At 58.4% G+C, this 44,358-nt stretch carries 45 protein-coding genes and 1 tRNA gene; 19 read left to right on the plus strand and 27 right to left on the minus strand.

Going from position 1 to position 44,358, the window contains the following annotated elements; genetic code table 11:
• Positions 1 to 187: 187 nt before the first annotated feature.
• A complete protein-coding gene (locus HMPREF2849_RS01655; protein ID WP_005511370.1) occupies positions 188 to 391 on the minus strand; it encodes a cold-shock protein in 204 nt (67 codons plus the stop codon).
• 315 nt (positions 392 to 706) lie between these two features.
• Here HMPREF2849_RS01655 and HMPREF2849_RS01660 point away from each other — a divergent pair, with 315 nt between their 5' ends.
• Positions 707 to 3,043, plus strand: a complete 2,337-nt coding sequence (locus HMPREF2849_RS01660; protein ID WP_070862508.1) for a DEAD/DEAH box helicase — start codon at positions 707 to 709, stop codon at positions 3,041 to 3,043.
• On the opposite strand, the gene HMPREF2849_RS01665 is transcribed toward HMPREF2849_RS01660, so the two are convergent.
• The 7 genes from HMPREF2849_RS01665 to HMPREF2849_RS01695 form a co-directional block, all read right to left on the minus strand.
• The gene (locus HMPREF2849_RS01665; protein ID WP_070831389.1) at positions 3,027 to 3,392 is read right to left on the minus strand and encodes an Rv3654c family TadE-like protein; all 366 of its coding nucleotides are present in this window, start codon (positions 3,390 to 3,392) and stop codon (positions 3,027 to 3,029) included. The two genes, HMPREF2849_RS01660 and HMPREF2849_RS01665, sit on opposite strands and share 17 nt — an antisense overlap.
• On the minus strand, positions 3,389 to 3,742 hold the full coding sequence (locus tag HMPREF2849_RS01670) for a TadE family type IV pilus minor pilin (protein ID WP_050773635.1): 354 nt from the start codon (positions 3,740 to 3,742) through the stop codon (positions 3,389 to 3,391). The genes HMPREF2849_RS01665 and HMPREF2849_RS01670 overlap by 4 nt, the downstream gene beginning before the upstream one ends.
• Positions 3,735 to 4,007, minus strand: a complete 273-nt coding sequence (locus HMPREF2849_RS01675) for a DUF4244 domain-containing protein (RefSeq protein WP_005511372.1) — start codon at positions 4,005 to 4,007, stop codon at positions 3,735 to 3,737. The genes HMPREF2849_RS01670 and HMPREF2849_RS01675 overlap by 8 nt, the downstream gene beginning before the upstream one ends.
• Positions 4,008 to 4,213: 206 nt before the next feature.
• The gene (locus HMPREF2849_RS01680) at positions 4,214 to 4,867 is read right to left on the minus strand and encodes a type II secretion system F family protein (RefSeq protein WP_070862509.1); all 654 of its coding nucleotides are present in this window, start codon (positions 4,865 to 4,867) and stop codon (positions 4,214 to 4,216) included.
• Positions 4,864 to 5,754, minus strand: coding sequence for a type II secretion system F family protein (locus HMPREF2849_RS01685; protein ID WP_070862510.1), 891 nt, complete (start codon positions 5,752 to 5,754; stop codon positions 4,864 to 4,866). The genes HMPREF2849_RS01680 and HMPREF2849_RS01685 overlap by 4 nt, the downstream gene beginning before the upstream one ends.
• A gap of 66 nt (positions 5,755 to 5,820) precedes the next feature.
• Complete coding sequence (locus tag HMPREF2849_RS01690) at positions 5,821 to 6,966, minus strand: TadA family conjugal transfer-associated ATPase (protein ID WP_083327219.1); 1,146 nt, start codon at positions 6,964 to 6,966, stop codon at positions 5,821 to 5,823.
• Positions 6,959 to 8,359 carry a CpaE-like family protein gene (locus tag HMPREF2849_RS01695; protein WP_246816260.1) on the minus strand — a complete coding sequence of 467 codons (1,401 nt, stop codon included), beginning with the start codon at positions 8,357 to 8,359 and terminating at the stop codon, positions 6,959 to 6,961. Before HMPREF2849_RS01695 ends, HMPREF2849_RS01690 begins: the two co-directional genes overlap by 8 nt.
• A gap of 667 nt (positions 8,360 to 9,026) precedes the next feature.
• Here HMPREF2849_RS01695 and HMPREF2849_RS01700 point away from each other — a divergent pair.
• On the plus strand, positions 9,027 to 9,908 hold the full coding sequence (locus HMPREF2849_RS01700) for an HAD family hydrolase (protein WP_083327218.1): 882 nt from the start codon (positions 9,027 to 9,029) through the stop codon (positions 9,906 to 9,908).
• A 24-nt stretch (positions 9,909 to 9,932) separates the two neighbouring features.
• On the opposite strand, the gene HMPREF2849_RS01705 is transcribed toward HMPREF2849_RS01700, so the two are convergent.
• The gene (locus tag HMPREF2849_RS01705; RefSeq protein ID WP_083327217.1) at positions 9,933 to 10,940 is read right to left on the minus strand and encodes a Fic family protein; all 1,008 of its coding nucleotides are present in this window, start codon (positions 10,938 to 10,940) and stop codon (positions 9,933 to 9,935) included.
• A 204-nt stretch (positions 10,941 to 11,144) separates the two neighbouring features.
• Between HMPREF2849_RS01705 and HMPREF2849_RS01710 the strand changes: the two genes are divergently transcribed.
• Positions 11,145 to 11,645 carry a phage holin family protein gene (locus HMPREF2849_RS01710; protein WP_016421928.1) on the plus strand — a complete coding sequence of 167 codons (501 nt, stop codon included), beginning with the start codon at positions 11,145 to 11,147 and terminating at the stop codon, positions 11,643 to 11,645.
• Between the two features lie 94 nt (positions 11,646 to 11,739).
• On the plus strand, positions 11,740 to 12,717 hold the full coding sequence (locus HMPREF2849_RS01715) for an alpha/beta fold hydrolase (protein ID WP_070862512.1): 978 nt from the start codon (positions 11,740 to 11,742) through the stop codon (positions 12,715 to 12,717).
• A gap of 82 nt (positions 12,718 to 12,799) precedes the next feature.
• Here HMPREF2849_RS01715 and HMPREF2849_RS01720 read toward each other — a convergent pair whose 3' ends face one another.
• Genes HMPREF2849_RS01720 through nth form a run of 4 tightly spaced genes read right to left on the minus strand, consistent with a single transcriptional unit; the run spans position 12,800 to position 16,554 of the window.
• Positions 12,800 to 13,996, minus strand: coding sequence for a MarP family serine protease (locus tag HMPREF2849_RS01720; RefSeq protein WP_070862513.1), 1,197 nt, complete (start codon positions 13,994 to 13,996; stop codon positions 12,800 to 12,802).
• Positions 13,993 to 14,850, minus strand: coding sequence for an NUDIX hydrolase (locus tag HMPREF2849_RS01725; protein WP_016421925.1), 858 nt, complete (start codon positions 14,848 to 14,850; stop codon positions 13,993 to 13,995). The genes HMPREF2849_RS01720 and HMPREF2849_RS01725 overlap by 4 nt, the downstream gene beginning before the upstream one ends.
• Positions 14,847 to 15,608, minus strand: a complete 762-nt coding sequence (locus HMPREF2849_RS01730; protein ID WP_070841441.1) for a TlpA family protein disulfide reductase — start codon at positions 15,606 to 15,608, stop codon at positions 14,847 to 14,849. The genes HMPREF2849_RS01725 and HMPREF2849_RS01730 overlap by 4 nt, the downstream gene beginning before the upstream one ends.
• Before the next feature lie 16 nt (positions 15,609 to 15,624).
• Complete coding sequence (nth, locus tag HMPREF2849_RS01735) at positions 15,625 to 16,554, minus strand: endonuclease III (protein ID WP_371259572.1); 930 nt, start codon at positions 16,552 to 16,554, stop codon at positions 15,625 to 15,627.
• Positions 16,555 to 17,054: 500 nt separating this feature from the next.
• Here nth and glxR point away from each other — a divergent pair, with 500 nt between their 5' ends.
• Both glxR and HMPREF2849_RS11095 read left to right on the plus strand, forming a co-directional pair.
• Complete coding sequence (gene glxR / locus HMPREF2849_RS01740) at positions 17,055 to 17,738, plus strand: CRP-like cAMP-activated global transcriptional regulator GlxR (RefSeq protein ID WP_005511668.1); 684 nt, start codon at positions 17,055 to 17,057, stop codon at positions 17,736 to 17,738.
• Between the two features lie 163 nt (positions 17,739 to 17,901).
• Entirely contained in the window at positions 17,902 to 18,081 is a 180-nt protein-coding gene (locus HMPREF2849_RS11095; protein ID WP_141764531.1) for a hypothetical protein, read from the plus strand.
• 206 nt (positions 18,082 to 18,287) lie between these two features.
• Here HMPREF2849_RS11095 and HMPREF2849_RS01745 read toward each other — a convergent pair whose 3' ends face one another.
• The 4 genes from HMPREF2849_RS01745 to HMPREF2849_RS01755 form a co-directional block, all read right to left on the minus strand.
• Positions 18,288 to 19,103, minus strand: coding sequence for an MBL fold metallo-hydrolase (locus tag HMPREF2849_RS01745; RefSeq protein WP_070841442.1), 816 nt, complete (start codon positions 19,101 to 19,103; stop codon positions 18,288 to 18,290).
• A 135-nt stretch (positions 19,104 to 19,238) separates the two neighbouring features.
• Complete coding sequence (locus tag HMPREF2849_RS01750) at positions 19,239 to 19,715, minus strand: RidA family protein (RefSeq protein ID WP_070862514.1); 477 nt, start codon at positions 19,713 to 19,715, stop codon at positions 19,239 to 19,241.
• Between the two features lie 136 nt (positions 19,716 to 19,851).
• Positions 19,852 to 20,013 carry a Sp36 family protein gene (locus tag HMPREF2849_RS11100; protein ID WP_005511670.1) on the minus strand — a complete coding sequence of 54 codons (162 nt, stop codon included), beginning with the start codon at positions 20,011 to 20,013 and terminating at the stop codon, positions 19,852 to 19,854.
• A gap of 71 nt (positions 20,014 to 20,084) precedes the next feature.
• Positions 20,085 to 20,447 (minus strand): WhiB family transcriptional regulator, encoded by a 363-nt coding sequence (locus HMPREF2849_RS01755; RefSeq protein WP_005511664.1) that lies wholly within the window; start codon positions 20,445 to 20,447, stop codon positions 20,085 to 20,087.
• 370 nt (positions 20,448 to 20,817) lie between these two features.
• Between HMPREF2849_RS01755 and HMPREF2849_RS01760 the strand changes: the two genes are divergently transcribed.
• A complete protein-coding gene (locus HMPREF2849_RS01760; protein WP_049193074.1) occupies positions 20,818 to 23,226 on the plus strand; it encodes a transglycosylase domain-containing protein in 2,409 nt (802 codons plus the stop codon).
• 60 nt (positions 23,227 to 23,286) lie between these two features.
• Here the strand turns inward: HMPREF2849_RS01760 and HMPREF2849_RS01765 are convergent, their stop codons facing one another.
• Complete coding sequence (locus HMPREF2849_RS01765; protein ID WP_070862515.1) at positions 23,287 to 23,748, minus strand: GatB/YqeY domain-containing protein; 462 nt, start codon at positions 23,746 to 23,748, stop codon at positions 23,287 to 23,289.
• Between the two features lie 39 nt (positions 23,749 to 23,787).
• Between HMPREF2849_RS01765 and HMPREF2849_RS01770 the strand changes: the two genes are divergently transcribed.
• The 3 genes from HMPREF2849_RS01770 to HMPREF2849_RS01780 all read left to right on the plus strand — a co-directional run bounded on the left by HMPREF2849_RS01770 (position 23,788) and on the right by HMPREF2849_RS01780 (position 26,050).
• The gene (locus HMPREF2849_RS01770) at positions 23,788 to 24,723 is read left to right on the plus strand and encodes a metallophosphoesterase (protein WP_070642812.1); all 936 of its coding nucleotides are present in this window, start codon (positions 23,788 to 23,790) and stop codon (positions 24,721 to 24,723) included.
• A 139-nt stretch (positions 24,724 to 24,862) separates the two neighbouring features.
• Positions 24,863 to 24,939, plus strand: a tRNA-Pro gene (locus HMPREF2849_RS01775).
• Between the two features lie 757 nt (positions 24,940 to 25,696).
• Complete coding sequence (locus HMPREF2849_RS01780; protein ID WP_070546331.1) at positions 25,697 to 26,050, plus strand: hypothetical protein; 354 nt, start codon at positions 25,697 to 25,699, stop codon at positions 26,048 to 26,050.
• 492 nt (positions 26,051 to 26,542) lie between these two features.
• Here HMPREF2849_RS01780 and HMPREF2849_RS01785 read toward each other — a convergent pair whose 3' ends face one another.
• The 9 genes from HMPREF2849_RS01785 to HMPREF2849_RS01820 all read right to left on the minus strand — a co-directional run bounded on the left by HMPREF2849_RS01785 (position 26,543) and on the right by HMPREF2849_RS01820 (position 34,875).
• Complete coding sequence (locus HMPREF2849_RS01785; RefSeq protein WP_070862516.1) at positions 26,543 to 28,315, minus strand: ABC transporter ATP-binding protein; 1,773 nt, start codon at positions 28,313 to 28,315, stop codon at positions 26,543 to 26,545.
• Positions 28,308 to 30,056, minus strand: coding sequence for an ABC transporter ATP-binding protein (locus HMPREF2849_RS01790; RefSeq protein WP_070546327.1), 1,749 nt, complete (start codon positions 30,054 to 30,056; stop codon positions 28,308 to 28,310). Before HMPREF2849_RS01790 ends, HMPREF2849_RS01785 begins: the two co-directional genes overlap by 8 nt.
• A 7-nt stretch (positions 30,057 to 30,063) precedes the next feature.
• The gene (locus tag HMPREF2849_RS01795) at positions 30,064 to 31,533 is read right to left on the minus strand and encodes an ABC transporter ATP-binding protein (RefSeq protein ID WP_049181699.1); all 1,470 of its coding nucleotides are present in this window, start codon (positions 31,531 to 31,533) and stop codon (positions 30,064 to 30,066) included.
• On the minus strand, positions 31,530 to 32,255 hold the full coding sequence (locus HMPREF2849_RS11445; RefSeq protein ID WP_049181703.1) for an energy-coupling factor transporter transmembrane component T family protein: 726 nt from the start codon (positions 32,253 to 32,255) through the stop codon (positions 31,530 to 31,532). The genes HMPREF2849_RS01795 and HMPREF2849_RS11445 overlap by 4 nt, the downstream gene beginning before the upstream one ends.
• Positions 32,252 to 32,887: an MptD family putative ECF transporter S component gene (locus tag HMPREF2849_RS01805; protein ID WP_070546325.1), complete on the minus strand. Its 636-nt coding sequence runs from the start codon at positions 32,885 to 32,887 to the stop codon at positions 32,252 to 32,254. The genes HMPREF2849_RS11445 and HMPREF2849_RS01805 overlap by 4 nt, the downstream gene beginning before the upstream one ends.
• 146 nt (positions 32,888 to 33,033) lie before the next feature.
• On the minus strand, positions 33,034 to 33,261 hold the full coding sequence (locus HMPREF2849_RS11505; protein ID WP_371440737.1) for an ATP-binding protein: 228 nt from the start codon (positions 33,259 to 33,261) through the stop codon (positions 33,034 to 33,036).
• Positions 33,262 to 33,346: 85 nt separating this feature from the next.
• Positions 33,347 to 33,580, minus strand: a complete 234-nt coding sequence (locus tag HMPREF2849_RS11510; protein ID WP_306297383.1) for a hypothetical protein — start codon at positions 33,578 to 33,580, stop codon at positions 33,347 to 33,349.
• Between the two features lie 105 nt (positions 33,581 to 33,685).
• Complete coding sequence (locus HMPREF2849_RS01815; protein ID WP_224784337.1) at positions 33,686 to 34,042, minus strand: cupin domain-containing protein; 357 nt, start codon at positions 34,040 to 34,042, stop codon at positions 33,686 to 33,688.
• Complete coding sequence (locus tag HMPREF2849_RS01820) at positions 34,042 to 34,875, minus strand: class I SAM-dependent methyltransferase (protein ID WP_371440738.1); 834 nt, start codon at positions 34,873 to 34,875, stop codon at positions 34,042 to 34,044. Before HMPREF2849_RS01820 ends, HMPREF2849_RS01815 begins: the two co-directional genes overlap by 1 nt.
• A 706-nt stretch (positions 34,876 to 35,581) precedes the next feature.
• Here HMPREF2849_RS01820 and HMPREF2849_RS01830 point away from each other — a divergent pair.
• The 9 genes from HMPREF2849_RS01830 (at position 35,582) to HMPREF2849_RS01870 (ending at position 44,144) form a co-directional block, all read left to right on the plus strand.
• Positions 35,582 to 36,058, plus strand: a complete 477-nt coding sequence (locus HMPREF2849_RS01830) for an SLATT domain-containing protein (protein WP_070566784.1) — start codon at positions 35,582 to 35,584, stop codon at positions 36,056 to 36,058.
• Positions 36,059 to 36,685: 627 nt separating this feature from the next.
• Complete coding sequence (locus HMPREF2849_RS01835) at positions 36,686 to 39,586, plus strand: DUF4040 family protein (RefSeq protein WP_371440739.1); 2,901 nt, start codon at positions 36,686 to 36,688, stop codon at positions 39,584 to 39,586.
• Positions 39,583 to 40,065: a sodium:proton antiporter gene (locus HMPREF2849_RS01840; RefSeq protein ID WP_005511661.1), complete on the plus strand. Its 483-nt coding sequence runs from the start codon at positions 39,583 to 39,585 to the stop codon at positions 40,063 to 40,065. The genes HMPREF2849_RS01835 and HMPREF2849_RS01840 overlap by 4 nt, the downstream gene beginning before the upstream one ends.
• Entirely contained in the window at positions 40,059 to 41,630 is a 1,572-nt protein-coding gene (locus HMPREF2849_RS01845; RefSeq protein ID WP_141764532.1) for a monovalent cation/H+ antiporter subunit D family protein, read from the plus strand. Before HMPREF2849_RS01840 ends, HMPREF2849_RS01845 begins: the two co-directional genes overlap by 7 nt.
• Positions 41,630 to 42,112, plus strand: a complete 483-nt coding sequence (locus HMPREF2849_RS01850) for a Na+/H+ antiporter subunit E (RefSeq protein WP_070862519.1) — start codon at positions 41,630 to 41,632, stop codon at positions 42,110 to 42,112. The genes HMPREF2849_RS01845 and HMPREF2849_RS01850 overlap by 1 nt, the downstream gene beginning before the upstream one ends.
• Complete coding sequence (locus HMPREF2849_RS01855; protein WP_005511667.1) at positions 42,109 to 42,399, plus strand: monovalent cation/H+ antiporter complex subunit F; 291 nt, start codon at positions 42,109 to 42,111, stop codon at positions 42,397 to 42,399. The genes HMPREF2849_RS01850 and HMPREF2849_RS01855 overlap by 4 nt, the downstream gene beginning before the upstream one ends.
• A gap of 24 nt (positions 42,400 to 42,423) precedes the next feature.
• Entirely contained in the window at positions 42,424 to 42,765 is a 342-nt protein-coding gene (locus HMPREF2849_RS01860; RefSeq protein WP_016421914.1) for a monovalent cation/H(+) antiporter subunit G, read from the plus strand.
• Positions 42,766 to 43,353: 588 nt separating this feature from the next.
• On the plus strand, positions 43,354 to 43,656 hold the full coding sequence (locus HMPREF2849_RS01865; protein ID WP_070862520.1) for a hypothetical protein: 303 nt from the start codon (positions 43,354 to 43,356) through the stop codon (positions 43,654 to 43,656).
• A gap of 140 nt (positions 43,657 to 43,796) precedes the next feature.
• The gene (locus tag HMPREF2849_RS01870) at positions 43,797 to 44,144 is read left to right on the plus strand and encodes a hypothetical protein (RefSeq protein ID WP_070862521.1); all 348 of its coding nucleotides are present in this window, start codon (positions 43,797 to 43,799) and stop codon (positions 44,142 to 44,144) included.
• Positions 44,145 to 44,358: the final 214 nt, after the last annotated feature.

Genomic DNA, 44,358 nt, shown 5'->3' on the forward strand with positions numbered 1-44,358 from the left:
TGTCATAAACGTAGTCAGTAACTCGGATTGACCCACTGCCCCCAGAAATGCAAAAATCCCACGCAGAAATTACTTTCCGCGTGGGAGAATCAAGGCTTACCCCATGAACACAACATGGGCCTTGAAAAGCCAAAAATTCCGCGAACCAAACTGAACAAACGCCCAGTTCACCCCGGAAACGGTTGACTTACAGAGGCTTCACGTCCAGAGCCTGCGGACCCTTCTGGCCCTCACCAATCTCAAACTCGACTGCCTGGTTCTCTTCCAGCGTCTTGAAACCAGTGCCCTGGATCTCGGAGTAGTGAACGAACACGTCGTTGCCACCGTCAGCTGGGGCGATAAACCCGAAGCCCTTCTCCGAGTTGAACCACTTCACAGTACCCTGTGCCATTACAAAACTTCCCAACTTCAGGATTCGATAAAACAAGTATTCGCCACGCACATCCGGCCACACACGATGGGGTAAACACGGCCAAAGCACCCTTTCGCCTCGTGCGAGTTTTTGCTGGGTGCCCGTTGGCGGGCGATACACTCAAAAAGTCTGCCACGTTTGGGGCGCGAGCGCCGATTAGGAACAGCTTCTTGCCACCCCCGTAAACCCGTGTTCGGAGTCCGGAGAAACTGGGGTGTCGAATAGCGAGAATGTGGCTGATAGGAAGCGTCGTCAAACATATGAAGTGCGCGTTTACAGGAAAGGGTGGCGTCGGTGGAGTCGTTTGGGCGGGAGCTGCTGGGGCCGGTTATTCGTGCGCATCCGCGGGCGACGGTGACGCACATTGCGGATCTTCCTGCGCGTGCTGGCGTGACCGCGCCTTGGCCCGAATGGGTGCCGGGCTGGCTGAAAGAAGTGCTGGTAGATCGCGAAATTGAGAACCTGTGGACTCATCAGGCGACAACCGCGAACCTTGCCCGCGAGGGCGTGCACTGCGTCGTCGCGACGGGCACGGCGTCGGGTAAATCGCTCGGCTACCTGCTGCCCGTGCTCACAGAACTGTCCGCCACCCCCGCGGCCACCGCGCTGTACCTCTCCCCGACCAAGGCGCTGGGCGCCGATCAGCTGGACACTGCACGCGCGATGGCACCGGCGTCACTGAGTTCGCTGATTTCGCTTTACGACGGCGACACCCCACAAGACGCCCGGCGCGCCATCCGCGACCACGCCCGTTGGGTGTTTACCAACCCCGATATGCTGCATGTTTCGGTGCTCGGCAACCATGTTCGGTGGACGCGGATGCTGCGCAACCTGCGCTATATCGTCGTCGACGAATGCCATGCCTATCGAGGCGTGTTCGGCGCCAACGTCTCTCAGATTCTGCGTCGCCTCCTGCGGCTATCCCGCGAGTACGGCGCCTCGCCGACCGTGATTTTTGCCTCTGCGACGACCAACGACCCCGCTGACCAGGCTCGTCGCCTCATCGGCGAGCCTGTCGAGGCCATCACCGAAGACGGCGCCCCGGTCGGCGAGCGAACGATCGCCCTGTGGGAACCCGGCCTGCTCCCCGACCTCCAAGGCGAGAACGGCGCACCCGTGCGCCGCCCCGCCCCGACCGAGGCCGCGGATATCATGGCCGACCTGCTTGTCGAGGGCGCCCGCACCCTGACCTTCACCCGTTCGCGAAGCAGTGCTGAGAAGGTAGCGCTCGGCGTGCGTGAGCGCCTGGAGAAGCGCCACCGCAGCGATATCGCCGAGCGCATCGAGTCTTACCGCGCCGGCTACCTGGCCGAAGAGCGCCGCGACATCGAGCGCATGCTCGATGACGGCACCCTGCTAGGTGTGGCCACCACCAATGCATTGGAGCTGGGCATTGACGTCGGTGGCCTCGACGCGGTGGTGCAGGCCGGTTTCCCGGGCACGGTCGCTTCATTCTGGCAGCAGGCCGGCCGCGCGGGTCGTCGTGGCCAGGGCGCGCTGGTGGTGCTGGTGGCTCGTGATGACCCCATGGACACGTACTTGGTCCACAACCCGTCCGCACTGCTGGGCAGGCCGGTGGAAAAGACCGTCTTCGATCCCCGCAACCCACATGTGGTGTGGTCACACCTCTACTGCGCGGCTGTGGAGAAACCCGTCACCACCAGCCAGCTTCAGGCATGGGGAACCCTGCCCGTAGCCGAAGACATGGTGTCAGCGGGCTGGTTGCGCAAGCGCACCTGGGAAGGACAAGAACCCGTCTACTACCCGACCGACCGCGATGAGGGGCCGCGCATTGCCACTGCCCACGATGCCGTGAACGTCCGCGGTGGTGATGGCCAGGAAGTGGCCATCGTCGACCAGACCGATGGTCGACTGCTTGGCACCATCGATCTTGGCCGTGCGATGCAGCAGGTCCACGACGGTGCCGTCTACTTGCACCGCGGTGAGTCCTATCTTGTCGACCAGCTGGACTTCGACAGCCTCGTCGCCCTGGTCCACCCCGAGCAGCCGCGCTATTCCACCAGCTCGCGCATGGACACCACCATCCGCATTCTGGACGTTGACGATATGCGCCACTACCAGGGCTTACAGGTCGCTTCCTGCCAGGTCGAGGTCTTTCACCAGGTCACCTCCTATCTTCGTCGTCTGGATACCGGCGAGATTCTCGACAGTGTTGAACTTGACTACCCTCCGCAGCGTTTGGTCACGCGCGCCGTGGCTTACACAATGCCCGAGTCCACCCTGCGCTCGTGGGGTGTGGGCTCCGACATCGCGCCGGGGGCTCTCCACGCAGCCGAGCACGCGGCTATCGGCATGCTGCCGCTGATTGCCACCTGCGACCGCTGGGATATCGGCGGTGTTTCCACGGTCATGCACGCCGATACCCAGCAGCCCACCGTTTTTGTTTACGACGGGCACCCTGGTGGTGCGGGGTTTGCCGACCGCGGCTACGAGGCCTTCGCTCAGTGGGTTCGCGCGACCCGCGATGCCGTCGCCGCCTGCGAGTGCGAATCCGGCTGCCCATCGTGCATCCAGTCGCCCAAGTGCGGCAATGGCAACGATCCGTTGGACAAGGCCGGCGCAATCAAGGTGCTCAGTGGGGTCTCTCGCACGCTTAACGACGGCCAGTAGCAGCATCCTCCACCGCTTCCGGCCCTGCTCTGGACGTTGCTTTTCTCTCCTTTCGTTGGACGCTGACCTGCACGTCCTCCCCATCAATCTCGCAAGCCACAAGGCGTGCGTGGTTAGCTTTTGCGATTGACCCCGCAGCTTTGCAGGCGTCGTCGCTCTCTTGCGCAGCCACGGCGCCGGCCACCGCGGCCAGATCCGCTGCTACCGCTGCCTGCCGAGCCTGCACCACCCGCACCCCGGTTGTAACTCCAACCAAAGTCAGAACGACGAAAGCGGCGATGAACAGTGCGGCTGCGACTGTGGTGGAACCTTCTTCTTCGCGAAGAAGGCGGGCTGTCACGTTTCTCATGACGATGCCACTCTTTCCCGCAGTGCGACCGCACGTGCTTCCAGCGAAAATGGCCCCGCTGAGCGCCGAATGGTCACGCGCACGGTACCGGAGGTTTCCGATATTGCGACCTGGCCATCCGCGTCGGCACGGAGCTCGGCTACTGTCTCCGCATCGCCCCGCGCCTCAGCCCGTGCGATGGCTCCGGCTGCGTCGGTAAGCCCTAGGTACATTGCGATGGTGACCAGCCCTGACAGGGCCGTGACCATGACCGTGACCAGTGCCGCGAGACCGAAAGCGGTTTCTACCGTGGTTTGGCCTTCGTCGCCGACGCACAGGCGATGAAGCGTAGAGCGGATGCGGCTAGACATCGGTGTTGAGCGCCCTTTCGATGATGTCGGTGAGCGCCTGGGTGATATCCCCGCCGGTCACGACAGTGTAGAGCAGGGCCCCGAAAGCGGCGGCCGCGATCGTTCCCAAAGCATATTCCACGGTTGACATGCCGTTTTCCTCAGTTGCCAGAGCGTGCAGACGCTTGTGCAAATACGAGCGCAGCTGGGACTGTGCAGCGGTCAGCGGATTGGTTGGAAGATTGGTTGGAACATTGGTTGGACGGTTGGAGTTTTGAGTGGTCATGAATGTTTCCCCCTATGTGGATGTCGAGTGACAGGTCAGTTGTGAGGTGTGATGTGCATTGACGCGCGTTGACCCGCGTTGACGCATGGTGGATTGCAGCGTGGCAGGTGGCCCGCGTGCACAAGCGAGAACGCAACCGAAAGCGCAACCAACACTGCATCCGGCGCGTGCCAGCGCGCGAGGCTGGGCGCAGAACTGTCCGAGCTTCATGACGGCATCAGTCCTGCAAACATTTCGTCGGCAAGCCCGGCGATTGTGGGCACCAATCCCAGCACCACAAACGCGGGTAGAAAGCACAACGCCAGCGGCCCGGCAATGAAGACACCAGCCTTTTCGGCGACGGCTTGCGCCGCATCGTGCGCTTGACTGCGGTACGTGGCAGCGGTGTCCTCCAAGGCCTGCGCCAGAACGGTGCCGGATTCGCTTGCGCGGCGCCCAGCCGTCGCCAGAGGCACGAGCGCGGGTGTGGCAGCAAGGCTGTCCCAAGCTGAGTGCGCGCCCACGGACAACCTGGCGGAACACTGTCGAAGTGGCTCGGCCAGCTCAGGGTTTGCACCATCGGCAGCTGCTGCCATGGCCTGCGACAACGGCATACCGGAGCTCAAACAAGCGCCAATGATGTCCAGGGCCGCTGCGGCATCGAGCAGCACAGCCGAGCTGATGCGCTCACCGCCAATGACAGTTCGCACACGTTCCCGCACCTGTGCGGCAATCTGCGACACCCGATTGGTCACCTGTCGGCGTAGGCCTCCTCGCACACGAGCATCCGACTCGGCTACCAACTCGGGCAGTCGGCTGCGGACGGGATTGAACGTCGGCAAGCAGAGGTAGACGGCGATGAGAAGTGCGGCGGCAATCATTGTCCGGCCTCCGCACGATCGATGATGGCGACCGCCCATTCGATGCCCGCGCACACCAGCCCGACACCGATGACCAGCACAATTCCTCCGATACCGCGACTGAGGAACTCGAATGGGGACGCTCCGAAAGCTTGCCCCATGACCAAACCGAACACCGGCAGTGATGCCAAAATGGCAATCGTCATGCGTGGTCCCGCCAGCGCGGCAGACGTCTGTGATCGATGCGCCTGACGAGCCTGCAAATCACCCCGCGCGCAGTCCAGCAACCCAGCCAAACTCAGACCGTGTTGCTGCGCCACCGTCCACATACGCCCAATCCGACGCAGTTGCTCCGAAGACTCTTCGCTCTCCCACGGGTCGGCGAAGTTCGCGCGATGCGCCGCGTGCGCGAGATGGTCAGCCAACACAGTCTCATCCCCTGACCTGCGCAATTCCGACGCTGCCGCGTTGAGCGCTCTTGATGCCGCCGCTCCTGCGCGCAGCTGCGCGGTCAAGGTTTCCAGCGCTACCGCAGCGCTGTCCGCTTCCCGACGTTCACAGCGCCTCTCCCCCACAGCGCGCACTACTGCCCCTGCGGTGCGGCCCAACAATAGCCCGGCTACAACACCTGGAATCCCGGCGAGCCACAACAACACGAGCGCCGGGCCTGCAGCGATGAGGATTGATAGTCCTGCAGTTCTATTCGCACTGCCAGTGCTTACTGCACTCGACCCCGTGGAACCAGCACCAAGTCCAACCATGCGCTGCAACCACTTCAGCCCGCCGGACACCTCGCGGGCACGGCCTGCCAGTGCTCGCGAGCGCACCGCCGCCGAGCTGTCCGGCCAGATAGCGACCGCCGCAGCCGCTCCCCCAATGAGCATCGCCACGCTAAATCCCTCCCCCATAGTTGTTAATCTCCCCGTCTAATCCCCTGGCTTTTCCTCTGGTCATTCCACCGGTTATTCCACCGGCTATTCCCCGCCGACCAGCAACTTCTGCAACGCTTCCCACCCCGGCCCCGGCCCATCCCGAGCAGTCCAGACCTCCACCACCTCCGGTGGGTTACCGCGCAGCAGCCCAATCTGTGCCAGCCGGCGAACATCAGCGCGTTCGACCACCAACACCACCTGCACCGCCGAGACCAACTGCGCATGTAGCCCGGCGCGACCAAGGCCACCGATCAGCCCCAAAGCCTCGAAGCGCGCGACGACATCCCCAATCCGGTTGGCGTGAATTGTCCCCGCCCCACCGCGATGCCCCGTGTTCAACGCAGCCAGCAAATCCACCACTTCGGCACCACGGATTTCGCCTACAACAATGCGATCGGGGCGCATGCGCAAAGCCTGTTTCAGCAACTCCTGCTGCCCAATCGCACCGGCCCCCTCCAGGTTGGCCGATCTGGTCACCAGCTTCACCACATGCGGATGCTGCGGTTGCAACTCCGGAGTGTCCTCGATGCACACAATGCGCTGGTCAGGATTAACTTCTGAGAGCATCGCCGCCAATAGCGTCGTCTTTCCCGCACCCGTGCCTCCGGCGACAATAAACGACAGCTGTCCCGCCACGATTCCCCGCAACACCGGCAGAATCTCCGGTGGAAACAGCCCGACATCGCATAGCTCCGCAAGTCCGCGACGAGCCGGACGCAGCACCCGCAGGCTAATCTGAGTGCCGGTCGCTGACGGTGGTGAAAGCACCGCATGAACTCGCACACCACAGCCGCCGACACCTCCAGGAATATGACCGTCGGCCCAGGGTTGCGCGTCGTCAAGCCTTCGTCCACACCGCGACGCGAGCCGCACCGCATACGCGCGCACCTCGCCCTCGTCCGTGAAGGAAATCTCGGCCCGCTCCAGTCCGTTGCCAGCGTCGACCCAGACCTCGCCCGGCGCGGTGACCAGCACATCGCTGACACCCGGGCGTCGCAACAGCGCATCCAACACACCCGCGCCCACTGTTTCCTCGCGAATCGCGCGTAGAATCTCCAGCACCTTCACATCGGAGACAACCCCCGAGGTCTCTGCTCGAATGATGTCGGCGACCTCGCTATGCGATGCCACCCCAGGCCGCTCCGCAAGCGCCGTCCGCACCGCCGCCAACAGCCTGACGTCATCCATCGCCACCACCGCCGACAAGGGCAAACATCGCTTCCAATCTCCGCGTCAGCTTGCCGACGGTTCCAGCGAGCCCGCCCACATCTATCTCGTGAGCTACCTTCTTGCAGTACTCAATCTCACCAACAATGGGCAGGTCGAGAGCGTATTCCACCTCTTCGACACTGATATCGCGGTGCTGCTGGTACCTCACTGCAAGATTTGGGGTGAACCCCGCCTGTGCACAGATGCTCGCCAAGGGGCCAGCGGCTGCGATAGCTCGAACGGAGGTGGGCAGGACTATGACGGTGTCATCGGCAAGTGCGCCGAGAGTGGTGACGTACTCCACCTGCTTCGGGCAGTCCACGATGACCGTAATTCCGGCATGAATAAGGCAACTAATGGTGCTGGCAATGTGCCGGACATCGTCGGGCCTGTCGGTTCTGTCGGCGCTGTCGAATTTGTTGTTCGCAGAGGCGTGGTTGTAAGTCGTCTCGGGCGTGCGACTGCGAGTCCACGTCAACACTTTCAGAGCGGGTGATCGCGGGCAGGATGGCAGTGCTTCGTAGAGTGCCGCCCCGTCGAGACGACCATCAGCAGCCGAGAAGTCCTGCCACCTCAGTCCCGGTTCCGTTTCCATCCCGAGCACCAGATCAATGCCTCCTGCCAGTGCGTCCGAGTCCACCAAACAGACTGGCTTTTCACGGGATAGAACCAATGCACTCGCCGCCGCAACAATGGAAGCCCCGGCACCGCCGACCGCAGGAACCAACATCAGGCACGTTGCCGTGGAGTCGGTTGTAGTCGCCGGCGTGTTCGATACGGGCTCTGTACCCGGTGCCGTAATCACGTCGGTGCTTGCAGGTGACGCTGGGTTCTGATGGTGGTTCAGGAGGCTCGAGCCGTTTTGGTGATTGGTGGGATTCGGAGCATCCGGGCGTACGTCGCCACGGCCGAGCAGCTCGACAATATCGACGTTATCCGCGGGCAAACTAGCACTGTAAACAGGAGCTAAAACCTTCGCTACCTGCGCATCTTCCGCCTCAGTATCACTGCGGACCAGAAAGATTGCTCCCTCACAATGAGGCCGCCCGGCTAATCTTCGGGCTGCCGGTGCATCGACGAACACCGCTGGTGCCCGACGCCACAGGGCCGATGAAACTCCCGCTCCTGTCGATACTGACGATGGGGAAGGCTCTGGGGCTGATGATGATAGTGATGCTGGCGGCGAAGCAAATGTTTGTGCGGCCACTGGCGCTGCAGCCACAGGTGGCACGGTCTCCTGCACACAGTCACGACCGGTAGCAGCGACTATGAGCGCAACCTCTTCACGCAGCGCCTCATCATCGACGGCGTTGACTACTGGATTTGCTGAAGCCTCGGTTCGCTGAGCCATGGACAGTTTCTTGATTGCCATGGCCATAGCGTGCACTACAGGGCGGATTCAATGATGCCCGCAAGGGGCCAAAACCTCGCTGTCTGTGGATAATTTTCAGACTGTGGATAACTGCAGAACGCCATGTCGCCTTTGCCTTATGGCTACTGCGCGGCCTGACCAATGCAAGTTAGTGACTACGTTTATGTCAGGTGGCGTTGGGTCGATGCGAGTTAGTGACTGTGTTTATGACAAAAATGGCACGAAAAATGACTTGAAAGTGTCATAAACTCATACAGTTTCACATTTGCAGCCCGCAATTTTTACTACGTACCCCTCAACATTGGGCCAAAAAGGGGCGACGCCCCGCGCCGGGGGGGGGGATTGGCGCGAGGCGTCTTTAACCGGCTCGGGGGGGGGATTGAGCCGGGGCGGCCTCGCAGTCTGTTTCTAAAAAGAACAAGAAGGGGCCAGCCACGTCCAAGTATTACATATCCCGAGGAATCTGCAAATACCTTACAAAGGATTTAATGCCCAATATGTTCGATGTCACGTTTCCTCGATTAATCGCGCCCAGGAAATGCCGCGCCCCAATCGCCGCCAAGCCCCCACGACCGCCACCGCCCCAATCGCCCCAGTTCCCCACCCAGCAGTTAAACACTCATAATGCTCTCCCCGAGCCCGACATCCATGGGTAAGCTCAGAGTCTATGAACACCGGCGAGAACAGGGCTTCAACAACGCCGCAGCCGCACGCTTCTACGAACACAGGCATCGTGGACGATGCTCCCGCCACCGCTAACTCTCGCGTCGCTGCGTTCTTTGACCTGGATAAAACCATTATTGCCAAGAGCTCGGCATATGCGTTCAACAAGCAATTCCTCGAGCGCGGCATCATTTCGCCGACGGACATGCTGCAAATGGCACTCAGTCACGCCCTGTACATGTCACAGGGACACGATGAGGCGCAAATGGAGGCCACGCGCGAGCAGTTTTCCGCTCTTATCGCTGGTCACAGCGCCAGGGAACTGCGCCAGGTCGCGATCGAAACCCTAGAGCAGAACATCACGCCGTACATCTACGCCGAGGCCTTGGAGCTCATTCGTGAACACCGCGCACGGGGGCATCAGGTGTTCATTATCTCGGCATCGGCTCGGCAGATTGTTGAGCCCATTGCGCAGGCACTCGGTGTCTACAACGTGGTGGCCACCGAGCTGGAGGTCCGCGATGGGTTCTTCACGGGTGAAACGGAGTTCTTCTGCCGAGGCGAAAACAAGGCTGTGCAGATGCGTCGGATAGCGGAAAAGCGCCAGTTCAACCTGGCCGAATGCTTCGCATACTCGGATTCCATCACTGATGAGCCCATGCTGGCTACAGTCGGCCATCCCGTTGTGGTCAATCCCGATCGCGCTCTGCGCAAGATTGCGGCGGAGCGTGAGTGGCCTGTGCGCCAATTCCGGAATCCCGTCCCGCTGTTTCGCGCGCCGTCGAAACGCAATGCTGCAATTCTTGCCGGCGTCACACTGGCGCTTGGCGCAGGTGCGACGCTGTTGGCACTGCGCAAAAACGACGACGAGCCAAAGGCCGACTAACCCACCATCCAGCAGCCGGCCCGCCTACACCGCTTCGGCGATACCGCGCGCTTCCACGGCACCGGCCTTCAGCCCCTCCAGGTGCAGCAGAATCCACGCACGAAGGCCATCGGCGCTTCCCGACGCGAACCCCTCTGCAGCCTCGACATACTCCTGGCGGTGGCGGGTCCAGTAGACCTCGGGCACGGCCAAGCCACGCGGATCCAGGCCGGTTGCGACAGTTGTCAGCCGCGAGGCGGCGCGGGCGATGATGCCGTTGTGGTACTCGAAGGGGCGCAGAGTCAGCAGCTCACCGTGCACAATCGCCGAGAGCACACCAGCATGAATCTGGCTGCGGCCAGTGATGAAGTCACCGAGCACGTGCAGACGCTGCTCCTTCATCGCGGACGAGAGCTTGTCATCACCGACCGGACGGCCGGCCTTCATCCGCGCCTCGGAACCGTCTTCAGTTTCACCTGCGGGCGATGCGTTCAACGCAAACTTGGCCAGCACCTGCTGCGGAGCGCGCTGCCACACGCGAGTGGTCTCACCAATTGACTCCGGGGAAATGGTGTCGGCAACCCGAAGGGCTGCTGCGAGTACGGGATCGGTGATGTTGCCGTCGTCGGGAAGCGATGGCTCGCCGCCTTCTAGCCACGCCGATGCCCGAGCGCCACGAAGGACCGACTCGGAGCCGGTGACGTTGTGCTTGCGCAGGTTGGCCTTGTGCCTGTGGACGGCCTGGATGGCCTTGGCCGCGACATCAGCGGCATGTGCAACGCCGTCGAGCTGCCACAGGGGCGCGAGGGGGTCCTTGGGGTCAAGCTGCGGGATAGCAGCGCCGGAAGCACCGTCAGCACCATCGGCACCCGATTCAGATGCCTTCGCCTGCGCTGCCTCACGCTCTGCACGCTTCTTCGCCGACACGGAGGACACACCCAGGCTCATCCCAGCTAGGCCACCTTTTCCGGCGCCAACACCATTGCCCACACCATTGCCAGCACCGGCACCAATTCCATCGGCTCCACGCACGTTCTCAGGCTGATTGTTCATATCCCACACCCTAATTCTTCACCGCTAAGTAAGTGACAAACTTATATAGAAATGGTCAAAGATGAGAAAAACTTCAACGAGTTCTTGGCTTTTTCGCCCTTATGGCGCGCCCTACCCACAATCAGAGGTAGTATGGCAGTTTGTAACTGCAGTTTTAAAGTTTCAAACCATCTTTTCCAACCATCTGCGTAGGAGGAAGTACACGTGAGCAACGACGATACGAAGGGTCTCTTTACCGACGGCACCGAACCGCGTGTTACCGCTATCCCGCTGAGTGATGTGGATAGCAACGCATCGGGTGATGCTAGCGTCGGCCAGCTCGTGTCTAATGCTTCTTCGCAGATTTCCGCTCTGGTTCGCTCTGAGATTGAGCTGGCCAAGGCCGAAATTGCTGGCGAGGCTAAGAAGGGCGCAGTTGGCGGTGGCTTCTTCGCGGTTGCCGGCGTCGTCGCACTGTACTCCTCGTTCTTCTTTTTCTTCTTCCTCGGCTGGCTGCTGGATGTTTGGCTGCCAACCTGGGCTGCGTTCCTCATCGTTTTCGTTCTGATGCTGGTCATCGCCGGTGTTGCAGCACTGCTGGGTCTGAAGAAGGTCAAGTCGATCCGCAAGCCGGAGAAGACCATCGAGTCGATGCAGGAGCTGAAGGGGGTCGTGCCGTCGGGGTCGGCGAAGAAGTCTTCGCAGTCGAACGGTATGTACACCTAAAGGCTTGAAAGAAATTGGGCGGGACTTTGTTGGTCTCGCCCTTTTGTCTTATTCAGTCCCGGTTTAAGCCCTTCGGATAAGGTATTTTCCCCTCATGACCTCCCTCAGCGATTCTCTCACTGGCCCCTGGCGTCATCGTCTCATTCACGTCCGCGGCCAGCGCCTACACATCGCCGAGTGCGGCCGCCCCTCCGATCCGCTCGTGTTGTTTATTCACGGCTCGACTGGCGGTTGGTTTGAATGGCGCGAGGTTTTGCCGCTGCTTAACGACGACTCGGGCGATCCCCTCCCCGTGCACGCTGTGGCTATTTCTATGCGTGGCTACGGTCAGTCCGACCGAACACCGCAAGGCTACGATCCGTTTGAGGCGGCCCAGGACATCGCCTCATCGATTCGCTCGTTGGGGCATTCGACCGCGCTGCTGGTCTGTCAGGGGTTCGGCACCTGGGTGGCGTGGACGTTGGCTTCGCGGCAGCCCAATCTTGTCTCCGGAATTATTGGTTGTGGTGCTGCACATCCGAAAGTGTGGCTGAACCAGTTGAAGAGCCCGTGGTCGGAGGACTTCCGCAGTAGCCTGGCTCCTCTGCTGCGCCGTTCGTGGTGGGACTCGCGGCCACGGGTACCGCAGTTGCGTCGCAATAAGTTCAGCACGCAGGCGGCTGAGGCTCGCCAGCAGCGGCTTATTGACCGCATCGTGCGCGAGTCCATGTCCACCACCGGGCAAGGGTTTGCCGAGACCCCCGAGGGAAAACAGACCGCGGAACTCATGGCTGACAGCCTGGCCAGTGGGGCACTCCGCCCTGCACTGGCTCACATGAATTGGTGGACGCGACCGGCTCCGGCCGCTTTCCGCAAGTGGTTGAGTGCGGTGGAGGGCTCGTCGAAAAGCGATGAGCACACGGTGCTGCTCGTCGGCGAGCAGGACACTCGTACCCCACGTGCGCTAGTGGAGCTCAGCTCGAGTCACGTGCGCGTTGTGCCGGATTGTGGGCACTTCCTGCCGGCAGAGAAACCTCAGGCTGTGGTGCAGGCAATCAGGAATCACCTGCACTGGTTGCCGGAGGGGTCTTAGACTCAGGCTCGGCTGAAGCTAGCCGGAACTCTCCTGCGGTTGCAGCTGGGGCTGACCTGCCCACAGACACACAACTTTCCGCTTACCCCGCCACACACTCCTGCGTGCTGATCGCTCCGTAGTTATCCATCGCCTCATCGATGTGTGGCTGGACCTCGGCGTGCGTCAGCGCGTAACCAGTCTGGTCATTGTTCACACCGGCACCGAAGACCAAGCCCAGGATCTGGCCCTGCGGCGTAATCAGTGGGCCGCCCGAGTTACCGTGGCGCACATCTGCCTTCAGAACATAGGCCTGACGCTCGTGCCTGGTCGACGAATAAATATCCGGGCCTCGAATAATGATGTTCTCCGTCACGCGCGCAGGTGTGGCCTTAAAGGGGCCGGACTCGGGAAAGCCCAGCACTACCGCGTCATCGCCCGGACGAGCTTCCTGATCCGCCCACTGCATGGGCTCCAGGGGTAGGTCGGTGGTGCGGAGCAGTGCGACGTCGTCAAGCGGATCGTAGTGCACGACGTTCGCGTCAGCCATGCCGACCACGGTTTCCAGCCGAACAGTGGTGGCGCCAGCGACCACGTGCGCGTTTGTCAGAATCAAATCCGGCGCGATGACAAAGCCAGTACCCTGCAGCAAACGTTCGCACTGCGGGGCTTCGCCCAAGACGCGGACGATGGACGGTCGAATACTGTCGACGACACCTTGCGAAATCACATTGGGGTCGACGGGTTCATCGGGGACGTTCTGCTTGTAGCCGAATGGCGGAGCGATGGCGGGCATTCCATCATCGCGAAGCTGACGGAGGATGCCACTGAAGCCGTCGCTCCATTCGTCGGGCGCGACCTGGTCAATGAGGTTCATGCCCTTGGACTCACGTACCCAGTCGGCGAACTGCCCGGGCACGGCGGTGGCCAGGGGTACGGCGATCATCCATGTCACTACCAGCGCAGTCACGGACTGCACGATGGCACCGAGGCTCGAATCCAGGCCGACGGCCAACGGCGAGCGAATGGTATTCCGCAGCGACTGCCCTGCCACTGTTCCCACCGCATGACCAATCAACGCCAACAGAATCACCGTACCGAGGCCCAAGAGAACCTTTCCCGACTGGTTCTCGACCTGCGCCATAGCTAGCGGCGCCAAGGGCACACCAATGACCAAGCCCAGGACAACGCCCAAAATGGCCATAATCGACGAGACGGCGCCCTGCTGCCAGCCGACGATAAGCGTGAAAATGAAAATCGCCAGCAGCGCAACGTCAAACACAGCGATTGCAGGCATCATCGTCGGCCTCCCTTCAGTACGGACAGTTTTTCACCATTAGCGGAACGCGCGAGCACTGGCAAAAGTTTCTGCACGTTGGTGTCGTCCCACGGTTCTGACCAGCCGGCCACGTCTAGCAAGTAGGACAGCACGCCGCCGGTAAAGCCCCAAACGACGAAGTCACCAACCTTAAATGCCGGTCCTGTCCAGCCGTGATAGCCCAGCATCATGCGGTTGTCCGGATTCGTCAGATGGCTAATTGGCACATTGAGCACCGATTCCGTCTCTGCAGGGTCGACCACACGCAGCGGATGCGGTGCATGCCAATACGCCAACACCGGATTCACCGCGAAGCCAGTCCGCGAAATGTCAATCGAGTCCAGCACCCGCACCGGCGTCACCGTCTCTCGGTTCAGGCCGGTTTCTTCCTCGGCTTCACGCAGCGCGGTATCGATTTCATCCACGTCCTCGGGATCGACACGACCGCCCGGAAAAGCCATCTGGCCTGCATGCTTACGCAGGGTTGTCGCCCTGTGCGTAAGTACCACGCTGGCATCCTCCGGCCGTTGGTGCGCCTCCGCATCACCGCTGATCAGCACCAACACCGCCGACCGCGCCGGATTCCGCAACGGTTTCTCCTGCGTCGAGGAGTCTCGCCGCAACTTCGCAAACGCACGCTTCACGCTTGACGACGAAGCGGAGCGACCGGCCACCTGCTGCTCCGAGTGGCCTGTTGTGGCGTGGCTGGCGCTGCTGGCGTGACCTGCCGCGTCGTGATCAGCACTGACCAGGTGCGGCGGCAAACTATTGGTCAACCACTTCGGCAGATACAGCCCCGAGCTTGCGTCACGATTCCACGACTGTCCCTGAGTCACTTCAATGCACCTCGCACGAGATCAGTAATCTGCTGCGCATCGGTGAATTCACCAGGATGAATGGCCGCCACCGTGCCATCTGCCTTAAACACCACGGTGATGGGCACAACTCGCGGTAGATTCAACGCTGGTCCGACCACGTCGACCGTGTCCGAGTAGGTCGGTAGCTTCACTCCGATTTCCTGCAGGAAGGCTTGGCCACGCCCCGCCTCGCGAGCCGCATGCACCGTCGCCACCTGCACATCTGGGTTGTCCTTGGCCCATTGCTCGATAAGCGGTAGCTCTTGGCGACACGGCGCACAGTTCCACGCCCAGACATTAAGCACCGTCGGCTTGCCCGCGACGACCTGCCCCATGTCCACCAGTTCCACTTGCCCAGCCTCGTTGTCCTGGCCTGCTGAGTCTCCCGACTCCGCCAACAGCGGCAAGCGCACACCGGTCAGTGAGCCACTACCCGCTACCGCCGCGATCTCATCCTTTGACATCGCTGGCGCTGCCGGTGCACCATCCACTTCACCATCACTGCCAGCGCCATCACCATTGCCAGCGCCATCCGCACCGACACTCACACCAGATCCGGTCCCACCACCGTCGGCCTCGTCATTGCCACCAGTGGTATTCACAATCGCGAAAATCACCAGACCCACAATGCTAACTCCCGCGATGAGCAGCGTAATCAGCGATGCCGAACGGTTAACGTCCACCTGCCGATCCTCATAGTGGCCACCATTGTGACTATGACCGCCCTGCTCATTCACGAAAAGTGCTCCTCGACTAGTCCTGTGTCGCTGTGGTGTTGCGCGCGCTATCCCCGTCGTCAAGCGCGGAAAGTTCCTCCCCACTGTAGCCGTCATTAAGACCGGCCAGGTAGAGAAGCCATTCCCTGTCGTCTGACTTAATCAACTTCTCCGCAGTCTCCGGCTCCGCCGGACCCTCGACGCCATACGACGGGCAATCCGCTGCCAAGAAGCACGCCCCGCACGCCGCCCGGCGCGAATGGCACACCCGGCGACCGTGGAAAATCAGGCGATGCGAAAACCACGTCCACTCCGCGCGCGGTAGCACCTCCATCATCTCGTGCTCAACGCGCACCGGATCTTCCTGCTCTGTGAGGCCCATGCGCCGCACCAGACGCCCAAAATGCGTATCGACCGTCAAACCCGGCACCCCAAAAGCATTCCCCAGCACCACATTTGCCGTCTTTCGCCCCACGCCCGGCAGCTTCACCAGCTCCTCCAACGTGCCCGGAACCTCGCCGCCGTGCTGCTCCATCACCCCCTGTGCAAAACCGATGATGTTCGCGGCCTTATTCCTATAGAAACCCGTCGGCCGAACGAGCTCCTCGACCTCCTCCTGGTTCGCAACCGCCAAATCGGCCGGGCTGGGGTACCTAGCGAACAGCGCCGGCGTGGTCATATTCACCCGCACGTCCGTACACTGCGCCGACAGAATCGTCGCCACCGCGAGCTCATACGGATTACGAAAGTCCAGCTCACAGTGAGCATTCGGGTATGCCACCGCCAGCGTGCGGTTGATTCGCCGCGCGCGCCGCACCATACCCAGGTGCGTCTCCTTCCCCCGCGCCGCCGGATGCGCCCCCACCGCCCGACGCCTCTTCGACGTCAGGGATCCCTGCGGGTGCGTGGGCTGGGGTTTGTTTATCTGGTGCGTGCTTAACGACGATGCCTTGCCAGTCGTATCCATGGTCGTAGTGTATCGGCTACCCCGGATTGCAATTCGCGTGCGCACCTTTCGCGGGCCGAATCTTTAGATTCGTCCGGGATGCGGATGGAACCGGTAGCGGCTCGGGCATATTCGGTCAAAAACCAAAGAAGTCATGCCCCACCACATCTTGGAACACCGTTAGCGAATTATTAGTTATAAATACACAGTTCAGCGGCTTTTCACCAGAATTCCCCACAGGCGCAGTGGCTCGTTTGCTACAGTGGTGCTTATCACATCTTGGTGACGGCGTAGTTTTGGGATGCATCTGTAGAGGCGATTTGTCGTGAAATTCGCCCAGGGATGAACCTGCCTTGAAGGCTGGCAGCGGCGTTACCGGGAAAGACCGAAAGTAGTGGGACTAGTGGGACGGGGTAGTTTCTCTTCCTGTTTGGCCACTGCAATCTGTAGTCGAGTGCTAATTTGGCGGCTGCTGGCCTGTATTTACGGTGGTTAGTGGCCCAAGACAGGAGAATTTTACCGTGGATGACGTCAAGGAGATTCTCTCCCGGGCCGGTGTATTTCAGGGAGTCGACCAGGAGGCTGTGCAGGCCTTGCTCGGCGAGCTCGAGACGGTTCGCTTCCCGCGTGGAACCACCATCTTCAATGAGGGTGAGCCGGGCGATCGGCTCTACATCATTATTGATGGCAAGGTGAAGCTGGCTCGTCGCTCAGCCGACGGTCGTGAAAACCTGTTGACCATCATGGGCCCGTCCGACATGTTCGGCGAGCTCTCCATCTTCGACCCGGGCCCGCGCACCTCTTCGGCGGTCTGCGTCACCGAAGTTTCCGCCGCGTCCATGAGTGCCGATCAGCTGCAGGAATGGGTTGGTTCACACCCTGATGTTCCAGCTCAGCTGCTGCGCATGCTGGCCCGCCGTCTGCGCCGCACCAACAATTCACTGGCTGACCTCATTTTCACCGACGTCCCAGGTCGCGTTGCTAAGTCCCTGCTTCAGCTGGCCAATCGCTTCGGTGTTCAGGAAGGTTCTGCTCTCCGCGTGAACCACGACCTGACTCAGGAGGAAATCGCACAGCTCGTCGGCGCCTCCCGAGAGACCGTTAACAAGGCTCTGGCAGAGTTCGCCCACCGCGGCTGGATTCGCCTTGAGGGCAAGTCCGTGCTCATCTCCGATACGGAGCGTTTGGCCCGCCGCGCACGTTAGCTTGTTGCGCACGTTAGCTTGTGGCGCTTGTGGCGCTGCCCAAACGACTCACATCCCGCAGCCTCTGCTTTTGGATCCCCGGTTCCCGTAGGAGCACATGAAACGCATGAGGCTCGCGGGATTTTTGTTGTCTTCCCCCGCTGGCCTGCCATGCTGACCTGGCATGCCGGCCAAGTTTGGCGCACTTATCGATGCTTTTCTGCCACTTATCGATGCTTTCCCGGCACCTATCGATGCACCATTCACCGATTTCTCCTTGCATCAATCACTTATCGATGCGCTGTTCACTTATGCGCGCGCTATAGCTCATCGACAAGTGGATACCTCATCGATAAGTGATTGAGCTGGCCCCGACGAGGCCAACCCACCCAACCGGCACTAGCCCACCCCAACCAGCACTACCCCAAACAAAAAGCGCGCAACCCGCAAAATTGCAGGTCACACGCTCTTTTCATGCGGCGACTCAAACTCAGCTCCAGCCAAGCCTCAATTAAGCCCAGCCCAGACCAGCAACCGGCCGAAGCCGAGGCCGAAGCCAAAGCCCAGCAATTACTCCCCGTGATCGCGCAAGTAGCGCAGGGTCACACGAGTCGACTGCTCAGCAGCATGACGCAGCACCGGATCGACATCGGTGTAAATCTCATCCACAATCTGGTCGACCGTAGCTTCGTCGCCCAGCTTGGCAACGGCATCCTTCACCTGCTGAAGGCGCAGCTTACGACGCTCAATGTACTTCTGCGTCATTACAGTGATGTCCGGCAGGTCAGCACCATGACCAGGCAGCAGACGAACACCCTTGCCGCGCGAATCCAGCATTTTCAGGGTTTCCATGTACTTACCCAGGTCGCCGTCGGTCTCCGAGATCATAGTGGTGTGGCGGCCAGCGATCGTGTCACCGGTAACGATGCCTTCAACATCGTCCTCACCATCACCAGTGTGGATGAAGAAGCAGACGGAATCAGCGGTGTGACCAGGGGTTGCCACGACCTCAATCTGCGGAGTCACTCCGTCGAGGACGATACGTTCGCCGTCGATAAGCGGATCCTGACCTCCCGCGCAGTACTGAGACTCCAGCTCACGAATCGGCGCGCCGGTGAGCTGGCGGAAACGTGCGGCGCCATCAGCATGGTCGCCATGACGGTGCGTCAGCAGAATCAACGCAACGTCGCCGGCATAACGCTGGAGGACGTTCAGGTGTCCCTCGTCCTCCGGGCCCGGATCGATGACAATGCTGCGGCTATCCCCCTCAGCCTTAATAACGTAGGAGTTCGTACCCTCCAGCGAAGAGTAGCTGGGGTTCGGGCACAGAACGACGCCCACAGACTGAGAAATCTGACGCAGTTGGCTATACGCAGGATGCTCCATGTCCTCTATCCTACGTGGTTGCGCAATCCGGGGAGCGCGCCACGTCGTCCAATTCGGCTCATTTGGGTGTAAGCACGCTTTACGACGCCCCGGAGAACGCAACATTCCCGCTGTTCACGGCAGCAAACACAGCAGCTACTGGGCTACTTCAACGATGATCTCGACTTCCACGGGAGCGTCCAGCGGAAGCTGATTCACACCCACTGCCGAGCGAGCGTGCTGGCCGCGTTCGCCAAAGACGTCGCCGAAGAGTTCCGAGGCTCCATTGATAACGCCCGGTTGACCAGTGAATCCGGCGGCGGAGTTGACGAAGCCGACGACCTTCACGATGCGGGTGACGTTGTCCAGGCCAACCTCAGCATCGACTGCGGCCAAAGCGTTGAGGGCGCAGGTGCGGGCTGCCTCCTTGGCCTCCTCAGCAGTGACTTCTGAGCCGACGTGGCCGACGTGGGTGAGCTCGCCGTTAACGAATGGGAGCTGACCGGAGGTGAAAACGAGGTTGCCCGTGCGCGTTGCGGGTACGTAGGCCGCAACTGGCGCGGCAACGGCAGGCAGGGTAAGCCCCAGGTTCTCGAGGGCCTGGGAAGGAGTGCGAGATTCAGAGTTGCTCATTTGAGTTAAGCCTTTCCACGGCGACTGGGGGCCCGGCGAATAAAGCCGGCCAAAGAAAGATGGCAGCCAACTGTTAGTCAGCTGCCAATCGAAAGCACAACCGCCGTTGTTAGTTAGGTGCTAGACACCGAGGTAATTAGTCAGCCTTCGGGCGCTTGAAGTAACCGACGTGGTTTTCGCCGGTCGGGCCCGGGAGAACAGTGACAAGTTCCCAGCCGTCCTCACCAAAGTTATCCAGGATGGCCTTGGTGTTGTGAATGAGCAGCGGTGCGGTGAAGTATTCCCATTTAGTAGTCATGGAAGCTACTTTATCTGTCCCCCAGCCTCGCGCGCTGGGGGTTTAGTTTTACTTCGATTTAAGTTCGGTTTTTACTTAGCCAGCTTTGCCTTGCGCTGAGCTGCGTACTGCTCAGCGTAGAAGTCGGCCCACGAAGTAATTTCCGGGTGCTCGCGCAGCATTGCGCGGCGCTGACGCTCGGTCAGGCCACCCCAGACGCCGAACTCGACGCGGTTATCCAGAGCGTCGGCACGGCACTGCAGAACCACTGGGCAATGGCGGCAGATAACTGCGGCTTCGCGCTGTGCGGCGCCGCGAACGAACAACTTATCCGGGTCAATATCGCGGCACTTAGCGCGCGGGACCCACTCCTGACGATCGCGGAAGCTCTCTACACCGAGCTCGTAGTCTGGCGTAGTAGCAGTGCGGTTGCGATCGGGAATCGTGGCGGTCATTGTAGCCTCCTCGTGCCTGCGATTTTCGTTATTTCGAAATAGTTTCAACTAAATAGTGCTGAAATTTTGTTGTAAGTCTATTCACACCACCCAAATAATGTCGATTGGGTCACACTGGGAGGGTGGACGTGGCGCAGCTCTAAATACAACAATGCAGGTGGGGCAACTTTTTCCAACAAAAGCACGGGGGTGATTTGCGTCACTATGAAAATCTTTTTCCGGAAACCACCACACGACGAGTTGCCCGGTATTGTAAGGGCGCTCGTAGCACTCCGCCCCCGCTCGCCAGGCGTTTTTCTGGGCTCGCCGGGCATGCCTCTAGGCGGATTTTCGAAAACTCACTTCGGCTCAATCCGCCCTACCTTGTAGTGTGATTGCTGTGAATAAAGGTTCGACGCTGTTCAAGCTCTCCGTTGCCACTGTGTTGGCTGCGTTGATTGTGGCCAGCGCCCTCTTTCCTCTTGTGGGCGGCTCGGCCTACCTCGTCGCGCGCACGGCTGATGAATTCGCGTCGGCGTCGCGGTCGGTGATTTCTAAGGACGCACCAGGGGTCACCACTATTACGGATCGGAATGATCAGCCAATTGCGTGGCTCTATGATCAGCGGCGGTTTAATGTGCCGTCGGAACGCATCTCGCCCGCTATGAAGGACGCGCTGGTCAGCGTGGAAGATAGGCGCTTTTATGAGCACTCTGGTGTGGACTGGAAGGGCACTGCTCGTGCGGCGGTAAAGAACTTCATGTCCCAGTCGGTGCAGGAAGGCGCCTCCACAATTGAGCAGCAGTTGATTAAGAACCACACGCTGCTGGTGGACGCAGAGTCGGAGTCGGAGCGCCGCGCTGCTACTGCCACGGATTATGGTCGCAAGATCCGCGAGATTCGCATCGCGTTGGATCTGGAAGATGAGCTGACGAAAGACGAGATTCTGACTAAGTACCTGAACTTGGTCCCCTTCGGCAATGGCGCTTTCGGTGTGGAAGCTGCAGCTCAGACATACTTCGGCATTCCCGCGTCCGATCTGAATGTCCCGCAGGCCGCTCTGCTCGCGGGCATGGTTCAGCAGTCCTCCGGGCTCGATCCGTATACGAATCCGGAAGGTGCGCATGCACGGCGTAACGACGTGCTTGCGGCTATGGAATCCACGGGGGCAATCGGCCCGCAGGAGGCTCAGGACGCCAAGGCAGCTGATCTCGGCATCCTCCCGGAGCCTCAGCGCCTGCCGCAGGGCTGTATCGCGGCGGGCGATCGCGGTTTCTTCTGTGACTATGTGGTCTCCTACTTGGAGAACCACGGTATTGAGACCGAGAAGCTCAAGCGCGGTGGCTTCCATGTGAAGACCACACTGGACCCGCGTGTGCAGGACAGCGTGCAGGAGTCTCTGCGTCAGCAGGCCTCACCGACTGCGGATGGCGCAGCCGAGGTTATGAGTTTGCTTGAGCCTGGGGATGACTCCAGGAAGTTGCTCGCGATGGCGTCGTCACGCGTATACGGCCTCGATGCGGAACAAATGCAGACCGTGCAGCCGCAGCCATTTACGCCGGTGGGCAATGGCGCGGGCTCGATTTTTAAGATTTTCGCGGCGACGTCGGCGGTGGAAAAGGGGCTGGGTATTGACACCAACTTCCCGGTGCCGCGTCGTTATGAGGCCTCCGGGCTGGGCACCGGTGGCGCAGAGGGCTGCCCGCCGGGCCTGTACTGCGTGGAGAACGTAGGTAGTTTCCCGCCGTCGATGTCGCTACGTGAGACGCTCGCACGGTCGCCGAATACTCCTTTTATTCAGATTTCGGAGCTGGTCGGCGTCGATGGCGTGATGGACATGGCGGTACGCCTGGGCATGCGCTCATACACGGAGCCGGGCAGTTTTGATGGTGAGTCCTCGGTGGCGGACTATGTCTCGGAGCATAAGCTCGGCTCGTTCGTGCTGGGTCCGACGTCGGTGAATAACCTTGAGCTGTCCAATGTCGCTGCCACCCTGGCCAGCAATGGCCGCTGGTGCGAGCCCTCTCCGATTGAGTCAATCACGGATTCCAAGGGCAATGCGGTCAAGCTGAATGTGCCACCGTGCGAGCAGGCAGTGGAGCCGGGTGTCGCGCACGCGATTGCTAATGCGCTCAGCAATGACGCCACCGATGGCACCGCGAAGGATGCCGCGAAAGAGCTGAATTGGGAAGGCCCAGTCGCGGCTAAGACCGGTACCACCGAGTCGAACCAGTCTGCGGCATTCCTGGGCTTCACCGGCGGCCTGGCCGGATCGGTGTACGCCTACAATGACACCCCGACTGTCACGGAGCTGTGTACGTCACCGCTGCGCCAGTGCCCAAGCGGCAACCTCTTTGGTGGTCGCGAGCCCGCGCGGACATGGTTCGGCGCAGTCGGCCCGGTTATCGAGGATTATGGCGGAAAGAACCTCCCACCACTGGATTCGGACTACGGCCTGGGCACCTCGATCACCCAAATGCCGAATGTGGTGGGCATGCAGAAGGCCGAGGCCCGGGAGACCCTTAAGAAGGCCGGCTACAAGGTAGAGGAACGCACAGTCTCCCTCACCGGCGAGTCGCGCGGAATCGTGGTCGGGTTGGATCAGCCGCCGCTACTACTCAAGGGTGGCACCGTCACAATCCGCGTGGCCGATGGCACCCGCCGTCCGACCCCGCCACCAGCGCCGTCGCCACGACCGGACTCGACGACGACCCGGCCGGATCCGCTACCGCAGTTCCCTCGCCCGAACACTCCGCCAGCGCCGAGCTTGCGGGATCTGATTCCGCTGCTGCCGTTCTAGTTCACCCTAGAAGGCAGCTCCAACGCTTATCGCCGAAAAAGGAAACGGCGAAAGGTCGCGCTAGCCCTGCAGGGCAGCCTTAACGGCCTCGGAAAGCCGCTTGCCATCGACCTGGCCAGCGGCCTTTTCCTTAGCCACCTTCATAACCTGGCCCATGATCTTCATGCTCGGCGCGTCATCGCCAGCAACCTCGGCCACAGATTCCGCGACGAGGTTCTTCACGGCGTCGTCGTCAAGCTGTTCCGGCTGGTAGCGGGCGAAAACCTCTGCTTCGGCGAGTTCGGCGTCGGCAAGTTCCTGACGGCCGTTCTGGGCGTACATCTCAGCGGACTCGCGACGCTTCTTGACCTCCCGCTCAATCACACGCAGCACCTCGTCATCGGTGAGCTCGTGCTTGGAGCCGGAAACCTCCTCGGTCTGGATGGCGGCCTTCAGCATGCGCAGCGCCGCAACGGTTTTCTTGTCGCGGGCCTTCATTGCGGCGGTCATATCGGAGACAATTGTGTTCTTCAGTTCACTCATACGCCCTAGATTACCGCTGTAGTTGATAGTGTCTCTGTCATGACATCGCGCGCTTTTTCCAACCGAATTCTGCGGTCTGCCGCAGCTCTCGCCACGCTCGGCTTGACGACGTTCATCTACGCGAACCAAATCGAATTGCGCGCATTTAAACTCCACCGCGTTCAAGTTCCCGTGCTGGCACCCGGCACGCTCGCCCGGGCGGGAAAGCGCGAGGGTGAGCCTTTCCGGATTCTGCATGTCTCCGACTTCCACATGCTCCCCGACCAAAAGTTGAAGCAGAAGTGGGTTGCCAGCCTCGATGCTCTGAACCCTGACCTGGTGATTAATACCGGCGACAACCTGGGCAGCGACAAAGCCGTTCCCAGTGTCCTCGCAGCGCTCGGCCCCCTACTGAACCGTCCGGGTGCCTTCGTGTTTGGCACCAATGACTACTTCGCGCCACGGCCCGTCAATCCGCTGAAGTACCTGACGGGAAAGAAGCGCAAGCCCTCGCGCGTCGAACTACCGTGGCGCGGCATGCGCGCTGCGTTTATCGAGCACGGTTGGCAGGATGCCACCCATGCCCGGCTGGAGTTTGTCGCGGGCGGAGTGAAGGTGGCACTGTCCGGTGTGGATGACCCTCATCACGAGTTGGAGGATTATTCGCAGATTGCCGGTGCCCCGAATGCGGATGCCGACATCGCTATCGGCCTGTCGCACTCGCCGGAGCCCCACGTGTTGGATGCTTTTGCGGAAGATGGCTACGACCTGGTGCTTTCTGGTCATACCCACGGTGGCCAGGTGTGCCTGCCCGGAGGGAAGGCCATTGTGACCAACTGCGGTATCGACCGCTCGCGGGCCTCGGGGTTGTCGCGCTGGACCGAGAAGACGTGGCTGCACGTCTCCAATGGCCTTGGCACTTCCCCTTACGCCCCGGTGCGCCTGTTCTGCCGCCCGTCCGCGACCTTGATTGAGGTTGTGGAGCGGGATTCGTAGTTCGTAGGGTGCGACAGGGCCTGTGATCCCCACACACAGCCCGTTAAGCAGGCGTTTTGCATTCTTGCTCGGCGTCGGGCTAAAGTAAGTCCTCGCAAGCACAGCGCTGGAGCTATGCTCTAGCTTGTGTCTGTGGCCTCGGGGTATGGCGCAGCTTGGTAGCGCGCTTCGTTCGGGACGAAGAGGCCGTGGGTTCAAATCCCGCTACCCCGACCATTTAGAACAGGTTGGTGATTTGCACTTTTCAGAAGTGTGGATTGCCAGCCTGTTTTTCTATGCGCATCCTGTCACCCGTTTGTCACCTATTCATCCGTTCATATGCTGCCAGGTCGATTCCCATCCCCGAATAAGTGGCGTGAATCGCCGTAGTTTCAAGATTTGCATGTCCAGGCCAATATCGTACGGTATTTACCGGCACTTCCCTTCCGAGCCAGTTACAAGCCGCACTATGCCGCAGATCGTGCACAACGAACCGGCCGTCACGACTCCCAGGTTTTGAGCTCCTTTGTCGTCCGCATCAAGCTTCGACGTCTTCGAGAAATTCGAGGTCTGCCCCAAGATTGAGCCATTGCACAGCTCGGACCTCTCGACTCGCTGTCAGCATCCTCGAAAAAATCGAGAACGACGATAGAGCAATCACCATTGAGGAACTCGTTCAGCTGTCCGTTGCCTACCAAGTACCAATTCAGGCAATCGTCACACCGTGGGAATCCTTGGGAATGGAAAAGCGCCCACTACCGTCCGGAGCCGATCGGAACAGTTCCGAAGGGAACATCCAGAAGTGGTTGTTCCATGGCAATTACCCCACATATCCAGACGTCATCACACGAGACGGATCCTCGCTTGAAGGTGCTACCAGCACCTTGATGTCCAGTGCCCCACCGCACTCAACGAACTAGCGAAATCCCCCACCCCAAAGACTTATTAAAAACTCACGAATGAAGCACTTAAAGGGGTTCTAATTCCGATTCAGGTGGCAATCACTTCATTCATTGATGAGGTTTCACAATGGATCGGATTCGATCCATTTACATACTTCGATGATTTCGAGAACAACTCCCAGTCACTTTGGCCTCCGGATTTGAAAGAACAGCTCTTTGCCACTGAGCTACCTGATGCTGCTAAAAAGCTAGAGTTACTCAAGCAAGCGCATAATACCGTAAAGCACCTACTACACGAAGCCAAAGATGGTCTATTAACAGACCGTCGCTGCACCACGCCGGAATTCCCAGCCTGCGTCGAAGAATGGGTGCAGCCTCAAGCGATAAAACTCATAAATTGGACTCGAATTGAATTGGCGATCGAACATGCAATTAAAAAGCAGTAGGCCTCATCAATCAACGGGTTTTCGCAGCTGATACCGTTAGGTTAGATTTAGCCTCACCTAGCGAAGGCAAAGGACGAATGGAGAACATTTCGCCGTCTGGAAATGGGACGCTCGAATCCATCGCACGGAGAATCGGTGATTTTATACAGGATCGAAATTAACCAGCATCTGGGCCGGGCTAGTTTTTAGGACCGGGTGGTTTGAGTGCCTTCCTGGGTTTGGGCCTCTGGTTCGCCTCCGCGCAGCTGACAGGCACGGTGCTGCGGGATATTCCTGTCGATGACTCCGGGCAAGCCTCCGCAACGCAAAGCACCGTGCTCCTGGGGCAGCGGTGCGGGCCTTAAGCGAAGGCATGGCCAACGCCGCGCAGTGGTCGCTCGTCGCCGCCACCGCATTCCTCGCTCTGGGCTTTGTTGGTGCACTTAGGGTTCGCCGTGCTGCGGGGGAGAAGGGTGCCCCCCCCCGCAAACAACGCCGATCTCGGTTCCCGCGTTAATCGCGTCCCGAACTGATTTTCCACCCGCGTGCTGCTTTGCGTTGCTGCCAGAAGTGACGGTAGATACCGGGGACAACGGAAAGCTCAGAATGCGTGCCCAGCTGGCTGACTTGCCCGTGTTCATCCAAGACTACGATTTGATTAGCAGATTTGATTGTATCCAGCTTATGGGCGATGACAATAAAAGTAGATTGCTCCCGTAGCTCGTCCATCGCAGCAAGGATGTTTGCCTCATTTTCTGCATCGAGCGCGGAAGTAGCCTCATCAAAGAGTACAATCGGCGCTTGCTTGAGAAGCGCGCGAGCTACAGATACGCGCTGGCGTTCACCACCGGATAGAAGCCGCCCGCCTTCACCAACAGGAGTATGCCACCCTAGGCGGTTGGCAATAGAAGTCACGCCTGAAAGATCAGCTGCGCGGAAGACTTCCTCATCGGAGGCGTCGGGACGACCAACGCGGATATTAGCGATTAACGAGTCGTCGAAGAGGTAGACATCCTGAAAGACCATGGACAGTCTGGACATTAACTGTTCGGTTCCAAGCTCGCGGATATCTACGCCGTCAACCATCACCGCCCCGGAATCTACATCCCAGAATCGCGAAATAAGGCGCGCAATTGTGGTCTTTCCGGAGCCAGAAGGACCGACAATGGCGGTAACGGTGCCTGGTCGAGCACGGAAAGCGACATCTACCAATACTGGTTTATCGCCGTATCCAAACGTGACATTACGCAGCTCTACACTTCCCGAACCATCGCCTGGGCGCGGAGTAGTGGGTTCTGGCAGGGAAGGGGCATCGGTGATGAGCTCAGTTTCTGTGAGCGCGATACGACCTGCGTCTAAACCGACGAAAGAAGAACCCAGCTGCTCAAGCGTGCGGGTAAACCTCAAGCTGATTCCGATGATCGCAATTGTTTCTAGTGGCGATAGGGCGCCTTCAACGGCAAGATCCGCGGAGACCATAATGAGAGCCACGATGAAGATCTGCACTACTATGCCGTTGAGTAGCAAAGCTAATGTGGATACCCATAGCTCGCGTATTCGTGCTTTATGGTCGATTTCTAGCGCTTGCTCTAGTGGCGCAAAAACTTGTGATTGTCCTGCCGCGCGCAGGGCTGGTTGACGGTTAGCAAATTCTACGATGCGCTGGGAGAGCTCTTTACTCGGCCCGAGTGCGCGGTTCGATGCTTTCTTACGAATCCATGCAGCCAACTGCATCACCACGAGCGCCAATGGTGCGATGATAAGAAGGACCAAGCCCAGCTTCGGGTTCCAGAAACACGCTCCTACTAACAAGGTGACAAGTGCCGCGCTATCGCGGTATATCGTTCCTTGAGTATGCGCAATGGTCTCGGCCGCCACCATAAAGCGATCTGAGACGAGGCGAGATAGGCCGCCGGTATTAGCCGGTACGAACCAGCCGAGCGGTAGCGTTGCTAATTTATCACCCACAGTCGTGTGCGCGGTTCGGATGAAATCCAAGGCCGTGTGGTAAGAGGCCATGGTTGCGAAAAATCGTAGCGCAAAAGATACGAGCGCAATTGCCAAAAGAATCCACATCAATGGTGCGATCGTCGTATCCCCATCGAGTGCCTTTGTAAGTGGCACGAGCGTGAGAACAGCGAGGCCGTCAAGCACGCCAACGATAAGCGATAGACAAGCATGCCTTTTATTGAGCTTATGGCCTACAGGACTTTGCAGCTTTTTGACACTGCGAGTGAGTAGCGGATCAAGAAGACGCGAACTAGCAGGCGTAGTGGCATTAGACATGAGAATTATCCTTCATAGGCTCGAGGCAGATTATTTGGTCTACGCCTTGGATGGACTCCGGCTTGTGGGCGATGACCAAGACGGTCTTGCCTCTGACGAGTGTGGCTAGAGCTGCTTGAATTTCTGCTTCGCAGTCAGGATCAGTTGCCGCAGTAGCTTCATCTAGGATCAAGATTGGGGCATTGGTAATAATTGCCCGTGCAATAGAAATACGTTGCTGTTGTCCACCGGATAAAGAGATGTCCTCACCAACAACGGTGTCGAGCCCAGCCGGTAAAGCGCGAATATCAGCAGCTATGTGCGCGGCCTCTGCTGCTTGCCAGATCTCTTCATCGCGAGCTTCTGGGCGTGCAAGGCGAATGTTTTCCCGAATACTCATGCGCAGTAAGTGAGGATCTTGTAAGACGAAAGCCACAGTGCGGTACAAACTGTCGAAAGTGAGATCACGGATATCCACGTTGTTGATAGTGATTGTGCCCGAATCTGGATCCTGGAAACGCGCCAGCATCGTTGCTGCTGTGGATTTGCCAGACCCGGAGGGGCCAATCAATGCCGTGACAGTGCCTGCGTTTAGTTGCGCAGAAAAGCCTTGGAGGACTGGTGCGTCTGGGGCGTAGCTAAAGCTGACCTCATGGAACTCCACCTCCATGTCTTGACTACTGGCATCGAGGCTCATTGAGCCTTCTTTCACGTGGGAAATTGTCATGACTTCATCAAGGCGCAACGCCGCATTGCCAGCGAGCTGGTAAGACCACAACATTCGGCCGACGGTTTGAATCGTGCCCGGGATCACCAGCGCAATCAACGTTGTTGCGATGACTTCAGCGACCGTGACATAGCCACCAGCTATCAGCAGGGAACCGACTCCTACATTGATAAGAATGAGGACAGGAACCGCCACCACAGACTCTGAGATTGCGGAAACACGCAGAAGCGGACGTACCCACTCGTAATAGAATTCCGCGAATTTTTGGGCAGCTTCGCGATATCGAGCGTGGGCTTTGCCAACGGTGCCGAAAGCCTTGACGACGGAAATACCTTCGGAGAACTCCACCGCAGTCGCAGAGACCTCACCCAGATAATTATCCATTTCCGCAGTTTTTGTGCCCATATCCTTCATTGAATACGCTTGGATTGCTAGGAAAATGGGCACAGTGGCAATAGAAAGTAGACCAAGGCGCCAATCCAAGATAAAGGCATAAACCAGAAGCGCGAGGGGCGTAAAAATCGCGGCAACCTGCTCTACAGGAGCATGGGCTGTCAGGGTGTGCAGAGTTAACGTATCGTCCTCGACGGCTTTGCGAACTTTGCCGGAATTAGTCTGGCTAAACCACGAGAGTGGTGCTTTCGCAATAGCGGTAATAATTCGGCGCCGGTTAATCCCCACCAGCTTCGCATCAGCGAAGTGGGTGATCGCAAGAGCAAGGAAATAGAAGAATAGCTGGCCCAAAAATGCAGCAAGTAGCCATTTCACAATGGACGCGACGTCATCAGTATTGCCGTCGATTAGAGCATTTCCCAGTGCCACCAACGCGACGTAGGGTGCTACGGCGAGTACCGAGGATACAAGCGCGAGAAACTGTGCGAAGTAGATGGTTGTTTGCACTGGGGCCAGTAGCTTTTTTAGAGCGACCTGGCCGGCTTTTAGTTTTGCGCGAGCCTCTTCTTCCGGTGACGCACCGTGTGATTCTGGTGCGTGGGTTCCGCTTGATTCTGTGGAACTTTGTTTTACCTCAGACATTTCTTTCTCAATTCTTGTTGATGTCAGTCATATCGATGATTCTGGTGACTGATTCTTGGATGAATTCGTGGTCATGGGTGATGACGATGACCACTGCTCCGCTTGCTGCAAGAGATCGAAGTAGCGCAGAGATGGATTGCAGTTGGCGCCAGCCCACGCCAGAGGTAGGTTCATCGAAGATGTAGATCGCTGCTTGCTCGGCTTGGGCTGAAGCTATGGCTAAGCGTTGCCGTTGCCCACCGGACAGAGACTGCGGATGCCGTTGAGCCATTCCTGCCAGATCGAGGCGATGGAGAATCTCATTGACATCGATGTGGTCCCGCTTCTTCTTTGCCAGTCCGAGCGTGACTTCTTCTTCGGTGGTGGCTGCGAATAATTGGCGGCCAACATCTTGCATCACCATGTACGCGGCACGTCTGCGGGCAGCCGCTCCTACTCGTTTGCTGTTCAAACGGAGACTACCGCCGCGTTTGGGAGAAGCAAGACCACAAATGATCCTAGCGAGAGTGGTTTTTCCAGCGCCGTTGGGCCCGATTAAGGCGGTGACTTCGCCGCTGGGGAAAAATGCGTGGTCAATGTTTAACACCTCATGTGTGCCATAAGAAAAACAGATGTTGCTTAGCTCGAGTCCGCTCCGCTGGGGATCGGCGTTTTCGAGCGTGGGTGGTACCGGCACGCTCGCGGGCAGGGGAACGTGGTGTAAGCTGCGTAGCCCCAATTGTTTGCGTTCGGGTTCGTCTAAGGCATAAAACTCCTGAGCGTGGAAACTCCGCGTTATTTTTCCCTGAGTCAAGTAAATAACTTGGTCAGCGATATCTTTTAAGAAAAAGAGGCGGTGATCAGCGATAATGATCGTTGTGCCTAATTCCTTCAAGCGGTGTAGCACGCGTGCAAGAATATCGATGCTTTCCATGGAGAGATTGGACGTGGGTTCATCGAGAAGCACGAGACTGCCCGGGGACACAAGCGCGCATGCGCATGCCACGGTTTGTAACTGTCCACCGGATAATTCTTTGAATCGCCGGCCCCGAAGATCGTTAATGCCTAGTAGCTCGACCGCTGATTGAATCCTCGACTCAATTTCTTTGGGATCTACACCAAGGTTTTCTAGCCCGAAGGCCAATTCTGCATTGACGCTTTCAGTGAAAAATTGTGTCCTTGGATTCTGGAATACTGAGGCGCTGAACTCGATGGCTCGGGACAGCGGTTCTTCCGCAGGGGTAAAAGCCTGGTCATCCTTTATAATAGTGATGGTGCCTAGTAGCTCTCCTGGATTGAAATGGGGGATGAGTCCGTTGATCAACTTGAGTACCGTGGACTTTCCCGATCCGGAATCACCGGTAATCAGTAGACACTGTCCTGGAGAGACAGAAAAAGACACATCAGATACGCCTTGAATGCCTGGTCGAGCTCCCAATGGATATGTAAAAGAAACGTTGTGGGCGTCTACACTGGTTGCGATACTGCGTTCGTTCATAAGTGGACCTCCGTGGGAAGCCAGACAGAGGCAACAACGAGGCCCAACCCAGCTAGTGCAGTTGCATCGACAAGCTTGAAGGAAAGATCGGCGGTGGTGGTTGGGCGTGCGGGTCCTCCCAATCCCCGGACAAGAGCAGAGGCAGCGAGCTCATCACCAGCGCGGACGACGGCACCTAATAAGGGGATGACCAGCATCGCGGACGATTGTGTGGGCTGTGTGATCCAGCTTTTTACTCCAGGCTGGAGACCCCGAAGGACCATGGCATCGCGGATGGCTTTGGCTTCTGCCACGATGATCGGCAAAACGCGCAGGAATACCGCCGGTGGAATGGTGACCCAGCCTGGTAAACGCAGGTCCCGCAGTGCTGAGGTCAACGTGGATGGTGTGAGAGTGAGCAAGCCGAATGCGCCGATGGACATGCTGATGACAAAACGGCTTAGCCACGAAAAAATTGCCGCTGAAAAAGCGAAAAATGTGGAGCCAGGAAGCTGTAATAGGCCCCAATACCCTAGATAGGATAATGCAAAAGCGCACAGGCAAATAAGACCATAGTGTGGCTTTACTGTAGCTAGTGCGATGGAGCTGAAGGCGATAGAAATCAGCAGTGTCGGTAGGTGGCCGTGGCTGAGAGCTACCGCATTGATTACTAGAACAGAAAGCAGCACGGTCCGTGGATCGATCGAAGATCGACGAAGCACGCCCTGTTTTTGCAGGCTCACAGGAGACCAGCGCTTTCAAAGTGTTTGCGGCTGACGCGAACTCCGACCTTTCCGCCGATAAAGCCGACGATGAGCGCACAAATGGCCAGTACTCCAATGGTCCATGGCTGGAAGATATCCGACATAGCATCGGCATATTCTTGCCCCATTTGGTCTGCGATATCGACGTAGTAGGAGTCCGTATCCAGAATTAGCGGGATAAAAGGCAAAGAAATCCAGACACAGAAGACGCCGTAGGCAATAGGGAAGGACTTGGCAATACTGAGGTGGCTTTTTGTAATAATCAAATCCGCGATAAACCCTAGAATTATGCTTCCCAGCAGGGTCCAGAAGTAGTGTCCGGTGAGCATGAATGCTAGTCCGTTAATACCACCGACGAGGGTGAAAGCACCCATTTTGGGCGTGCGGGCGGCATAAAGCGCTAGCACGATTCCGTTTGCGATTGCCGCGATGAACCATCCAATAAACATGAATTGTGGTCCTGCGAATCCAATCATTCCGCTTACAAAGGTGATCACAAAGTAAAGTGCAGCAAAGATGCCAGCGTTGATGAGATCTCTGGTGTTTAAACGTGCCGTCAACCCACTGGATGAGCTTGTACTCCGTGTGGACGTAGAGGACTGTTGGGTCATAGTAAACCTCGATTCCTGAATAGTAAGCAAGGTAAGGCTCACCTAAGATGTATAATACTTTTTATATACTGTTTCTAGTTTTGATCTGAAGATTCACCGTTAATGGGGGTGAATGCAGATAAGCGGTTTTAGGGATCATAGAATAACTATGGGTCGGGCTGGTTTTTAGGATCGGCCCAGGTCAAGACATCAATGTTGATCAGTTTGCGCATCAGATTGAGATAGGTTTGGCCAGTCGGTGAGAAGACCGCCAACATGTCAACGAGCTGATCTAGCCGGTAGTAGGCCACCGAGTAGTCTGCTTGGCAGGCCGCAACACCAAGAGCACAGGCAATATATGTTTTGCCGGCCCCAGTCGGGGCGAGGATATGAATGTTGGTTGGGTTTTACCGCCAGTTCGTTGCCGCGATTCTCTTCAACTGCCGCAGGTTGATACCTCGTTCTTCTGCCCTGGTAATTTCAGCCAGGCTGGCGTTTGGAGTAGCGGAACTTGGCTAGGCTGATTGCTTTGGTGATATTGCGTTGTTGGCGTTGCGCATAGGCTTCGTCGACTGCTGCGAGGAAAATGTCTTCTGGCAGGGCGTCGGCATAGGCTTCGTCGCTGACGATCTCGTAGAAGATATCCGCAAATGTAGATACGCGGAGTTTGCGCATTTTCGCCCGCATCACTTCATCATCAATTGTGTGCAACATGCACTAAAGCAGCTTGGTCGGCCACACCCTTTTGAATACTGCTTAAAGTCAACGCGCAGGAGCGGGCAGAACAGGTCCGCTCCTGCGCGAATTGACGTCAATTACTTAGTTCGCCGGTGGTCGGCTCATCATGTAAAGCACCATTTTTGCTTTGGTTAGTGCTTTAACCGCATGTGGTAGGCGCGTAGGAAAATGCACCATTCCACCGGGACGCAACGTCACCGTTTTACCGTCCCCGCTGATTTCGATTTCACCTTCAAGGGCTTGAACAATCACTGGCATCGCGGCGGTGTGCTCGGATAGTTCCTCTCCCTCGTCGAACGAGAACAACACCACGTTCACCCCCTCAGCGCGCATTAGCGTTGTAGAAGTGGTTGAGTTCGGACAATACTCAACGCGCTGCGCAAGGTTTTCAATAAACCCCAGTGCGCCGGCTGATGATGGTTTGAGTTCAGTCATCATCAGCTCTCCTTTGCTTCCAGGTTAGCGGCGGGTTTGCGCGCGACGATAGCGATGCCGGTTAAACTGTCGCGGTATTCGTTGAACGTTGCGCGCATATCCAATATGCGGCGACGCAACTCCTTATCACGCGCAACGTTACGCATAATTCGCGCAACTCCGACTATGCCTTCATCGGCTAGATTACGACGTGGGGACAGCAAAGCCATCGGCTCATACCCCACCCACTCGATACAAAAACCCGCCTGCTCTAACAATCCGCACCATTCACTGCAAGTAAGAGGGCGAGCATTAACCCTAATCGTGCGGGCTAGGCGCTGTCGCAACTGGTCCGCAAACGCCGCGTCTATGCTGTCAGGGGTGAGTCCAAGTTCGTGGATCGCATAGCAACCACCTGGTTTAAGCAGTCGGAACGCTTCGGCGATGATCCCTCGCTTGCCTTTATCGCCTTGCATGGTCAGCATCGCTTCACCAACCACAACCTGAACTGATTCGGACTCAAGGCCGGTGTCTTGCGCACTGGCATTTACAACTGCGCCCCTCGGCCCAACAACGGCCTGCACTCGTGCGACGGCATCTGGATCTTGATCCACGCCCGTGTAGGAGGCGATTCCTTGCTCAAGCATGAGCATGGCCGTACGTCCCAATCCCGGAGCGAATTCCAACACTTTCTTGCCAGATAGATTGGCCGCATCCAACAATCGATTCGTTAGTTTCAATCCGCCCGGGCGTAAAACTCGCTTGCCAGCCCGGGCAAGCACCCAATGGCCTGCCGCAACATGAGTTGACCGGTCATTTTGCGGAAGGCAGGGTTCATTTTTATTTGTGTCCAAAATACCAACATTACCAGAGCCACTTAGGCAAGTCTAACCTAAGGGTCGTGTTGTGTTGTTAGAGAGGATTGCGCAGACTCACTCAGCGCCCTCACCATTAGAAAAGACGTATTACAAACATAACGAGGGAGCGAGTCGCCATATGCGAGCGATCTCCAACGCCGCCCACAAAAATCTTCACCTCGGTTTTTCTGGGGCCCCAAAATCTGGGCATATTTGCAAAAATGGAAGTTTTGTAAATAGGGCTTAGTTGAATGTGTGCTATTTGCTAAAGATCTTGTTCTTTTGCAACTTCGAAACATGGTCGATAAAACGTTAGGAATAAGATGATGGGAACCTACAAGCCGCTGCGTGTCTTGTTTCATAAGACCAACTTGGACGCTGCCAGTGCTGTCAATGCAGAACGTAAAAACCGTCTGAATAATCCTGCGACCGTAAAGTACCCGTACCACGTTGGAAATAACCCCCTATTCGCTGTTCTCACTCGCAACATCTATGAGTTGTCGGAAACCATATAGAAAACAGAACAGCAAATTCGCGAAGCGTGGAATGTGTTACCTGGCGTGACACAAAATCACTATTTCTACACGCTTCTAGTCGGAGCTCTACGCAGACATCAGCCGTCGTGCCGTTTATAGCGACGACCCAGAACCAGCGCAGATGTGGAGGTTGATTTACGTTGACAAATTCCCAGCAGCATGAACGCGACGTGCTCTACTCACAAATTGAGAATGGATATGGGAGCGTAGTCTACTCTCATGCTGCACAAGAAGAGCAACGCACACGACTCCCCCGGACCGAACACCGTATCAAAGTGGCCCAGATTGTGCTGTCCGCGCTTTCAGCCGCTGGACTGGTAGGAGTGTTCTTTACCCTGCAGATTTGGATAGCCTCCATCACTGCGGTTATCACCTTCTTCCTGCTGGTTCTCAACTCGTACAGCTTCCGGCTCGAGATCGGAGCCAAGGCAGCACGACACCGCAAAGCCGGTGATCAACTGTGGCTCCTTATACGAAAGTACTTGTCCCTTCTGGTAGATTTCCCAGAGCTCGACATCGCCGAAGCCCGGAAGCGTCGTGACGTGCTGATAGCAGAGACCGCTGAGGCCTACTGCAATGCGGAACGTACCGATGATAAGAGTTTCAGTACCGCCCAAAAACCCTTAAAAGAGGACGGACTGAAGTAATTCACCAGAGAAGAACTCAACAAGCTTTTGCCGGAGGCACTTCAGAAATAGCCCCTCAACCCGAACTTGACAACGCAAGCTACAATCAGCACCCGGTAGGGCTATTTTTGCCATAACCGCAGTCACTAACTTGAAGCAGCCCACCGCCAACTTGAAGCAGCCCACCGCCGCCGCCCATCACCCGTTCATTTATTTATTCACTACTGGATCCAGGAAAACTGCATCCGCACAGCCTTACCCCACTCCCCCAAATGCCCCTTTCACCCCGCGTAGCGCAATTTCGTGGCTGTTAGTCTGTAGAGGTACGAACTTTTTTAACAGCAATGTGAAAGTAGCCCCCAAGTGACGCACCTGGCAGCAGCTCTGGCATCAGCCAGCTCCTTTACAGCCAGTCCTCCGTCGGCGACCGCACCACCAGACCAGACATTGGCTTCTGAGTTTGCGTCCGGCGGCGTATCGGCAACATTGAATTCTTTAGATTCCGTTCTTTCTGCCCCGGCAACTAATTCTGCCCCGGCAACTATTACCGCCCAAGCAAGCAGCTCCGCAGAGCACGCGACAACGCTCGCAGCCCAAGCAGCTCAAGCCACCCAAGCAGCTCAAGCCGCCCAAGCCTCCGCCGACAGCCTGACCCTCCTTTCGGTCCCGCTGCTGGTCGCGGTTGCCCTGGCGCTGACCCCGCTGTTTGTGAAGCTCCTTGGTCGTCACGCAGGCTGGCCCATCGTCGCGTTTTTTCTCGCGTCGGTGGTCCAGCTTTCGCGTGTAACGGGCGATATCCTCGACGGCACCACCTTCACCTGGTCCCGCGTCTGGTCCCCGGAGCTAAACGCGGCGTTTGCGCTGAAGCTCGATCCTCTCTCCATGGTGTTCAGTTTCTTGGCGCTGTTGGTGGGCTCGATAGTCTTCATCTACTCCACCGCGTATTTGCCGCCGAAGAAATCCGCGATGAGCTTCTACGTCCTGATGACGGCGTTCATGCTGGCGGTTTTGCTCCTCGTACTTGCCGACGACATCATGCTCCTCTTCATCGGGTGGGAGCTGGTCTCGATGGCGTCGTTCCTGCTCATTGCAAGGTCGGGCTCGTCGGGCGAGTTGGGCTCGTTGCGCACACTCCTGCTGACCTTCACCGGCGGCCTGCTGCTTCTGGCCGCCCTCGGCGGTGCGGTGTGGCTGACCGGTTCCACGAACCTCACCGAGGTTTTGGCTTCGCCTGAGTGGGAGGCCAACCCGACAGCGCGTAGCCTCATTGCCGCGCTGGTGGCCCTAGGTGCTTTCACGAAGGCAGCTCAGTTCCCTTTCCACGCCTGGCTTCCAGAGGCCATGGCGGCAGCAACTCCCGTCTCGGCTTTCTTGCACGCTGCGGCCGTCGTCAAGGCGGGCGTTTACCTGCTGATGCGTTTTTCCACGGTCTTCGCAGACGTGCGCGTGTGGCAGTTGCTGCTGATTGTCATGGGTATGTGGACGGCTGTTGCCACGGCCTACTTTGCGCTGCAGCAGACTGACTTGAAGAAGCTGATTGCGTACTCGACGGTCTCGCAGTTGGGTTGGATTGTCGCCACGATTGGCGTGGGCACGAAGTTCGCCATTATGGCTGCGGTTGTGCACACCATTGCGCATGCGATGTTTAAGTCTTCGCTGTTCATGATGGCTGGCGTGGTTGACCATCAGGCGGGCACGCGCGACATTCGTCGCTTGGGTCCGCTGTGGAAGCAGATGCCGTGGAGCTTTGGCTCTATGATTTTCGGTGCGGCATCGATGGCGGCAATTCCGCCATTCTTCGGCTTCATGTCGAAGGAGGGCATGCTGACCGCATTCGAGGGCGCGCCTTTGTCCAATACCGGTGTCGTCATCCTGCTGACAGTGGCGGCGATTGGTGCGATTGGTACTTTCGCGTACTCGGCACGCTTGGTGTTCGGTGCGTTCGTGGATGGTCCGCGCAACGTTGACCACATCAATGAGGCCCCGATTTCGCTGTGGCTTCCGGCCGCCATCCCTGGCGTGCTGAGCCTGCCTGCAGCCTTCGCTGCCGGCGCTATTTTGAACCGTCCGCTGGACCGCGTGGCGGATACGGTCGGTCAGCTTCCGGCTGGCACGACTCAGGAATCGCACTTGAGCCTGTGGCACGGCGTAAACGTGCCGCTGATTATCTCTGTGATTGTGCTGGCTGTCGGCGTGGGCTTCATCTTCGCTCGTGCTCGCGTAGGCGCCGTCATGGCCGACCGCAAGCTCTTCCCGTTCACCGGCGTGGAGGCAATCAATGCGTCGCTGAGCGTCTCGCAGCGTGTGGGTCGCGTGCTGGCCAAGATGGCGCGTTCGCATCAGCCGTCGCGTCACCTGCTGCCACTGCTTGGTTTGCTCGCGGTGTACGCCCTGGTCATCGCAATCGGCCCGGGTGTCGGCGGCGCTCCGGTGCTACCGAAGATCGACGACATCGACCACCTGACCGATCTGATTCCGCTGGTCGTTGTCCTGATTGGTGTGTGGGCCACGCTTCGGGCAAAGAACCGTCTGCAGGCGGCTGTGCTGCTCAGCGTCACCGGTGTCGGCGTCACATTGCAGATTCTCCTGCTGGGCGCACCAGATGTGGCATTGACGCAGTTCATGGTGGAAATCCTGACTGTCGTGCTGATGATGCTGGTGCTGCGCTTCCAGCCGCGCGCGTTCTCTGAGACCTCAAAGAACCGCCAGGCTTCCGCCGCGGTCGTGGCGGTTGCTGTGGGCTTGGCTACGTTCGGCGCGGTGTGGTTCCTCACTGGCCGTCGTCAGTTGCCTGAGGTTGCGCAGTGGTACATCGACAACACTGAGAAGGTCACGGGCGAAACCAATATTGTCAACGTGATCCTGGTTGAGTTCCGTGCTTTCGATACCATGGGTGAGCTGGCGGTTCTCGGTATGGCGGGCGTCGCGATGGCAGCGGTTGTCACGTCGATGCCTCGCTTCCCGCACCTGCTCGATCAGCCCTCCCCGCTTGCGGAGCCCGCTCTGAACTCCATCATGATGCGCTGGCTGGTCCGCTGGCTGTCGCCGGTCCTGTTCGTCCTGTCTGCCGTGGTTCTCTACCGCGGCGGTACCGCTCCGGGCGGTGGCTTCAACGCGGCGCTGATCGGTGCCGCCGCCGTCATGCTGATTTACCTGTCCAAGGACCGCGACGAGCTGGTCTTCGGCAAGAAGACCCCAGTGGCGCTCAGCGCTGCGGGTGTCATAACGGCAATCGTCACGGGCTTCATCGGTTTCGCCAAGGGGTCGTTCTTGGCACCGCTGTACGGCGAGTTCCTGGGCCAGCACCTCACCACGGCATTGCTTTTCGACGTCGGCGTGTACCTGGCCGTCATCGGCATTGTGGCAACCGCGCTGAATCTCCTGGGCGGCCCGAACCGTCCTGGTATGACCGGGTCGGACGATGTGCTGCAGGATCTCTACTCAGACCGCTCGAGCTTGCGGGTGCCGCCGGAGATGGGCGTGTTCGCCTCAGAAACGGAGAACACCCCCGCCCCAGCTCATGCCACCGTTGAGGAGGCCAAGAAGTGATTATCGCCATCATGGCTGCCGTCCTCGCAGGCGGTGGCACGTACCTGGTGCTACAGCGCGGCATGCTACGCACCATTATCGGTATGACTCTGATTTCGCATGCCGCCAACCTGATTATTTTGTCCACGGGTGTCGGTGCCTGGCGCGGCGAGCCGCTGCTGGGCAACGAAGCCACTGCGGGCGCTGGCGCTGCCGAGCAGATGGCTGACCCGTTGCCGCAGGCATTCGTGCTGACGGCCATCGTGATCACCATGGCTGTGACCGCCTTCATGCTGGCACTGGCTGGTTTGGGCCGCGATGACGACACTCGTATTCATGAGGACCGCGAGGCTATGCGGCAGCTGTCGACGGCTGGTCGTCGTGCGGGTAAGAATGTTCCGGCGGACTCGGACTCCACGGTCACCGGTACCCCAGGGGTCTCTTCGGCTCCGGATAAGTTCCCGCGCGAGACTCCTTTCGGCGGTGACGAGAAATGGTAGAAGCCTCTGCAATGACCTCTGCAATGTCCCCTTCAACTCTGTCTTCACTACTGCCACTGTTTGCGGCACTGCCGCTGATTTTGTCGGCAGTCACAGCCATCCTGCCGAAGCTGTGGATGCGAGCGACGATGGGCATCGCCGTTCCGGCCCTATCGTCGCTGGCTGCGTTTTGGGTGATGTTCTACGTCACTGAAAACGGCCCGGTCGGCCATGGTGTGGGTGCGTTCCCCGGTGGTATCTCGATTCCTTTCTTGGCGGACACGTTCTCCATGCTGATGCTGGGTGTGGCCGCCGCGGTGGTCGCCATCGGTAACTGGTTCGCCCACGTCGCGGGTGAAAATACCTCGCGGTTCTTCCCCTCCCTGACGCTGATGATGTTGGCCGGCATGTCGGGTGCTTTCCTGACTGCCGATCTGTTCAACTTCTTCGTGTTCATGGAGGTCATGCTGCTGCCCTCCTACGGCCTGATTGCAGTAACCGGTACCTGGCACCGCCTGGCTGCTGGTCGTAACTTCGTGCTGGTCAACCTCTTGACCTCCACGGTGCTGCTGATTGGCGTCGCGCTGATCTACGGCTCGGCGGGCAATGTGAACATCGCAATGCTGGCCGACATGGCCAGCGAGGGCGGCCCTGGCGGCACGGGTGTGGTCGCGTTGGGCATTGTCATCATCGCACTATGTGTGAAGGCTGGTTTGGTTCCGGCGCACACTTGGTTGCCGAGGACGTACCCGTCGACAAGCCCTGCGGTGATGGCGCTGTTCTCTGCGGTGCATACGAAGGTTGCTGTGTACATGCTGTTCCGCATCTACGTCGTGATTGTGGGCATGAACCCCTCCTGGCACTGGCCGATCATTATCATCATGGCAATCTCGATGCTGGTCGGCGCGTTTGCTGGTCTCGCCGAGAACACCATGCGTGAGGTGCTCGCCTACCAGATGGTCACGGGTATGCCGTTCATTCTGATTGTGCTGGCGTTCACGGATGCTAACGACGGCCAGGGCGCCAAGGCGGCACTGGCTGCGGGTATTTTCTACGCGATCCACCACATGGTGACTGTCGGTGCCCTCATTCTGGGCTCCGGTGCGGTGGAAGAGACCTACGGTACGGGTACGCTCTCCAGGCTTTCTGGGCTTGCCCGCCGCGACCAAGCAGTCGCTTGGGTGATGGCGGCAATGAGCTTCTCCATTGTTGGTTTCCCGCCATTTTCCGGTGTGTGGGGCAAGGTGGGCATTGTCTTCGCCTCTGCCGCTACTGGCGATGCCCGTTCGATTATTGCAATCACCGCAATCATCGTGGCCTCGCTGGGCTCGCTGCTAGCCATGATTCGGCTGTGGCGCGCGGTCTTCTGGGGTCGCCCCATGCAGGGCGTGGATGATTCGGTTCGCGTTCCGGGCGCGCTGGTTGCGCCGTCCGCCATGCTCGCGATTGTTTCCGTGGCAATGTTCGTCGCAGTCGGCGCCGTTACTTGGGCGACCACCGGTGCGGCTGATGCGCTGCTGAATATTGATGGCTACCGCGAGGCCACTCTCGGCGGAGTTGAAAACGCCATCGGAGGTATTTACTGATGAAGTTCCTGCATATTATCCGCTATTCCCTCTGGCTGGTTTGGCAGGTCATTGTGGCTGCGACGGACGTGGTGCGCGATACGCTGCGCCCGAACCAGAAGCAGCAGCCGGTGCTCATTGGGCTGCCGCTGCGTGTGACGTCTGACCTTGAGGTCACTCTCTTTGCCGAGTCCATCACCATGACCCCGGGCACGCTAGTCTGCGGTGTCCGTGACACCGATGCGGGGCGGTTGTTCATCATCCACGCAATCTTCGGTGCCGACCTGGACGCGCTGTACGACTCCCTCTACGACATGGAGGAGCACCTCGTTCCCAGCCTCCGCGATGTCCCCCGCCCGAAGGCGTTCGTCTTCGAGGAGTACAGCGCGGGCAAGTTCATTGACCCGGATGCCGTCGTCGGCGTTGCCGCTGAGGTCGACCATGGTCTGCCGCTGCCGGATGGCATTGCCTCCAAAGGCGAAGACAAAGGAGCACGCTCATGAATGACACATTGATCGATCCCACCGCAGTACAGGTAATCAGTGGCATTGGCATTGCTCTATGTTCAGTGGCGCTGCTTGTGGGAGTGGTGCTGATCTTCCGGGTCAAGGGCAATGTCTCACGCGCAGTGCTTTCCGACGCTGCCTTCTACCCCATGGTGGGAGTGTTCCTCACAACTGCCATGCTGCGGACTACGGCCATCACTTTCGATATTGCAATGCTGGCGGGTCTGCTTGGCATTTTGTCGACCGTGGGCCTGGCCCGAGTTATTTCCCGTGGCCGCCGCTAAGACCGATTAAGGACGAATCGCAATATGAGTATCGCTTCAATTCTTGTAACTATATTGTTTGCCGTGCTGGTCATTGGCGGATCTTTGTACCTGCTCCTGGCGGGCGTGGCCATGTGGCGCTCTAAAGATGCCTTGAGCCGGTTGAACCAGCTTTCAGCCGGAATCATGGTGGGCATCCCCGCACTGGTGATTGCCAACTTAGTCCTAGAGGCCGACCAGGGCGATTTGACGTGGGGCAAAACCCTCACCGCCATTCTGGCCATTGTTGCTGTCCTGGTCGTCGCTACTGTCGCCTCCGAGGTACTTGGACGCGCGGTGCTGGGTGCCCGTGACGGCTCCGCTGAGGACTACGTGCCGGAGCGGTAGCTAGCGGCACGGGAAGCGTCCCGCATACGCCGCTTCCGGCCGGTTTCAGAGCAGCCTCTCAGCGCGCTCCGACACCCCCTTTAGGCCACCCGGCCTACCCAAAAGGGGGTATATTTCCCCACACTTTTGGCCTCCCACAATGTGATGTACCTCTCATAGGCTATGGCCCGCTCGTTAACTCCGTTTATGCCCCTAAATTGAGTGGCAGTTTTTGCCGTTAACTAAGCTTTGGTTTTCCTTGCTTAGGGACCCCTTAGTTATCATTTTTGATGAATTCGCCGTTTGCCTGCACCTTTGTGACACCAAGAACAAAACAATCAATGCAATTCCGGTAAATTTTAAGAAAACAACACTCTTGTCATCCGATATTCAGGCAGAGGCCGGAGTCGTCCCGACCGACTCAAAACCGCCCTCTTTCCAATATTTTTAGGCGAATTTGAGCGAGATTCAGGGGACACAACCGACCAGAAGCGGGCCGAAGCACTTATTTTTTCATTGCAGCCCCTTGCCCCATCGGTTAACTTAATTTCTGTGAGTCAGCCAAGAGCGACTCAAAATCTTTACCCCCGAGAACCTAAGGATTTTCTCATGTCCTGCTCCGCAGAAGATATCGCAACCATCCTCGAAGCCCTTCCGGCCGTCACCGTCGAGAGCCCGCTGCCGGCTTTCGAGCAGCTGGCTGGCAACGACATCAACTTCGCAAACGTTGGTGGCGACCTGAACCTGCCGTTCGGTAACGACTTCCTGGACATCACCTCCAACGACGACTACTCCACCCACGACTCCAACGACGTCACCGTTTCCGACTTCCTGAACCCGGAGACCCACGTCGACCAGCACAAGGACTTCGACTTCCTGAACCCGGAAATTTCTGGCATCAAGCCGAACTAAGCTCCCGGGCTTCATGGCAGGACAATAGCTCCGCCAATCCTTGACACAATAAACCGCCAGTCTCTAATAAAGACTGCGGTTTATTGTTCAGTTAAAACCGATATTCTTCATTTCGTTACTGTCTAAAAGGAACACCAAAAATGGACGTCACTCCTATCGTTGAGGTTCTGGAAGCAATGCCTTCCGGCCCGACCGTCAACGTCACCTTCGAGATTAACCCGACCATCGATGGTGATCTGACCCTCCTGGAAACCGGTGACTGGAACGCTCCGTTCGGCCGCGACTTCATGGACATCAACATCACGAACGATCAGTCCACCCACAATGACAACTCCACCCACGTCTCCGGCGTTGAGGCTGACAGTGTCTCCGACGCTGCCGAACAGGGTCGAGAGGTGTCCGAGTCCGCCGACGAGGCTGACGAAGCTGCAGCTGCTCCGAAGTCGATTTTCAACGGCTCCCCGAGCCTGCCGGGCATCGGGGTCTAAAACAGCTCACACTTAGGGTTGTTCCTTAGCCGCCCCAAACCGGGTCGGCGTGCAGGCAACCACCAAGCCCGTGGCTGTCATGCACAGACAGAATTTTTAAATAAGCGTTAGCCCTGCAGATGGTCAAACGACCTGCAGGGCTAACGCTTTTCTATTTACTTTGATCTACCGCGTGGATGTGGGGTTAAGTGACAAAAAGTGTGTCCGCTCGGTG

It is taken from the genome of Corynebacterium sp. HMSC073B01 (assembly GCF_001838255.1).
GTDB lineage: Bacteria > Actinomycetota > Actinomycetes > Mycobacteriales > Mycobacteriaceae > Corynebacterium > Corynebacterium jeikeium_D.

What these genes read in the sequence shown, in the direction of transcription:
- HMPREF2849_RS01695 (WP_246816260.1), bottom strand. Translation starts at nt 8,359, where the DNA reads ATGGCAATCAAGAAACTGTCCATGGCTCAGCGAACCGAGGCTTCAGCA.
- HMPREF2849_RS01670 (WP_050773635.1), bottom strand. Translation starts at nt 3,742, where the DNA reads ATGTCTAGCCGCATCCGCTCTACGCTTCATCGCCTGTGCGTCGGCGAC.
- HMPREF2849_RS01815 (WP_224784337.1), bottom strand. Translation starts at nt 34,042, where the DNA reads ATGATGACTGAACTCAAACCATCATCAGCCGGCGCACTGGGGTTTATT.
- HMPREF2849_RS01655 (WP_005511370.1), bottom strand. Translation starts at nt 391, where the DNA reads ATGGCACAGGGTACTGTGAAGTGGTTCAACTCGGAGAAGGGCTTCGGG.
- HMPREF2849_RS01705 (WP_083327217.1), bottom strand. Translation starts at nt 10,940, where the DNA reads ATGAACAATCAGCCTGAGAACGTGCGTGGAGCCGATGGAATTGGTGCC.
- HMPREF2849_RS11095 (WP_141764531.1), top strand. Translation starts at nt 17,902, where the DNA reads ATGCCGGCCAAGTTTGGCGCACTTATCGATGCTTTTCTGCCACTTATC.
- HMPREF2849_RS01850 (WP_070862519.1), top strand. Translation starts at nt 41,630, where the DNA reads ATGAAGTTCCTGCATATTATCCGCTATTCCCTCTGGCTGGTTTGGCAG.
- HMPREF2849_RS01675 (WP_005511372.1), bottom strand. Translation starts at nt 4,007, where the DNA reads ATGACCACTCAAAACTCCAACCGTCCAACCAATGTTCCAACCAATCTT.
- HMPREF2849_RS01845 (WP_141764532.1), top strand. Translation starts at nt 40,059, where the DNA reads ATGGTAGAAGCCTCTGCAATGACCTCTGCAATGTCCCCTTCAACTCTG.
- HMPREF2849_RS01805 (WP_070546325.1), bottom strand. Translation starts at nt 32,887, where the DNA reads ATGACCCAACAGTCCTCTACGTCCACACGGAGTACAAGCTCATCCAGT.
- HMPREF2849_RS01855 (WP_005511667.1), top strand. Translation starts at nt 42,109, where the DNA reads ATGAATGACACATTGATCGATCCCACCGCAGTACAGGTAATCAGTGGC.
- HMPREF2849_RS01680 (WP_070862509.1), bottom strand. Translation starts at nt 4,867, where the DNA reads ATGATTGCCGCCGCACTTCTCATCGCCGTCTACCTCTGCTTGCCGACG.
- HMPREF2849_RS01745 (WP_070841442.1), bottom strand. Translation starts at nt 19,103, where the DNA reads ATGGAGCATCCTGCGTATAGCCAACTGCGTCAGATTTCTCAGTCTGTG.
- HMPREF2849_RS01795 (WP_049181699.1), bottom strand. Translation starts at nt 31,533, where the DNA reads ATGAACGAACGCAGTATCGCAACCAGTGTAGACGCCCACAACGTTTCT.
- HMPREF2849_RS01870 (WP_070862521.1), top strand. Translation starts at nt 43,797, where the DNA reads ATGGACGTCACTCCTATCGTTGAGGTTCTGGAAGCAATGCCTTCCGGC.
- nth (WP_371259572.1), bottom strand. Translation starts at nt 16,554, where the DNA reads ATGGATACGACTGGCAAGGCATCGTCGTTAAGCACGCACCAGATAAAC.
- HMPREF2849_RS01785 (WP_070862516.1), bottom strand. Translation starts at nt 28,315, where the DNA reads ATGTCTAATGCCACTACGCCTGCTAGTTCGCGTCTTCTTGATCCGCTA.
- HMPREF2849_RS01770 (WP_070642812.1), top strand. Translation starts at nt 23,788, where the DNA reads ATGACATCGCGCGCTTTTTCCAACCGAATTCTGCGGTCTGCCGCAGCT.
- HMPREF2849_RS01690 (WP_083327219.1), bottom strand. Translation starts at nt 6,966, where the DNA reads ATGGATGACGTCAGGCTGTTGGCGGCGGTGCGGACGGCGCTTGCGGAG.
- HMPREF2849_RS01765 (WP_070862515.1), bottom strand. Translation starts at nt 23,748, where the DNA reads ATGAGTGAACTGAAGAACACAATTGTCTCCGATATGACCGCCGCAATG.
- HMPREF2849_RS01860 (WP_016421914.1), top strand. Translation starts at nt 42,424, where the DNA reads ATGAGTATCGCTTCAATTCTTGTAACTATATTGTTTGCCGTGCTGGTC.
- HMPREF2849_RS01685 (WP_070862510.1), bottom strand. Translation starts at nt 5,754, where the DNA reads ATGGGGGAGGGATTTAGCGTGGCGATGCTCATTGGGGGAGCGGCTGCG.
- HMPREF2849_RS01665 (WP_070831389.1), bottom strand. Translation starts at nt 3,392, where the DNA reads ATGAGAAACGTGACAGCCCGCCTTCTTCGCGAAGAAGAAGGTTCCACC.
- HMPREF2849_RS01700 (WP_083327218.1), top strand. Translation starts at nt 9,027, where the DNA reads ATGAACACCGGCGAGAACAGGGCTTCAACAACGCCGCAGCCGCACGCT.
- HMPREF2849_RS01755 (WP_005511664.1), bottom strand. Translation starts at nt 20,447, where the DNA reads ATGACCGCCACGATTCCCGATCGCAACCGCACTGCTACTACGCCAGAC.
- HMPREF2849_RS11100 (WP_005511670.1), bottom strand. Translation starts at nt 20,013, where the DNA reads ATGACTACTAAATGGGAATACTTCACCGCACCGCTGCTCATTCACAAC.
- HMPREF2849_RS01790 (WP_070546327.1), bottom strand. Translation starts at nt 30,056, where the DNA reads ATGTCTGAGGTAAAACAAAGTTCCACAGAATCAAGCGGAACCCACGCA.
- HMPREF2849_RS01720 (WP_070862513.1), bottom strand. Translation starts at nt 13,996, where the DNA reads ATGATGCCTGCAATCGCTGTGTTTGACGTTGCGCTGCTGGCGATTTTC.
- HMPREF2849_RS01750 (WP_070862514.1), bottom strand. Translation starts at nt 19,715, where the DNA reads ATGAGCAACTCTGAATCTCGCACTCCTTCCCAGGCCCTCGAGAACCTG.
- HMPREF2849_RS11510 (WP_306297383.1), bottom strand. Translation starts at nt 33,580, where the DNA reads ATGTTGCACACAATTGATGATGAAGTGATGCGGGCGAAAATGCGCAAA.
- HMPREF2849_RS01865 (WP_070862520.1), top strand. Translation starts at nt 43,354, where the DNA reads ATGTCCTGCTCCGCAGAAGATATCGCAACCATCCTCGAAGCCCTTCCG.
- HMPREF2849_RS01715 (WP_070862512.1), top strand. Translation starts at nt 11,740, where the DNA reads ATGACCTCCCTCAGCGATTCTCTCACTGGCCCCTGGCGTCATCGTCTC.